51 protein-coding genes and 1 riboswitch (2 of these 52 cut by a window edge) are annotated in these 57,671 nt (G+C 66.6%); of the genes, 26 read left to right on the forward strand and 25 right to left on the reverse strand.

Annotation, left to right across the window (positions count from 1 at the left end; translation table 11 throughout):
• Positions 1-1,323, forward strand: partial view of a Pls/PosA family non-ribosomal peptide synthetase gene (locus JIM94_RS09205; RefSeq protein WP_200253531.1) — the 3' end only. It extends 2,562 nt beyond the left edge of the window; 1,323 of the gene's 3,885 nt are visible here — the last part of the coding sequence; the start codon falls outside the window, past its left edge; it ends in the stop codon at positions 1,321-1,323.
• A 34-nt stretch (positions 1,324-1,357) separates the two neighbouring features.
• Here the strand turns inward: JIM94_RS09205 and ppk2 are convergent, their stop codons facing one another.
• The 6 genes from ppk2 to JIM94_RS09230 all read right to left on the reverse strand — a co-directional run bounded on the left by ppk2 (position 1,358) and on the right by JIM94_RS09230 (position 5,815).
• Positions 1,358-2,257: a polyphosphate kinase 2 gene (gene ppk2 / locus JIM94_RS09210; RefSeq protein WP_200253533.1), complete on the reverse strand. Its 900-nt coding sequence runs from the start codon at positions 2,255-2,257 to the stop codon at positions 1,358-1,360.
• A 229-nt stretch (positions 2,258-2,486) separates the two neighbouring features.
• Positions 2,487-2,615 carry a hypothetical protein gene (locus JIM94_RS11345; protein ID WP_267173056.1) on the reverse strand — a complete coding sequence of 43 codons (129 nt, stop codon included), beginning with the start codon at positions 2,613-2,615 and terminating at the stop codon, positions 2,487-2,489.
• 57 nt (positions 2,616-2,672) lie between these two features.
• A complete protein-coding gene (locus tag JIM94_RS09215; protein ID WP_200253535.1) occupies positions 2,673-2,843 on the reverse strand; it encodes a PorH family porin in 171 nt (56 codons plus the stop codon).
• A gap of 633 nt (positions 2,844-3,476) precedes the next feature.
• Positions 3,477-4,496, reverse strand: a complete 1,020-nt coding sequence (gene panC / locus JIM94_RS09220; RefSeq protein WP_200253549.1) for a pantoate--beta-alanine ligase — start codon at positions 4,494-4,496, stop codon at positions 3,477-3,479.
• Positions 4,497-4,560: 64 nt separating this feature from the next.
• On the reverse strand, positions 4,561-4,740 hold the full coding sequence (locus JIM94_RS09225) for a hypothetical protein (protein ID WP_200253551.1): 180 nt from the start codon (positions 4,738-4,740) through the stop codon (positions 4,561-4,563).
• 205 nt (positions 4,741-4,945) lie between these two features.
• Positions 4,946-5,815 (reverse strand): hypothetical protein, encoded by an 870-nt coding sequence (locus tag JIM94_RS09230; protein WP_200253553.1) that lies wholly within the window; start codon positions 5,813-5,815, stop codon positions 4,946-4,948.
• A 155-nt stretch (positions 5,816-5,970) separates the two neighbouring features.
• On the opposite strand from JIM94_RS09230, the gene JIM94_RS09235 reads away from it, so the two are divergent.
• Positions 5,971-6,447, forward strand: coding sequence for a hypothetical protein (locus tag JIM94_RS09235; RefSeq protein ID WP_200253555.1), 477 nt, complete (start codon positions 5,971-5,973; stop codon positions 6,445-6,447).
• A gap of 103 nt (positions 6,448-6,550) precedes the next feature.
• Here the strand turns inward: JIM94_RS09235 and groL are convergent, their stop codons facing one another.
• Positions 6,551-8,197, reverse strand: coding sequence for a chaperonin GroEL (gene groL / locus JIM94_RS09240; RefSeq protein WP_200253557.1), 1,647 nt, complete (start codon positions 8,195-8,197; stop codon positions 6,551-6,553).
• Positions 8,198-8,412: 215 nt separating this feature from the next.
• Here groL and JIM94_RS09245 point away from each other — a divergent pair, with 215 nt between their 5' ends.
• The 11 genes from JIM94_RS09245 (at position 8,413) to JIM94_RS09295 (ending at position 22,370) form a co-directional block, all read left to right on the forward strand.
• Entirely contained in the window at positions 8,413-9,777 is a 1,365-nt protein-coding gene (locus tag JIM94_RS09245) for a dipeptidase (RefSeq protein WP_200253559.1), read from the forward strand.
• A 423-nt stretch (positions 9,778-10,200) separates the two neighbouring features.
• Positions 10,201-10,824, forward strand: a complete 624-nt coding sequence (locus JIM94_RS09250) for an acetyl-CoA acetyltransferase (RefSeq protein ID WP_200253561.1) — start codon at positions 10,201-10,203, stop codon at positions 10,822-10,824.
• A gap of 169 nt (positions 10,825-10,993) precedes the next feature.
• A complete protein-coding gene (locus JIM94_RS09255) occupies positions 10,994-13,108 on the forward strand; it encodes a hypothetical protein (RefSeq protein WP_200253563.1) in 2,115 nt (704 codons plus the stop codon).
• 134 nt (positions 13,109-13,242) lie between these two features.
• Entirely contained in the window at positions 13,243-15,105 is a 1,863-nt protein-coding gene (locus JIM94_RS09260) for a hypothetical protein (RefSeq protein WP_200253565.1), read from the forward strand.
• Positions 15,106-15,179: 74 nt separating this feature from the next.
• Positions 15,180-18,140, forward strand: a complete 2,961-nt coding sequence (locus tag JIM94_RS09265) for a Na+/H+ antiporter subunit A (RefSeq protein ID WP_200253681.1) — start codon at positions 15,180-15,182, stop codon at positions 18,138-18,140.
• A 5-nt stretch (positions 18,141-18,145) separates the two neighbouring features.
• Entirely contained in the window at positions 18,146-18,628 is a 483-nt protein-coding gene (locus JIM94_RS09270) for a Na(+)/H(+) antiporter subunit C (RefSeq protein WP_200253567.1), read from the forward strand.
• Complete coding sequence (locus JIM94_RS09275) at positions 18,628-20,376, forward strand: Na+/H+ antiporter subunit D (protein ID WP_200253569.1); 1,749 nt, start codon at positions 18,628-18,630, stop codon at positions 20,374-20,376. Before JIM94_RS09270 ends, JIM94_RS09275 begins: the two co-directional genes overlap by 1 nt.
• Entirely contained in the window at positions 20,376-20,888 is a 513-nt protein-coding gene (locus JIM94_RS09280; protein WP_200253571.1) for a Na+/H+ antiporter subunit E, read from the forward strand. Before JIM94_RS09275 ends, JIM94_RS09280 begins: the two co-directional genes overlap by 1 nt.
• On the forward strand, positions 20,888-21,166 hold the full coding sequence (locus JIM94_RS09285) for a monovalent cation/H+ antiporter complex subunit F (protein ID WP_200253573.1): 279 nt from the start codon (positions 20,888-20,890) through the stop codon (positions 21,164-21,166). The genes JIM94_RS09280 and JIM94_RS09285 overlap by 1 nt, the downstream gene beginning before the upstream one ends.
• On the forward strand, positions 21,163-21,528 hold the full coding sequence (locus JIM94_RS09290) for a monovalent cation/H(+) antiporter subunit G (protein WP_200253575.1): 366 nt from the start codon (positions 21,163-21,165) through the stop codon (positions 21,526-21,528). Before JIM94_RS09285 ends, JIM94_RS09290 begins: the two co-directional genes overlap by 4 nt.
• A 206-nt stretch (positions 21,529-21,734) precedes the next feature.
• On the forward strand, positions 21,735-22,370 hold the full coding sequence (locus JIM94_RS09295) for a CAP domain-containing protein (protein WP_200253577.1): 636 nt from the start codon (positions 21,735-21,737) through the stop codon (positions 22,368-22,370).
• Between the two features lie 113 nt (positions 22,371-22,483).
• On the opposite strand, the gene JIM94_RS09300 is transcribed toward JIM94_RS09295, so the two are convergent.
• From JIM94_RS09300 to JIM94_RS09315, 4 genes are all read right to left on the reverse strand, one after another.
• Positions 22,484-22,687 (reverse strand): hypothetical protein, encoded by a 204-nt coding sequence (locus JIM94_RS09300; protein WP_200253579.1) that lies wholly within the window; start codon positions 22,685-22,687, stop codon positions 22,484-22,486.
• A 245-nt stretch (positions 22,688-22,932) separates the two neighbouring features.
• The gene (locus JIM94_RS09305) at positions 22,933-24,063 is read right to left on the reverse strand and encodes a glutamate--cysteine ligase (RefSeq protein WP_200253581.1); all 1,131 of its coding nucleotides are present in this window, start codon (positions 24,061-24,063) and stop codon (positions 22,933-22,935) included.
• Between the two features lie 40 nt (positions 24,064-24,103).
• Positions 24,104-24,778 (reverse strand): LytR C-terminal domain-containing protein, encoded by a 675-nt coding sequence (locus tag JIM94_RS09310; RefSeq protein ID WP_200253583.1) that lies wholly within the window; start codon positions 24,776-24,778, stop codon positions 24,104-24,106.
• 11 nt (positions 24,779-24,789) lie between these two features.
• A complete protein-coding gene (locus JIM94_RS09315; protein ID WP_200253585.1) occupies positions 24,790-25,044 on the reverse strand; it encodes a DUF3263 domain-containing protein in 255 nt (84 codons plus the stop codon).
• A gap of 35 nt (positions 25,045-25,079) precedes the next feature.
• Here JIM94_RS09315 and JIM94_RS09320 point away from each other — a divergent pair, with 35 nt between their 5' ends.
• Complete coding sequence (locus JIM94_RS09320) at positions 25,080-25,763, forward strand: peptide deformylase (protein ID WP_200253587.1); 684 nt, start codon at positions 25,080-25,082, stop codon at positions 25,761-25,763.
• Positions 25,764-25,765: 2 nt separating this feature from the next.
• Positions 25,766-26,767 (forward strand): N-acetylglutamate synthase, CG3035 family, encoded by a 1,002-nt coding sequence (locus tag JIM94_RS09325; protein WP_248086051.1) that lies wholly within the window; start codon positions 25,766-25,768, stop codon positions 26,765-26,767.
• Here JIM94_RS09325 and JIM94_RS09330 read toward each other — a convergent pair.
• On the reverse strand, positions 26,751-27,368 hold the full coding sequence (locus tag JIM94_RS09330; protein WP_200253589.1) for an RDD family protein: 618 nt from the start codon (positions 27,366-27,368) through the stop codon (positions 26,751-26,753). The genes JIM94_RS09325 and JIM94_RS09330 overlap by 17 nt on opposite strands.
• An 86-nt stretch (positions 27,369-27,454) precedes the next feature.
• On the opposite strand from JIM94_RS09330, the gene JIM94_RS09335 reads away from it, so the two are divergent.
• Both JIM94_RS09335 and JIM94_RS09340 read left to right on the forward strand, forming a co-directional pair.
• The gene (locus JIM94_RS09335) at positions 27,455-28,261 is read left to right on the forward strand and encodes an exodeoxyribonuclease III (protein WP_200253591.1); all 807 of its coding nucleotides are present in this window, start codon (positions 27,455-27,457) and stop codon (positions 28,259-28,261) included.
• Positions 28,262-28,266: 5 nt separating this feature from the next.
• Positions 28,267-29,748 (forward strand): phospholipase D-like domain-containing protein, encoded by a 1,482-nt coding sequence (locus JIM94_RS09340; protein ID WP_200253593.1) that lies wholly within the window; start codon positions 28,267-28,269, stop codon positions 29,746-29,748.
• Here JIM94_RS09340 and JIM94_RS09345 read toward each other — a convergent pair.
• Positions 29,729-30,928 carry a multidrug effflux MFS transporter gene (locus JIM94_RS09345; RefSeq protein ID WP_200253595.1) on the reverse strand — a complete coding sequence of 400 codons (1,200 nt, stop codon included), beginning with the start codon at positions 30,926-30,928 and terminating at the stop codon, positions 29,729-29,731. The two genes, JIM94_RS09340 and JIM94_RS09345, sit on opposite strands and share 20 nt — an antisense overlap.
• Positions 30,929-31,152: 224 nt before the next feature.
• Between JIM94_RS09345 and JIM94_RS09350 the strand changes: the two genes are divergently transcribed.
• Positions 31,153-33,465, forward strand: a complete 2,313-nt coding sequence (locus JIM94_RS09350) for a beta-glucosidase family protein (RefSeq protein ID WP_200253597.1) — start codon at positions 31,153-31,155, stop codon at positions 33,463-33,465.
• Positions 33,466-33,601: 136 nt separating this feature from the next.
• A riboswitch (TPP riboswitch) is annotated at positions 33,602-33,722 on the forward strand.
• Positions 33,720-35,423 (forward strand): phosphomethylpyrimidine synthase ThiC, encoded by a 1,704-nt coding sequence (thiC, locus tag JIM94_RS09355; RefSeq protein WP_200253599.1) that lies wholly within the window; start codon positions 33,720-33,722, stop codon positions 35,421-35,423. (Overlaps the previous riboswitch by 3 nt.)
• A 15-nt stretch (positions 35,424-35,438) precedes the next feature.
• On the opposite strand, the gene JIM94_RS09360 is transcribed toward thiC, so the two are convergent.
• The 3 genes from JIM94_RS09360 to JIM94_RS09370 form a co-directional block, all read right to left on the reverse strand.
• A complete protein-coding gene (locus JIM94_RS09360) occupies positions 35,439-35,639 on the reverse strand; it encodes a hypothetical protein (RefSeq protein WP_200253601.1) in 201 nt (66 codons plus the stop codon).
• Positions 35,640-35,761: 122 nt separating this feature from the next.
• Positions 35,762-36,526, reverse strand: coding sequence for a multidrug ABC transporter permease (locus JIM94_RS09365; protein WP_200253603.1), 765 nt, complete (start codon positions 36,524-36,526; stop codon positions 35,762-35,764).
• A 3-nt stretch (positions 36,527-36,529) separates the two neighbouring features.
• Positions 36,530-37,516, reverse strand: coding sequence for an ABC transporter ATP-binding protein (locus JIM94_RS09370; RefSeq protein WP_200253605.1), 987 nt, complete (start codon positions 37,514-37,516; stop codon positions 36,530-36,532).
• A gap of 224 nt (positions 37,517-37,740) precedes the next feature.
• Here JIM94_RS09370 and JIM94_RS09375 point away from each other — a divergent pair, with 224 nt between their 5' ends.
• The 3 genes from JIM94_RS09375 to JIM94_RS09385 are packed head-to-tail and all read left to right on the forward strand — an operon-like array spanning position 37,741 to position 40,590.
• Entirely contained in the window at positions 37,741-38,733 is a 993-nt protein-coding gene (locus JIM94_RS09375) for a FecCD family ABC transporter permease (RefSeq protein WP_200253607.1), read from the forward strand.
• 47 nt (positions 38,734-38,780) lie between these two features.
• Entirely contained in the window at positions 38,781-39,773 is a 993-nt protein-coding gene (locus JIM94_RS09380; RefSeq protein ID WP_248086050.1) for a FecCD family ABC transporter permease, read from the forward strand.
• A 13-nt stretch (positions 39,774-39,786) separates the two neighbouring features.
• On the forward strand, positions 39,787-40,590 hold the full coding sequence (locus tag JIM94_RS09385; protein ID WP_200253611.1) for an ABC transporter ATP-binding protein: 804 nt from the start codon (positions 39,787-39,789) through the stop codon (positions 40,588-40,590).
• A 64-nt stretch (positions 40,591-40,654) separates the two neighbouring features.
• Here the strand turns inward: JIM94_RS09385 and JIM94_RS09390 are convergent, their stop codons facing one another.
• The 6 genes from JIM94_RS09390 to JIM94_RS09415 all read right to left on the reverse strand — a co-directional run bounded on the left by JIM94_RS09390 (position 40,655) and on the right by JIM94_RS09415 (position 45,380).
• Positions 40,655-41,683 carry an iron-siderophore ABC transporter substrate-binding protein gene (locus tag JIM94_RS09390; protein WP_200253613.1) on the reverse strand — a complete coding sequence of 343 codons (1,029 nt, stop codon included), beginning with the start codon at positions 41,681-41,683 and terminating at the stop codon, positions 40,655-40,657.
• 418 nt (positions 41,684-42,101) lie between these two features.
• On the reverse strand, positions 42,102-42,866 hold the full coding sequence (thiG, locus tag JIM94_RS09395; protein WP_200253615.1) for a thiazole synthase: 765 nt from the start codon (positions 42,864-42,866) through the stop codon (positions 42,102-42,104).
• Positions 42,867-42,868: 2 nt separating this feature from the next.
• Positions 42,869-43,114, reverse strand: a complete 246-nt coding sequence (gene thiS / locus JIM94_RS09400) for a sulfur carrier protein ThiS (RefSeq protein WP_200253617.1) — start codon at positions 43,112-43,114, stop codon at positions 42,869-42,871.
• Between the two features lie 9 nt (positions 43,115-43,123).
• Complete coding sequence (gene thiO, locus JIM94_RS09405; protein ID WP_248086048.1) at positions 43,124-44,194, reverse strand: glycine oxidase ThiO; 1,071 nt, start codon at positions 44,192-44,194, stop codon at positions 43,124-43,126.
• A gap of 5 nt (positions 44,195-44,199) precedes the next feature.
• Positions 44,200-44,847 carry a thiamine phosphate synthase gene (gene thiE / locus JIM94_RS09410; RefSeq protein ID WP_200253621.1) on the reverse strand — a complete coding sequence of 216 codons (648 nt, stop codon included), beginning with the start codon at positions 44,845-44,847 and terminating at the stop codon, positions 44,200-44,202.
• Positions 44,844-45,380, reverse strand: coding sequence for an NUDIX hydrolase (locus JIM94_RS09415; RefSeq protein WP_200253623.1), 537 nt, complete (start codon positions 45,378-45,380; stop codon positions 44,844-44,846). The genes thiE and JIM94_RS09415 overlap by 4 nt, the downstream gene beginning before the upstream one ends.
• 99 nt (positions 45,381-45,479) lie before the next feature.
• Between JIM94_RS09415 and JIM94_RS09420 the strand changes: the two genes are divergently transcribed.
• The 4 genes from JIM94_RS09420 (at position 45,480) to JIM94_RS09435 (ending at position 53,724) form a co-directional block, all read left to right on the forward strand.
• On the forward strand, positions 45,480-46,916 hold the full coding sequence (locus JIM94_RS09420; RefSeq protein WP_200253625.1) for a hypothetical protein: 1,437 nt from the start codon (positions 45,480-45,482) through the stop codon (positions 46,914-46,916).
• A complete protein-coding gene (locus tag JIM94_RS09425; RefSeq protein WP_200253627.1) occupies positions 46,916-47,941 on the forward strand; it encodes a glutamate ABC transporter substrate-binding protein in 1,026 nt (341 codons plus the stop codon). Before JIM94_RS09420 ends, JIM94_RS09425 begins: the two co-directional genes overlap by 1 nt.
• 2 nt (positions 47,942-47,943) lie before the next feature.
• Positions 47,944-50,304: a serine/threonine protein kinase gene (locus JIM94_RS09430; RefSeq protein WP_200253629.1), complete on the forward strand. Its 2,361-nt coding sequence runs from the start codon at positions 47,944-47,946 to the stop codon at positions 50,302-50,304.
• A gap of 1,089 nt (positions 50,305-51,393) precedes the next feature.
• A complete protein-coding gene (locus tag JIM94_RS09435) occupies positions 51,394-53,724 on the forward strand; it encodes an Ig-like domain-containing protein (protein WP_200253631.1) in 2,331 nt (776 codons plus the stop codon).
• 228 nt (positions 53,725-53,952) lie between these two features.
• Here the strand turns inward: JIM94_RS09435 and JIM94_RS09440 are convergent, their stop codons facing one another.
• The 3 genes in view from JIM94_RS09440 to phoA are tightly spaced (at most 22 nt apart) and all read right to left on the reverse strand, a layout consistent with a single transcriptional unit that may run on beyond the window.
• Positions 53,953-55,038: a permease gene (locus JIM94_RS09440; protein ID WP_248086046.1), complete on the reverse strand. Its 1,086-nt coding sequence runs from the start codon at positions 55,036-55,038 to the stop codon at positions 53,953-53,955.
• Positions 55,035-55,886, reverse strand: a complete 852-nt coding sequence (locus JIM94_RS09445; protein WP_200253634.1) for a TIGR03943 family putative permease subunit — start codon at positions 55,884-55,886, stop codon at positions 55,035-55,037. The genes JIM94_RS09440 and JIM94_RS09445 overlap by 4 nt, the downstream gene beginning before the upstream one ends.
• A 22-nt stretch (positions 55,887-55,908) precedes the next feature.
• On the reverse strand, positions 55,909-57,671 hold the 3' portion of the coding sequence (gene phoA / locus JIM94_RS09450; RefSeq protein WP_234039615.1) for an alkaline phosphatase. The gene runs 1,516 nt beyond the window's last position; the window shows 1,763 of its 3,279 coding nt (coding positions 1,517-3,279); its start codon lies off the right edge, out of view; its stop codon occupies positions 55,909-55,911.

Genomic DNA, 57,671 nt, shown 5'->3' on the forward strand with positions numbered 1-57,671 from the left:
GTCCTCGCCTGGCTGGCGACCGTCCTCGGTTCCGGCCCCACGTCGACTGTCGCCGCGGGTGTCATCCTCGCGCCGCTCGGTGCGCTCATCGCCTTCGGACTGATCGTGGTCCTCACGCTCGTCGGTGTACGTTTACTGTCGATCCGACTGGACACAGGGGTTCATCCGGTACGTTCCCGGATCGGCTGGCAGCTGTGGGCCACGGAACGACTCATGGACGCGGCCCGTACCCATCTCTTCCCGCTCTACGCCTCGCGGTTGACCCCGGCGTGGCTGCGCGCGCTCGGCGCGAGCGTCGGCAGGGACACCGAGATTTCCACGGCCGTCCTGGTGCCCGCGTTCACGGAGATCAGGGACGGTGCGTTCCTCGCCGACGACACGATGGTCGGCGGCTACGAACTGGGTGGCGGATGGATGCTCGCCGGAAGGACCCGGATCGGCAAGCGCAGCTTCCTCGGCAACTCCGGGATCGCCGGGGCGGGTCGCAAACTGGCGAAGAACTCACTCGTCGCCGTGCTCTCCCAGACGCCGAAGAAGGCGCGCGCCGGATCGAACTGGCTCGGTTCCCCACCGGAGCGGTTGCGCCGTGTCACGGTCGACGCCGGCGGCGAGGCCCGGACCTACCGGCCCACCGCGCGACTGAAGCGCGCCCGCGGCCTCGTGGAGACCATGCGGCTGCTCGCCCCGATGACCTCCGGTGTTCTCGTCGCGGGCACGCTGCTGGCCCTGCAGTGGTTGTACACACGCCCCGTGTCACCGCTCGCCGGCACCGGCCTGGCCTGGCTGTGCGGTGGGCTCGTCCTCATGGCCGCCGGGCTGGGGGCCGCGGCGGTCACCGTGGCGGTGAAGTGGCTGTGTGTCGGAAGAATCCGGCCCAGTGAGCATCCCCTGTGGTCCCGCTTCGTGTGGCTCAACGAACTCCAGGACGCGTTCGTCGAGGCGGTCGCCGCACCGTGGTTCCTGAACCCGAATCAGGGCGCCGAGCCGCTGGTGTGGTTCCTCCGCGCGATCGGTGCCCGAATCGGCCGGGGTACCTGGATCGAGTCCTACTGGCTGCCCGAGGCGGACCTCGTGGAGGTCGGGGACGCCGCGACCATCGGACCGGGCTGCGTGGTGCAGACGCACCTCTTCCAGGACCGGGTGATGAGTCTCGACACCGTGCGGATCGGGCCCGGGGCGGTCCTGGGACCGCACTCCGTGATCCTGCCCGCGGCTTCCCTCGGGGAGGGCACCACCATCGGCCCCGCCTCCCTCGTACTACGCGGAGACCGGGTCCCCGGCCACACGGTGTGGCACGGAAACCCGGTCGAGCCCCGGGGCTGAGCCGGGGTGCGTGCGCGGAAAGATCCGGGGGCGTTCAGTCTCCGATCTGGTCCCGCCCGCGGAGAACGATCTTCGGATCCGGCTCACCGACGAGTTCGTGGTCCTTGCCGGTGTACTCGAACTTCGACAGCACGTAGCGCATCGCGTTGATGCGGGCCCGCTTCTTGTCGTTCGACTTGATGGTGATCCACGGTGACTCGTCGGTGTCCGTGTACCGGAACTGCTCCTCCTTGGCGCGGGTGTAGTCCGGCCACTTGTCCAGGGACGCGAGATCCATCGGGGACAGTTTCCACTGGCGGACCGGATCGACCTGGCGGATGGCGAAACGGGTGCGCTGTTCCTTCTGCGTCACCGAGAACCAGAACTTGGTCAGGGAGATACCCGAGCCCATGATCATGTTCTCGAGCATGGGCACCTCCCGGAGGAACTCCGCGTGCTGCGATTCGGTGCAGAAGCCCATGACACGTTCAACACCGGAGCGGTTGTACCAGGAGCGGTCGAAGAAGACGATCTCACCGGCTGACGGGAAGTGCTCGATGTAGCGCTGGAAGTACCAGGACGTCGATTCCCGGGGAGACGGCTTCTCCAGGGCGACGGTGCGGGCACCACGGGGGTTGAGGTGCTCGTTGAACCGCTTGATGGTTCCGCCCTTGCCTGCGGCGTCCCGCCCCTCGAAGAGGATGATGTGCCGTTGGCCCGTGTCCTTCGTCCAGTTCTGCCACTTCAGCAGTTCGATCTGGAGGGCACGCTTGACGTGTTCGTATTCGTCCCGGGACATCCGCTCGTCGTACGGGTAATTCTCCCGCCATGTCTCCACCGGGGCACCGTTCGGCTGGATGAGGACGGGGTCGTCGTCATCGCGGTCATCGACGATGTACCCCTCGGTAGCAGCCAGATCAACGACGGGGAGGTCCTGCTCGGATGTGTCAGCCATACCCCCAGTTTAACGCCGTGTGAGCGGGTAGGCGGGCGAATCGTGACACACCACGCCGACGGGGGGTCGGTGGGTGGTCATGAGCACCGGAGGGCCCCGTCACACCACCACACGTACAGTGGCCGAACACACGGAAACCCGGCCCGCGCAGTGCACGGAACCGGGTTCACGAAGGCATTCGCCCGGTCAGGGACCGGGGAACGTTACCGCCCCTGGGGGCGACTGGTGATTAGACCAGGCCCAGGAGGGACTTGACGCCGGAGGCGACGTCGGCGAAGGGCGCCAGGAAGTCGAAGATCATCTTGAGGACGCCGCCGTCGGTGGAGAAGCTGGTCAGCGTGTTGGAGAAGGATTCCATGTCTATGCTCCTAGAGAATTGTTGTGTACGGCCCCGAAATATCGAAGCCGGAGAAGATTACTTGCTGCTGATGCCGTCGATGCTGGTGGAGAGAGCCTCAGTGGTCTTGCCCTCGAAGAGCTCGCCCAGGTTGTTGACAACCAGCGGGAAGTTCTTGATCAGCTTGCTGACGGCGTCGACGAAGGTGCTGAAGTCGCCGAGCTGTTCCTTGATGACGGTGAAGTCCATGTTGTTCTCCTTGAGAGGACCAGCCTGGAGCTGGCATAAGTTTCCAGTTGCTGACGCCCTCAGGGACGCCACCACACAATTTAAGCACGCCCGCCCCCATCGTCAACCTGATTTGCCCCGGCAAGCGGACCCCGCCGACCAAGACGGTTCCCGACCGGATCGCCGGGACGGAATGATCGACAACGCCCCGACCTGCCGTTTTTTCGACCCCCCACTGTTCAGGGTCCGAAAAACCCCGCAAATAACTGTGAACCACCCCGTATCCGGTAACGAATACGGCGAGCGTCACGATGAAGCGCAATTTCCACCCATCACACTGATAACACCTTCCAAAATACCCTATTTCGGGGGTATCTCCAACCTTTCCGGCCGCTGTTTTCAGGTTAGGCTCGGCTCCCGTCCGACCCGGCAATCACCTATCGGAACCAAAACGACACTCTCTTATTGCGCACCCACGACAGCTCCCCGCACAGCCCCCGGAATCAGCTACCCGACCGTGACGATGCCCGCACGTGCTACACCCCACCCACACCCGGCCGCAGGAGCGGACGAAAAGAAGTTCAGCGCATCATTGGATGACCGGATTCACGGCCCACCCGTGACACGTCCCCGGCCCCGGAATCCCGGGCAGATCTATCCGGCGGAGCCCCGCCGCTCCCGTACGCGGCGCACCTCGTCACGCAGGCGCCGGAGTTCCGCCATCTCGTCATCGGTGAGTTCGGCGTCGAGCCCCGCAGCGTGCAGTGCGGCCTGGGCGATCTCCTTCTCCTGCCGGGACTCCACGTCACCGAGGATGACGCCGACATTGTCCAGCAACCGGACGCCACCCACGCGGGCGGCGACGAGGAGACGGGCCTCCCCTTCCCCGACGTCCTCGGGCAGCGGGGCCAGCCTGCCGTCGCGGAGTTCCAGGTAGTCCACCTCGATCTCCGGTGCGGCGTCCAGAACGGAACGGGCCCCGGCGAGTACAGCGTCCGGACCACGGTCGCCGCAGTGCGCCCCGAGGGTCAGTGCCGCGGAAAGGGCGACGGCGGACTGACGGGCACCGTCATCCAGCCGGACGTTGCGTGAGCTCATGGCCAGGCCGTCGTTCTCCCGGATGACGGGAACGGAGTGCAGCTGGACGGGCAGGTTGAGGTCCGTGACGAGCTGCTGCATCAGGACGAGCTGCTGGTAGTCCTTCTCCCCGAACACCGCGTCCGAGCAGTTGGTCACGTTGAACAGTTTCAGGCAGACGGTCAGCGCACCATCGAAGTGGCCCGGGCGGGATGCCCCCTCCAACTCTTCGGCCAGTGGCCCGGCGGAGACGGTGGTACGGAACCCGTTGGGGTACATCTCACGCACGGACGGGGCGAACACCAGCTCAACGCCGAGTTCGCGCAGCTTGTCGACGTCACTGTCGAGGGTTCGCGGGTAGGTGTCCAGGTCGGCCCCATCCCCGAACTGCAGGGGGTTGACGAAGATGGAGACCACGACCACGGCCCGCGGCAGTGACTGTGCGGCACGGACGAGCTCCAGGTGCCCTTCGTGGAGAGCGCCCATCGTGGGCACGAGAACGACCGGCCGTGCGGTCTTGCGCAGCGCGCGGGTGACACGGCCGATGTCGGCGACCGAGGTGTGCACGGTGGTTTCGCCCGGGGTGTATCCGGCCATGGGGCTTCTCCTTGGAACTGGCGGGTGCGGTGGACTGGCAGTGGTCAATCCTATCGGTCCCGGTTCAGTGCGTCGGCCACGCCTCCGTCATCCGCCGCTGCATCTCCTTCAACGGGACACCCGCCGCAACGGCGGCGGCAACCAGGGCCGCAACATCGGTGGCGATCGGATCCCGGGACCCGGCGGCAACGCCTTTCGCCGCCACCGCCGCTATCCGGGTGCCCGCGCCGCGGCGGGTGGTCACCGTACCCGCCGCCTCGAGGTCCCGGTAGGCGCGTGCGACCGTTCCCGGAGTCCCAGATCCCGCGCCAGTTGGCGCAGCGGCGGTAGCCGGTCCCCTCGGCGAGTATTCCGACCGCGATGAGCCGAAGCACCTCCCGGTGCACCCGGGCGTAGACCGGCGTCGGATCATCAACCCGGACGGTCATCCCCCGCCGATTCATCCGGGATCACCGGGCTGCCAGGATTCGTCCGGTGAGTGCCGCACCGATCTGCCCCACGGCGAACACGGCGGAGCAGACGAGCAACACACCGGCTGCCGCAACCGCCCACAGGAAAAACGGCGTTCCCGCACAGTCGGGGTACGCGGAGAGCATCCCGAGGGCGATCGGGGCACCGGTGACCGCCGCGGTGAAGGTGAGCGTGCAGGTGACGGTGCGTCCGGCGAGCCCGCGGAAGGCCGCATCGGCCTCCGGATCGGGCAGCACGGGGCGTTTCGTCGCGAGAATGAGCGCCCCAAGGACGATGAGTGTGCAGATCGCGAGGACGGTGAGCAGTGGTACCGAGTACCGGATTCCGGGCCACGGAGTCGAGGAGATGACATGGAGTCCGTCGTCCGCGGCGCAGAACACCGTGACGGCCTGCCCCGGTCTTCCGAGGTCATCGGGGGATCCGGTGAGGATCCCGACGACGAGGACTCCGGCGGTGACCGCGACCGTCGTGAGCGCCACCGCCAGGTGAACCGGCCCGGCGGTGGAACGGAGTGTCCCGGTGTCCAGCGGCGCTCGACGACGTGCACCCTGTCGCGGCCGGACGGTGGCAACGGCCAGCGCCGAGGTGGTGAGGACGACGACGGCGAACACGGCCGGGGCGAGCACCAGCCCCATGCCGGGTCCGGTGAGGAGGAGGACCCCGAGCACCACGGTGACGGATCCGGCCACCACACCAACCGCGATCCACCGGCGGTAGCGCGCCACGGCCGGGGATCCGGAGGCGGTGGAGGTTCCGTCGGGGACTCCGTGCCCCCGCATGTGGCGTGCCGAGAGAGCGCCGGCGATGCCTCCGAGGACGATGACGACGAGGGGTAGGACGAGTGACATGGTGGACTCCTCCGTTTTGTACCAATAGTTTGGCACGAATGAGGCCGTCCCGGGACCGCCGCTCGTGTCAGTGGGTTGATAAAAGTAGCGGTCCCCGCGCGCTTTCCCCGTAGCGTGGGACGCGGGCCCGACACCGAACGAAGAGGTATCCCGACATGATCATCCGACGTACACCGCTGATACTCGCACTCTGCTCCGCGTCCCTCCTCACGACGGCGGCCTCCTGCTCCCCGCCGAACGAGCGGGAGTCCACCGTTCCCTCCACCCACCTCACCCCCAGGCCGACGGACGCACCGATCCTCGGCGAGGTGTCCGCGTCCGGCGACTGCGACCCAGAGGTCATCGACATCGACCACCGGAAACCCTCGGCCGACATCAGCTACACCGGGCGCCCCGGGGACGCGATCGACATCCGGATCGTCCATGAGCCGGAAACCGGCGGGAAACAGAACACCGACTACGGGATCCGGCTCGACGGGGGAGCCACGGGCTGGCAGATACCCAGCGGCATCCCCAACGCCACCATCCACGAGATCGTCGTGACCGCCGTGGGCGGGACCGGTGTGCCCGGCGAGTGCCGTATCCCGGTCAACGGCATCAACGGCGACGACACGCCGGACCCGGCCAACTGACCCCGCGGAACAGAAAAAGAGGCCCGTCCCCACACAGTGTGGTGGGGCGGGCCTCTTCTCGGCCTTCGTCCGGTGACGGACTCACCGGTGGGATGTCAGGGGATCAGAATCCGCCCATGCCACCCATGGCGTCGGCGTCGGGCATGCCGCCCTGACCGGCCGGCTGCGGCTTGTCGGCGACGACGGCCTCGGTGGTGAGGAACAGGGCCGCGATGGAGGCGGCGTTCTGCAGCGCGGAGCGCGTCACCTTGACCGGGTCGTTGATGCCCGCCTCCATGAGGTTCACGTACTCACCGGTCGCGGCGTTCAGGCCTTCGCCCACCTTGAGGGAGGCGACCTTGTCGGCGACGACACCGGGCTCGTGGCCGGCGTTGAAGGCGATCTGCTTCAGCGGCGCGGAGAGTGCGGAGCGGACGATCTTCACGCCGGTCGCCTCGTCGCCGGTGAGATCGAGGTCACCGTCGAGCACGTGGGCGGCCTGGATGAGGGCGACGCCACCGCCGGCGACGATGCCCTCCTCGACGGCTGCCTTGGCGTTGCGCACGGCATCCTCGATGCGGTGCTTGCGCTCCTTGAGCTCGACCTCGGTGGCGGCACCGACCTTGATGACGGCGACGCCGCCGGCGAGCTTCGCGAGACGCTCCTGGAGCTTCTCACGGTCGTACTCGGAGTCGGAGTTCTCGATCTCGGCGCGGATCTGGTTGACGCGACCCTCGATCTGGGCGCTGTCGCCGGCACCCTCGACGATGGTGGTCTCGTCCTTGGTGACGACGACCTTGCGGGCGCGGCCCAGCAGCGGGATGTCGGCACCCTCGAGGGAGAGTCCGACCTCCTCGGAGATGACCTGGCCGCCGGTGAGGATGGCCATGTCCTGCAGCTGCGCCTTGCGGCGGTCACCGAAGCCGGGGGCCTTGACGGCGACGGACTTGAAGGTGCCGCGGATCTTGTTGACGACCAGGGTGGACAGGGCCTCACCCTCGACGTCCTCGGCGATGATCAGCAGCGGCTTGCCGGTCTGCATGACCTTCTCCAGCAGCGGGAGCAGGTCCTTGATGTTGCCGATCTTCGCGGAGACCAGGAGGATGTACGGATCCTCGAGGACGGCCTCCTGGCGTTCCATGTCGGTGGCGAAGTAACCGGAGATGTAGCCCTTGTCGAAGCGCATGCCCTCGGTGACGTCGAGCTCGACGCCGAAGGTGTTGGACTCCTCGACGGTGATGACGGATTCCTTGTTCAGCTTGCCGCCGCCCACTGCGTACATCGCCTGGGCGATCTTCGCGCCGATGGCGGGATCAGCGGCGGAGATGCCTGCGGTGGCCGCGATCTGCTCCTCGGTCTCGATCTCCTTGGCGGTGGAGAGCAGCTCCTCGGTGACCTTCTTCACGGCCTGCTCGATGCCGCGCTTGATGCCCATCGGGTTGGAGCCCGCGGCAACGTTGCGCAGACCCTCACGGACGAGAGCCTGGGCGAGCACGGTGGCGGTGGTGGTGCCGTCGCCGGCGACGTCGTCGGTCTTCTTGGCGACCTCCTTGACCAGCTCGGCGCCGATCTTCTCGTACGGATCCTCGAGCTCGATCTCGCGGGCGATGGTCACGCCGTCGTTGGTGATGGTCGGGGCGCCCCAGGACTTCTCCAGGACGACGTTGCGTCCCTTCGGACCGAGGGTGACCTTGACGGCGTCAGCGAGGGTGTTCAGGCCCTTTTCGAGGCCACGGCGTGCTTCCTCATCAAAAGCGATGATCTTTGCCATGTGTTGTGTGCTCCTTGGTTTTTCATCGGACGACACTCACGTCAAGTATCTGCGGGCGCCCGCGACGGCACGGTCGGTGAGTGTTGGGTCCAACCTCACCCGCAGGTGTACGTAAATCCTTGGTGAATCCTGGCACTCTCCAGTATCAAGTGCTAGATCCGTTTCTAGCAGTCGGGACGTGCGAGTGCAAGATCCGGGCCCCTACACTTGTGGTCATGACTCCCGCGATTCCAACCACAGCAGAAGTGACCGCCGCGATCGAGGCCCAGCAGGCCCGGATCCTCGCCGACCTGACCGAACTCGTCTCCCACAATTCCGTGCACGCGGAACCGGGGTGTGAACAGGCCAACGCCGATGCCGCGGCCTGGGTCGTCCGTTCCCTGGAGGAGGTCGGACTGACGGTCGCGACCCACCCGACCGCCGACGGCTCCACTGCGGTGATCGGCCGCCGGGAGGCCCGGGACGGTCGGCCGACCGTTCTCCTCTACTCACACTATGACGTGGTCCCGGCGGGTGACCCGGCGGCGTGGATCTCCGACCCGTTCACGCTGACCGAACGGGACGGTCGCTGGTACGGACGTGGAACCGCCGACTGCAAGGGCAACGTGGTCATGCACCTCGCGGTCCTGCGCGCACTCGGAGAGCTCGGCGATCCGGGTGTCGGCGTCACCGTCGTGATCGAGGGGTCGGAGGAACGCGGCGGCGAGGGCCTCGACGCCCTCATCGCGGAACGCCCCGAACTGTTCACGGCGGACGCCATCATCATCGCCGACACGGGCAACGTGGCGGAGGGGGTCCCCACGCTGACCACCTCCCTGCGCGGTGGCGCACAGGTCCGCGTGACCGTCAACTCACTGAAATCGGCGGTACACTCCGGCGGTTTCGGCGGCCCGGCCCCGGATGCGGTCGCCGCACTGGTGCGCATCCTCGACTCCCTCCGCGACGAGTCGGGACGGGTCGCGATCAGGGGCACCGACAGCACCGCGTCCTGGGACGGGGTCGCCTACGACGCGGAGGCCTTCCGCGCCGACGCGGGGATCCTGGACGGGGTGGAGATCATCGGCGACGGCACCGACATCGCCGATCAGCTCTGGGCGCGCCCGGCGGTGACGGTCACGGGCTTCACCTCCACCCCGGTGTCCGAGGCCGTCAACGCGATTCCCGCGACAGCGAGCGCCAAGATCAATCTGCGCACCCCGTTCGGGGCCTCAGGTACGGAGACCGCCGAGGCACTGCGCCGGCACCTGCTCGACGCCGCCCCCTGGGGTGTGCAGGTCGAGGTGGACATCCTCGAGGTCAACGAACCCTTCGCCACCGACACGTCCGGCCCGGCCGCGCAGGCACTCGCCGACGCACTGTCGAAGGCCTTCGGAGACAGGGAAACCGTCTACTGCGGGTCCGGCGGTTCGATCCCGCTGACCACCGCCCTGCAGCAGGCCGTTCCCGGGGCCGAGATCGCCCTGTTCGGCGTCGAGGAACCCCTGTGCACCATCCACTCCGCGAATGAGTCGGTGTCCCCGGAGGAGCTGAAGCGTTGCGCGGTCGCTGAGACGCTGTTCCTGTTCAACTACACCCGCTAGACACCACCTCCCGCCCCGCCGCACCGTTTCCCACCGAATGGGACACCTGCGGCGGGGTTTTCCCTTACCGGTATGGTGAGCTGGCAAAACACGGAAACCGGCAAAAACGCTTCCCACCCCACACCCACCCCCGGAGTTCCGTTTCGCGGGATTTTCCTTGACCCGGATGTGGGGTGCCCCTACTCTCGACCCTGTGACGCACATCATTCGACTTACGCGAGTAGCAGAGGCTACGTACCCCGGTGAAGGATAGGGACTGACCCCTTCACCCGGGGCAGTGGTCGTTATCCTCCCAGTCGCTTGACAAGCGTCGGTCCATTTCCGCAGACCAGACAGATCCGTCACACCACCACAGGGCCCTCCCCGGACAATCCGGAAGGTACGAGGCCGGTGCCGGATCGGGATCTCCCCGAAGGACCGACGATGTACTCCACGAGCACCACCACCGAATCCCGCACCGATTTCCCCACCGGCGGCCGCGGGCAGTCACACAAGTCCCCGCACACGCAGCACCCTCCGCTGACGGAGCCCACACAGGTCACCCGACCGGCCCCGTTCAGCCACCGCGATCCGCTGCGTGAGTGCACCAGCGACCCGTTCCGCGCCCGATTCGGACAGAATCTCCCGGTCGGGCTGCGCGAGGAGGCCGCCGGCATGGACTGGCGGACCTTCACCGGCATCTACTGCCCGACCCCCGATCTGCGGATCGACGGTCTGACCCACACCCTGCTGCGCGACAACCGCCGCCGGTTCACCGCGACCCTCACCTCCTCACGCCCGGGGCGGGGCGGTGTCACCCACTCCCACCGCGAGATCGTCGCCATGGGCGCGGTCTCCGCGTGCACCAACCTCCTGGCCGATGCCGGGCGCCGCGTCGAGATCCTGACCTTCCGGCAGCGGGAGATCTTCAACGGCACCGCCGTCTTCCTCGAGGTCTGCGACAACAGGAACCGGTGCTGGGTCCTCGGATTCGGTGGAACACCGGATGCCGCGGTCGCTTCGGCGATGAGCCGGGCCGCCCACCGGTTGCACCGCGGGATCGACTAGCCCTCTCCGGCACGGGCGTCGCTGAACACAGGTACCCCCGGTCGGGGCCCGTACCTTTTCATGGTTCTCCGGTAAAAACATTCTCCTTTTTCTCACGCGACGTTAGTTTCAGCTCATGCCGATTTCTGAGGTCGGTGTACCCCACACATTCATGATCCGGAGATACCCCATGAAAAGACACCCGTCCACCTTCATCCGGGGACTGTTGAGCGCCATCGCCACTGTCCTCCTGATTCTCGCCGGCACATCACCGGCAGCAGCCCAGTCCAGCGCCTCGGGCTACTCCTGGAGCTCTGATCTCCTCAACTTCGGCAGCTCAGACCTCTCATCAGGGTCCTCATCATCCAACGGACGAAACCACCCGACCCCGGGTGGCGGCACGGTTCCGGTGGACGGATTGAGCGGTGACCCCGACGCGGTCACACCGCTGACCCCGTCAGAGCCGCTGGTCCCGAGTATCGTTCCCGGACCGGACACCTACGTGGCTCCGAATCACGCGGTCATCTCCTCCACCGCGACAGGAACCGGCAGCGATGTCACCCTGCTCAACATTGCTGCGGACCAGGCCCCCGCCATCGGTGGTTACTTCGTGGTCAATCTGAGCCAGAACGTCACCACCGGTGTCATCGGCAGGGTAACCGATGTATCGGTGGCGGACTCCGGGCTGCTGAAGGTCACCTCCGTTCCGGTCCCGATCATGGAGGCCTACGATGAATTCGTCATCAACACAGAGGTCGACATCACCGACGCAATCATCGTCGACAGTGGAACCACGGGTACGGATGAAAGGGGGAGCGGCAACGGGAAACTCCCCCTCAACGTCCCCGGCAACGCCTGGGAATGCACGGGGGACCCGGGATTCGAGCTGGGTCTGACCGGAGGAGATATCTCCATCGTGGTCCACCTCGAGTTCGACCCCAAGGCGCGGTACATGAAGTTCTACACGGTCACGCGGACGAACGTCGGCGCTGAGGCGAGTTTCGGTGCCGGTGTCAGCTGCACCGTGGACAACAACTGGATACCCGAGGCCTTCATCCCGGTCGGCGGCCCGCTGGGGGTCACGGTCGGACCTGAGGCGACATTCTCGACGAGTGGGCGGGTCAGGTTGGAGGCGAGCTTCGAGGAACTCTCCCGTCAGGGGTACGAGATCAACGGTGACCGGTACCGCGTCATCAGAACCATCAACAATGATGAGGCCACGGTGACCGCCGAGGGTGAGGTGGAGACGAAACTCGGGTTCCAGGTCCGCGCCGGTGTCGGTCTGGAATTCGGCTTCATCAAGGCCGGAATAGCCATGGGGATCGGTCCGGAGCTCGTTCTCTCTGTACGGAATTTCACCATCGAGGTCACCTCCGACGACTCTATCGAGACGAAGAGCTGCACGGTGGAGGTGTCAGCCAGATTCAAGGGATCCATCATCGGCAGGGCTGAGATCCGGTGGATCACCGGTTGGGAGGTCAAACACGAGGTGAGTCTCGGTGAGAGAATCCATCTGCTCAACATCTGCTCCGATGCCGAAACCACGACAGCTCCCCCGACTTCCCCACCACACGAACCGGAACCCGGCGACGAACCGGCGGAGCCAGGGGGCCAGTACACCCGCCCCGGCGAACTCACCGGACTCACCGTGGACCAACATCTGAAATGCTCGGTTCAGTCTCCGGAGGACGGCCGAAGTGTGTTCTACGACGGCGACGCCTGTGCCACGAACATCCGGGTCGACGGTGTCACCTACGGCTGGAACTACAAGGGCGGAACCGAGCCACTGACCCCGGTGTCCGGCCCCACGGTCCATGGCTCGGGCACAGCGACTGATCCGATGGTCATCCGAACCAGCGTTGCCGCAGGTGATACCGGCGTGGTGCTCGACCAGGAGGATTTCTTCATCGAGGGATCCGGCAGCTACAAGACCACCATCCGGGTGCGCAACACCGGCACCACCGAGCATGACGTCATCCTGTACCGGGTAGCGGACTGCTACCTCAACCGCGACGACTTCGGCTCGGCTGCCGCTGATTCGACCACCGCGGCGTGTGTCGCCACCGACGGACGCCGAATAACCTACACGGAGATCACTCCGGGATCGAGCCTCTACGCGGGCCACTACGACACCGCGTGGACACTGGCCGGTGAAGGACGCGAGCTACCGAACTCCGCCGAGCAGGGAAGCCACTTCGACAACGGTATGGCGATAGCCTGGCGTGTCCCCCTCGGTGTCGGGAGATCAGCCGATTTCGCTTCCCAGTTCACGTTGGTTGAACCGGCCCGACGGGACACCGTCTGACCACGGAACAGGACACACCTGAGGGCGACCACGGCACACGAACGGAACGCCCGCAGGTGTTCTACAGTGGTCCGGAGATCCGTGCCCTCCCTCACCCGGCGCGCACACCCATCGAGTTCCGAGAGTGAGAGACCGTGACACCACTGCCGCCACCGCCGATCGTCATCGCCGCCGTCCTGGCGGTCATCACCGCCATGCTGGCGTCGTTCACCGGGGGCTCCTCCGAGGTTCCGGGATCGTCGCGGGGGATGCACCCCGAACAGACCTCCGACGTGTCCGACCCACCGACCTCGTCCACGACCCCGGGTACACCGCGGGACCCCACCGAACCGGAACCTGAACCCGCGCCGGTGGAAAAGGTGACACCCCGACCGGAGACCACCGTGCTCGGGGATCGGAGCATCGTCAATGTGGCGGGGAACCGGGCGGACGGTTACCGGATCGAACTCCACGGTCGACACGAGCTCCGTGTCGGTGCCCCCGTGGTCGTTCCCGTCACCGACAGGAACCCGACGGGTGTGGTCGGACGGGTCACCGGTGTCGAGCACACCGCGACGGGGACGACGTTCACGGCGGAGGCGGCGCCCCTGGACGCCGCCTACACGGAGTTCCGGATCTCACGGGAGATTCCCGTCGATCTCCCGGTCATCCTCACCCCGGACGCGTTCACCTGCGACGGGTCCCCCTCGGAGTTCCACCTCGACGCACCCGGGTTGCGGGCCGTCGTCACCCTCCGGCTGGACGTGTCCCGGGAGACGGCCGCCGTCAGCACCGCACTCACCGGCCCACTGACACTGGACGCGGCCACCGGTGCCGCCGTCTTCTGCACGGTGGACCCGTCCCGGCTCCCCCGCTCCGTCATCCCCGTGGAGGGGCCCCTCACGCTGACGGTCGGGGCCACCGTGTCCGCGGACGCCACAGGCCCTGCGGACGTGCACGTCACCGCGACAGAGGAGCAGACCCAGGGGGCGGTGATCGTCGGTGCACGGAGCCTGCCGGTGACCGAACACCGGCTCCGCGACGTCTCCGCCACCACGGGAGACGGGACGGTCGCGGGGGAGGACGGGGTGGCGCTGACACTCGGCGGCGCCGTGGCCCTGTCCACCGGGCCGCGATCGGTTCCGGGGCTGACCGTCGCCGGGGACACCACCCTCAGTGTCTTTCCCTCGGACCGGTCCGGGAACCGGCGCTGCACCGACATCCACCGCCAGCAGACGGTCACTGTCGACACCCCGGACCGGGGACTGCTCCCCTGGTCCGTGACACCGCTGTCCGAACGAAACGACACCCTGCTCGCCGCCGGAAGCTGCCCGGGGGGACCGACACATCACCCGTTGCCGTTGCCCGGCGGGGGCGACCTGCCGAATTCTCCGGTCGGTGACCGGGAGGTCGTGACCGTGGACGGACCACTGGACACCGTCACAGTCACCGGGGACCTCCGGTGCGAACCCCACTCCGCTGACGGTGTGCCGCTGCTCCCCGCGGGCCCCTGCACCACCCGGGTCACCGTTGACGGGGTCACGTACGGCCCGGGCGCGGAACCGCTGCGGAGGTTGAGCAGAACTGTCCGGGGTGACGGCACCGTCGACAGTCCCCTCATCGTCACGACCCGGCTCACGGTCGGTCGTCTCGGGGTCTACGTCGACCAGGTGGACACCCTCGTGCGGGGATCCGCGGGCTGGGCGTCGACCGTCACCGTCCGGAACTCGACCGACACGGGCCGTGACGTCTCCGTCACCCGGGCCGTGCCCTGCACCGGCGGCGACCCCACGGGGCAACCGGCCGGTGCAACCTGTGACGCCGGCGGTCACACGGCCAGAATCGAGGCGTACACCCTGGGGGTCGCCAGGGCCACCGGCGATGACACGGTGGAACTGACCTGGAACCGGTTCCTCGCCCCGGACAGATCCGCGGCTTTCCGTTCCCGCCTGTTCTTCGACGTGTCCACCCCGGCCGGTGCCGACGACGACACGGGACCCCGTGGGGCCGCCGGGTAGACTGAATGTCCGGCCTGGTCACACCGTCCGGCCCGATAAACCGGAGAAATCGGAAGAAGTCGACGCCCATGGAAGTGCTCATCGTGTTGGCCGCGCTCGCTGCGGCGACCGCCACCGCTCCGGTACTGATCGGCCAACTCGGACGCCCCGCCTTCGGTCTGCTCGCACTCGTCCCGGCCGGGGCCTTCATCTGGACCGTCCGGGGCTGGATCCGTGGAGATTTCGCCCCCGACGCCCCACCGGTCGGGGTCGATGTGCCGTGGATGTCCGCCACGCATCTGGACATCACCCTCCGGATGGATTCCCTGAGCGCGCTGTTCTCCCTGATCATCCTCGGCATCGGGGCCCTCATCCTCTGTTACTGCTGGGGGTACTTCGACTCCAGTCCGAAGCGGTTGTCCGTCTTCGGTGCCCAGATGATCGCGTTCACCATGGTGATGTACGGGCTCGTCACCGCGGACAATCTCCTGCTCATGTACGTTTTCTGGGAGTTGACCTCGGTCCTGTCCTTCCTGCTCGTCGGCTATTACGGTGAGCGCGCGTCATCACGCCGCGCGGCGGGCCAGGCGCTCATGGTCACGTCACTCGGTGGGCTGGCGATGCTCGTGGGCATCATTCTGCTCGGCACGACATCGGGGATCTGGGAACTGTCCGCGTTGGCGGCCACCGGCGGCCCGGTCCCCTCGGCCGCGACGGGTACCGCGGTCGTCCTGATTCTCGCCGGTGCACTGTCGAAGTCGGCGGTCGCCCCGATGCACTTCTGGCTGCCCGGCGCGATGGCGGCCCCCACCCCGGTGTCCGCGTACCTGCACTCCGCCGCGATGGTGAAGGCCGGGATCTACCTCGTCGCGCGCCTGTCCCCGGAGCTGAACCAGATCGGTGCCTGGCATCTCGTGGTCATTCCGGCGGGTCTGTCGACGATGCTGATGGCGGGTTGGATGGCGCTGCGTCAGGTCGACCTGAAGCTCATCCTGGCGTACGGCACCGTCAGTCAGCTCGGGTTCATCATCGCCGTCGTCGGGATCGGATCCCCGGGGGCGCTCCTGGCGGGACTCGCCCTGACGGTGGCTCACGCCCTGTTCAAGGCGGCACTGTTCATGGTCGTGGGGACCATCGACCGGACCACCGGCACCCGTGACATCCGGGAGCTGTCCGGGCTGGGACGGAACCGGCCGGCGCTGGTCGCCCTCGCCGCCGCCGCGGCAGCATCGATGGCGGGGGTTCCCGGCACCCTCGGTTTCGTCGCCAAGGAGGCCACGGTGTCCACCCTCCTCGACGAACCACTGCTCACCGGCATGCCCGGAAAACTGCTGTTGAGCGGGGTCGTCGCCGGGAGCACGCTCACCGTCGCCTATTCCCTGTACTTCCTGCACGGGGCATTCGCGACAAAATCCCGTGCGCACGCGACCGGAGGGGGAACCTCACCGGCCGTGGCGAAGGCCTCCCCCGTCATCGGGCCGCTGTGGATACCTCCGGCGCTGCTCGCCGGGGGTGGTGTCGCTCTGGGGCTCGTCCCCGCGCCGGTCGACGTCGTGGCGGGCGCCTACGCGGGGGCGCCGGCGCACCTGTCGCTGTGGCACGGGTGGACCCTTCCCCTGTTCATCAGCGGGATCATCCTCTCCTGCGGTGTGCTCCTGCACTGGCAACGGCACACCGTCAGTCGCCTCCACTTCAGTCGCCCGGCGCTCGGCAACGCGGGGCTGGCGTATGACGCGGTCGTCGACACGCTGCGTCGTGTCTCCCTCCGTATCACCGCCACCACACAACGTGGATCGCTGCCGCTGAACGAGGCGATCATCCTCTCCACCCTCGTCGTGCTACCACTCGCGATGCTCGTCACCGGGGCCCGGACCGACATCCGCATGGAACTGTGGGATTCACCCGTGCAGGGGCTCGTCGTCCTCATCGTGGTGGTCGCCGCGATCGCCGCGACCGTGACGGACAACCGGCTGTCCGTGCTGATTCTCGTCGGGATGACCGGCTACGGGGTCGCCGTGATCTTCGCGCTCCACGGGGCACCGGATCTGGCCCTGACCCAGCTTCTCGTGGAGACCGTCACCGTGGTGGTCTTCGTGCTGGTGCTGCGGAAACTCCCGGCCAGCACGGAGAACCGTGGACCGGAGAAGGACCACACCCGGCTGCGCGCCTGGCTCGCCGTCGCCGTCGGCCTGACGGTGACGGTTCTCGGGGCTTTCGCGATGAACGCCCGCACCTCGCTCCCCGTGTCCATCCACATCCCCGATCTGGCCTCACGTATCGGGCACGGTTCCAACGCGGTCAACGTCCTGCTCGTCGACATCCGGGCGTGGGACACCTTCGGGGAGATCTCCGTCCTCGTGGTCGTCGCAACCGGTGTCGCCTCGCTGGTGTACCGGACGCGCAGTTTCTCCAGGGTGTCCAGACGCCCGACGCTCCGTACGGAGGCGCCCGGCTGGCTCGCGGCCCCCGTCGAGAACGCGAAGGCCCGGAACCGGTCGTTCATGATGGAGGTGGCCACCCGGATCCTCTTCCCCTCGATGATCACACTGTCGCTGTACTTCTTCTTCGCCGGGCACAATGCTCCGGGCGGGGGGTTCGCCGGTGGACTCGTCGCGGCGCTGGCGTTCATGCTCCGCTACCTCGCGGGTGGTCGCGAGGAACTCGAGGAGGCGCTGCCGGTGGACGCGTCCCGACTGCTCGGCACGGGTCTGCTGCTCTCCGCCGGTGCGGTGGTCGCCCCGATGCTCATCGGTCGTCCCCCGTTGTCCTCCGCGAACGCCGACATCGGGGTGCCGCTCATCGGTACGGTGCACGTCGTCTCGCCGGTGGTCTTCGACGCCGGTGTCTATCTCATCGTCGTCGGTCTGATCCTGCACATTCTCCGTTCTCTCGGCGCTCAGCTCGACATCGACGAGGAGCAACGCCGCCGCCGGGCCCGCGAGCGCGCCCGCAGGCTGGCCCGACGGAAGACGGTGCAGGCGTCCGGGGACGACAACGGGGACGGGCCCGGCAGGACCTCCGGTGGCAGAGCGACAACGGGAAGGAAGAGGGGGTAGGGAAGATGGTCGCGAATCTCTTTCTTTTGATCGCCTGCGGGGTGCTCATATCCTGCGGGGTGTACCTGCTGCTCGAACGCGCCATGACCAAGATGCTGCTCGGTCTGATCCTGCTGGGAAACGGGGCGAACCTGCTGATGCTGACCGCCGGTGGTGGCGCCGGTGCCCCACCGATCGCGGGCCGGGAGTCCACGTTGTCCGGTACCGACGCCGATCCACTGGCACAGGGTATGATCCTGACCGCCATCGTGATCTCCATGGCCATGACCGCCTTCATCCTGGCTCTCGCGTTCCGCCAGTACCGTTATCGGACGGCCGATCTCATCGGCGATGACACGGAGGACACCGCCATCGCGCACCGCCCGGACACCGCGTCCGCTGCTCCCGACCACGACGCCTCCGCCGATCCGGAGACCGGGCGGGTCGGCGGGCACGGTGACGATTTCGGCCCCGACAGTTTCGAGCGCCCGGTCAAGGAGGACAGCTGATGGATCTCTCCGGCATCCTGCCTCCGGCGAACGCCGTCCCCCATCTGGTTCCGCTTCCGGTTCTCATCCCGGCCGCGGCCGCCGCCGCGTGCCTGCTCGCCGGTCGGCATCCACGGATCCAGCGGATGATCACGGCGTCCGCGCTGACCGTCCTGATCGTGCTGTGCACCGTTCTCGTCGCACTCGTCGACCGGGCGGGGATCCAGGTCCTCCAGATCGGTGGCTGGGACGCCCCCGTCGGGATCACGCTCGTCGCGGACCGCTTGTCGACGTTGCTGCTCGCGGTGTCGTCACTGGTGCTCTTCTCCGTTCTGCGGTACGCCATCGGTCAGGGTGTCCGCGACGGTACGGAGGACGAGCCGGTCGGGGTGTTCCTGCCCGCCTACCTGCTGCTGACGATGGGGGTGAACATGGCGTTCCTCGCCGGTGACATGTTCAACCTCTACGTCGGCTTCGAGGTGCTGCTGGTCGCCAGCTACGTGCTGCTCACCATCGGTGCGTCACCCGCCCGGGTCCGCGCGGGTGTCAGTTACGTGATGGTGTCCATGCTCTCGTCCTTCGTGTTCCTCATCGCACTCGCCCTGATCTACGCGGCGGTCGGCACGATGAACATGGCCCAGATCTCCGTGCGGATGGAGTCCGTTCCGGAGGGGACACGGGCGGCGATCTTCGCGGTCCTGCTCATCGCGTTCGGTATCAAGGCCGCCGTGTTCCCGTTGTATTCCTGGCTCCCCGACTCCTATCCGACCGCACCTGCACTGGTGACCGCCGTGTTCGCCGGACTGCTCACGAAGGTGGGCGTCTACTCGATCATCCGGGTGCGTTCGGTGGTGTTCACCGACGGGCGTCTCGACGGTGTGCTGATGTGGGCGGCGCTGTTGACGATGCTGGTGGGCATTCTGGGCGCGATGGCGCAGAACGACATCAAACGCCTGCTGTCCTTCACCCTGGTCAGCCACATCGGCTACATGATCATGGGGGTGTCGCTGGGCACGGCGACGGGACTGTCCGGCGCGATCTTCTACACGGTGCACCACATTCTCGTGCAGACGGCGCTGTTTCTCGTGGTCGGCCTCATCGAACGGCAGGCCGGTTCGTCCTCCCTCCGCAGGCTCGGATCGCTCGCCTACGTGTCCCCGCTGCTGGCCGTCCTCTATCTCGTCCCCGCGCTCAATCTCGGCGGTGTCCCGCCGTTCTCGGGGTTCCTGGGGAAGATCATTCTCGTGGAGGCGGCTGCGGGGCACGGCGGGACGATGGCGTGGGTCCTGGTCGCCGGTGCCGTCGCGACCTCACTGCTGACCCTCTACACGATGACGGTCGTGTGGTCGAAGGCCTTCTGGCGGGACCGGTCGGACGCCCCCGACGGGGCGACGGCGCTCGCCGCCACGGGACCTCTCGCCGGGACCCGGCGTGAGATCGAACTGGCCGAGCGTGCCGATGTCGGACGAATGCCCTTCGGCATGGTGGCCCCCACCGTGCTCCTGGTGGTCGCGTCCCTCTCCGTCAGTGTGCTCGCCGGGCCGATCTCGGCGGTCACCGGCCGATCCGCGGAATCCGCCCAGGACGTCGCCGTCTACCGGCGGGCCGTGCTCGGCCCGGGTTATCTCGGTCCGGGACGGACCCTCGTTCCGGGTCAGGCGGGGCCGGTGGCCCCCGGGGAACACGACCGGGTGAAGGACGGTATCGAGGAGAGGCGTAGCCCCGCGGGCGCCGCCTCCACGATGTCCGACGGGAAGGGTGACAGCTGATGTTCGCCGGGATCCGTCGTCGTTTCCGCCCCCAGTCGGTCCTGTGGCTGACGTTCATGTGGGCACTGCTGTGGGGCGAGTTCTCCGTCGGGAACATCATCGCGGGGCTGGCGGTCGCCCTCGGTGTGACACTGCTGCTCCCGCTGCCGTCGATACCCGGATCGGGGTCCGGGATACGGCCGGGTGCGCTGCTGGGGCTCGCGGGGAGGTTCAGCGTCGATCTCGTCGCGAGTTCGGTCAAGGTCGCGGTCATCGCGCTGCGCCCGGCCCCCGTTCCGCCCGGGGCCATCATCGTCGTGCCGATGCGGGTGCAGGAGGATCTGGTGTTCTCCTTCGCGGTCACGCTCCTCAACCTCCAGCCCGGTGGGACGGTCAGCGATCTCGACATCGCCGACAGGAAACTCACCGTCCACCTGATCGACGGCTCATCGACGAAGGTGATCGACAGGGAGATCGAGAGGATCGCCCGGCTCGAACGACGGCTCATCCACATCTTCGAAAGGAACAGCTGATGGATCCGTCCCTCTACAACACACTGCTGCTGGTGCCGGCGGCGCTGTTGGCCGTGGCGTTCGTCGTGACCGGTTGGCGGATGCTCGTCGGGCCGAACTCCCTCGACCGGTTGCTGAGTCTGGACGCCGTGGTGGCGATGGTCCAGTGTGCGTTGGCCGTCTACATCTGCCGGACACTGGACACGACGGTGACGAACGCGATGATCGTGGTTGCACTCCTGGGGTTCATCTCGACGGTCGCGATCACGCGGTTCCGGAAACGGGACGGTGCACAGTGACCGGACTCATCCTGGACACGATATCTCTCGTGCTGCTCTTCCTGGGCTCGGTTCTGGCGTTGTCCGCCGCCGTGGGGCTGGCCCGTTTCCGGGACACGATGACCCGGCTCCACGCGGTGACGAAACCGCAGACCCTGGGTTTGATCCTGGCGGTCAGCGGAGCGATTCTGCGGGTCGTCGGGGCGAGCGAACTCGACGCCGGGGCCGCCGGTGATCTGGGGGTGCTCGTGCTCATCATCGCGTTCACCCTCATCACCGCGCCGGTGATCGGGCAGCGTGTCGGCAGGTTGGCACGGAAGGAGGGGCTCTATGACGCGGAGGCCCTGTCCAGGGACGATACCGCCACCGGGGACGCGAACTGAGCCCGGAAGCAGGCCAGACACCCCCGTTCCCCGCCCATTCACGGACAAAACAACTCCGGTGCTTCGAAATTGATATGCTGCGGAAGCACACTAGCTACACGTGGCTCCGGGGCAGATTCACCGCCGGAGCGCGCACAGCTGGAATACCTCCCGGACAGACCGGGGATGCCTCGACCCATGACCGACCATCAGGAGCAACCACGATCATGAACAGACGCCTCATTTCCGCCGCAGCAGCAACCGTTCTCTCCGCGACACTGCTGGCCGCCCCGGCGGCCGGCGCCAGCCCGCAGCAGGACATCGCCGATTTCGTCGCCCGCACGATGGGCCCCCGCGGCTTCTCCGGATCCTTCGGAGGCCCGAACCCGGGCCCCATGCCGCAGCCCACCCCGGACCCGACACCCACCCCCACTCCGACACCGACGCCGGATCCGACGCCGACGCCGGCACCGGACCCGGAGACCCAGCAGCTCCTGGAGCAGCGCAGTCGGGAGATCATCGACCTCATCAACGTCGAGCGCAGGAACCGTGGTCTCGTGGAGTTGAGTGCCAACGCCGATGTCACCGCACTGGCCAAGCAGATCTCCGACGCCTCCGCCGCCAGCGGCAACCTGAACGTCGACGGGAACCTCGTGCGGCCGGGCCACGGCTATTCCATGGCCGGTTACCACGGCCTGGAGAACCCCCAGTTCGCGCGGCGCGTCGTCAATCTGTGGATGGGCAATCCGGGACAGCGTGACCTCCTGATGCGGTCCAACATCCGCCAGATCGGCGTCGCGGTCTCCCACAACGACAGGGCGCAGTACCGGAACTACGTCGCCGCGGTGGTGCGCTGGATCTAGCGCGCCCCGGACACGCATCCGGTTTCGCGGTGAAAGACCGCGGACACGACGACCGCCCCACCGGACGATCAGGTCTCCGGTGGGGCGGTCGTCGCCTCTCCCGAGGCGTCGGCTCAGTGCTGCCGGGGGGCGACCGGGGAAAGGACCGCCTCGACGCCGGCGGCGACGAACGCGGTGACGATCAGCGCGCAGCCACCGAGCACGGCGGACATCTGCCAGTCGGGGGCGAGGAGGAGTCCTCCGGTGATCGCGACGAGAACACCGATGAGACCGGTGATGACTGCGTTCGAGTAGGGGGTGGTGCGAATGTCGCTCACGATGACGCTTTCCCGCCGTACGCTACGGCGTTGTCTGAATGTATCCGTTCATGCCTGAACTCTTTTACATTCACGGAGCGTAGTTCCCGTACGGCCAGGAGAAAAACCACGGAAAGCTGGGGAGCGGGCAGGAAAATAGCCGACGACCTGCGTTTTCAAAGGATATTCGGTGCGACGGAGAAAAAGGGTGCGTGTCTGATCAGACACGCACCCGAAGAAGGTGAAGGGGTTCACACCCCCGGACGTCAGGGACGCCCCTTCTCCATCTCGTCGCAGGTCAGGTCGACGACGTCCCGCCAGTCACCGGTCTTCTCCAGCAGTTCCCGTTGACGACGGTAGGCCGCCCCGCTCCCGATGATCTCGTGGATGACCGCGAGTTCCGCCGCGCACCCGAGTTCCTCCGCGAGCGGTTCCAGCACACCGACGATCCGCCGGATGTCATCGACCACGCTCACCGTGTCGGTGTTCCGGGAGCAGATGATGTCGGCCTCCATCCCGTACCTGGCCGCCCGCCACTTGTTCTCCCGGACGTGCCAGGGCTGGAGCGAGGGCAGGGTCTCCCCCGCCTCAAAGGCGCGATCGTAGTGGACCACGAGGCAGTGGGTGAGCGCGGTGAGCGCCGCGAGCTCACGGAGGTTGCTCGGGGCGTCCGAGACGCGGACCTCGATGGTGCCCCACTTGGCGGACGGGCGGATGTCGAAGTGCATGGAGCCCGTGTGGTCGATGACCCCCGACTTGTCCTGCTGCCGCAGGTACTCGGTCCACTGGCTCCAGGTGTTGAAACCGTAGGGTGCACCGGCCGTGGGCAGCTGCTGGTAGAGCATCGTCCGGTTGGAGGCGTACCCGGTGTCCAGACCGTTCCAGCCGGGGGAACCGGCACTGAGGGCGAGCAGGTGCGGGTAGTTGGTCATCAGCGCGTTGATGATCGGCCACACCTTCGCCTCATGACTGACACCGACATGGACGTGCAGACCCCAGATCAGCATCTGTCGACCCCAGAACCTCGTCCGCCGGATGATCTCGGTGTAGGGGCTCTTCTCGGAGACCTCCTGGTCCCGCCAGTCGGAGAAGGGGTGCGACCCCGCCGACCACAGCCGGACACCCAGATCGTCGGCGCACTCCCTGAGTGAATCGAGTCCGGAGCTCAGCTCCGCGACGGCCTCGGGGACCGTGGTGCAGACCCCGGTCACCATCTCCACGGTGTTCTTCAGGAACTCCGGTTCGAGTTGCAGGTCGGGACGACGCGACGACATGAGCTCGATCATGTCGGCCGCCCGCGGGGTGAGGTCACGGCTCTCGGGGTCGATGAGCCCGATCTCCCATTCCACTCCGAGGGTCGGCTCCGGGGAACGGTTGAAGTTCAGATGATCAGCCATGTCGGCTCCTAGGGGACGGAACGGAAGAAGAGGTACCTCGTCAGAGGTTGACGTCACCCGTGAGAACGACGACGACACCACCGGTGGGCGCGGAACCGAGTTCTGCGGGCCGGGGCGTCGCGGGAACTCCGAGAACGGCGCCGACCTCACGGGCCGCCGCTTCTTCAGTTGGATTTCCGGAGGTGTAGTAGACGGCGGAGGCGGGCAGGTGGACCTCCGCGAGGTTCCCGACCTCACCCACCGTCCAGCCCTGTCCGGTGAGCCTGTCGGCGACGCGGTTCGCCAGCCCCTGGACCGTCGAGTTGTTCAGGGTGTGCACGGTCACCGTGCGGGGATCACCGGCGGGTACGGCCGGGGCGGCGGGCTGTGGTGGCACAGCCTCCGACCCGGGTTCGGTTCCGGCCGCGGGTGGGGGCGGCGGGGTGGTCCCCTCCTCCCGCGGCGTGGAGGTGGCGGGGCCGGACGGACTGACCACGGCACTGGTGGAGGTGGTCGAGCCGACCGTCCCGTCTGCGACAGGTGTGGTGTCGGAGTCGTCGCCGCGCAGAGCGGCGAACAGTGCCCATGCCGCGAGCAGTACCGCGACCGCGGCGAGAATCATCGCGAGGCCCCGCAGCGGCAGCTGCCGCGTCTCACCGGCCGCGGCATGCGCGGCGGCCCGGTCGGGGTGGCCGTCGTGGGCCCGGGACTCGTCATTGTGTTTGTTGGGGGACACAGTGAGTGATCTTAGCCGCTTCTCGCCCGTTTCCGTGATTCGGCTCGCTGGTCCCTGATCCTCCGTAACCTGGCGACGAGCACGGGGTGCGCCGCTGCGGCCGCGGGGTCGTCGAGGAGACGGTTGAGCCGCTGATGGTAGCGCACCGCACTGATTCCCAGCGTACGGGTGATCGCCTCGTCCCTGACCCCCGGCGAACGGGGGGCGGTCTCCGCGAACTCCAGCAGTCTGGCGTCGAACTCGGACAGTGGTGTGGAGCCGGACATGGTCCCAGTCTAGAGGTGAACTAGACTCCTGGGGTATGACTGTCCGACCCATCGTTATCCACGGCGACCCGGTACTGCACAACGCCACCGCACCGGTCACCGAGTCCCCCGCCGAACTCCGGGAACTCATCCGCGACATGTACGAGACCATGGACGTCGCCCACGGCGTCGGCCTCGCGGCCAACCAGATAGGTGTGGGCAAGCGACTGTTCGTGTACAACTGCCCCGACGTCGAGGGGCCGGACGGCTCGGAGAAGCCGAAGGCGGAGATCGACGCCAACGGCGGCCCCGTCCGTCGGGGGTGCGTGATCAATCCGGTTCTGGAGACCTCGGAGATCCCGCTGTCCATGCCGCGCGACGACGGAGAGGACGACGAGGGCTGCCTGTCGGTCCCCGGCGAGACGTTCCCGACCGGCCGGGCCGACTGGGCCCGCGTCACCGGCACCGACGCCGAGGGAAACGAGATCAGCATCGAGGGCCACGGCCTCTTCGCCCGGTGTCTCCAGCACGAGGTCGGTCACCTCGACGGATTCCTCTACACCGACACCCTCGTCGGCCGGCACCGCCGCGCGGCGAAGAAGACCATCAAGCGCAACGGGTGGACCGAACCCGGCCTGACCTGGATGCCCGGCGCGGACGAGGATCCGTTCGGGCACGACGATCATTCCGGCGACGGGGACACCGACATTCCGCCCGCTCTGCGCAAGACCACGGACTGACCGTGGCGCGACGTGCCCCGCGCCCCGGGGACCGGGTGATCGTCCGGCGTCACATACCGGACACCCCGGGCCACCTGACCGACGTCATCGGGCATGTCGTCTCCCTCGACCCTCTGATCGTCCGTCCGCAGTCCGTCGGTGGGCTCCCCTCCGACGCCGAGGCCGTGACGATCCCGGATGAACTGATCCAGGTGTGCAAGGTCCTGCCGCCGCGCCGGGTCCGCAACAGTGACATCCGTGCGGTGGAGACAGCGACCGCCGCCGCGTTCCCCGGTATCGAACACCGCTGGTGCGGCCAGTGGCTGCTGCGCGCGGGCGACGGCATCACCGAGCGTTCCAACTCCGCGGCGCCCCTCGGCCGGTCCGCCGGGTTGAGTGAGGTCCCGCTCCGCGAGATCGAGGCTTTCTACGCGGACCATGACCTGCCGGTACGGATCCTCATCCCGGACCGGATCGGTAACCCGGCACGGACGGTCTGCGCGGGTCCGGCCTGGCGCACGGGACCGGACATCGTGGTGATGACCCGCCCGCTCTCCGATCTGCCGCCGCTGGAGCTGCCCGACGGCATCACGTACCGCGTCGACGGTCAACCGGATGACGAGTGGCTGGCGCTCTACCACTTCCGGGGGCGTCCACTCCCGGAACACGCGCTGAACCTCCTCCGTACCCGGATCGACGGACAGATGGGTTTCGGCAGGTTACTCGATGAGGCGGGCCGTACCCTGGCCATCACCAGGGGTACGATCACCGCGTCAGCTGACGGGAGGACGTGGCTGGGGTACTCGGCGGTCGAGGTCGTCGCCGATCACCGGCGCCGCGGACTCGGAACCCGACTCGGTACGGCGATGCTGCACTGGGGCGCGGGACACGGTGCGGACGTGGCGTATCTGCAGGTCCTGGCCGCGAACGGTGCCGGCATCGGGTTGTACGACAAACTCGGTTTCGTCGAACACCACCGGCACCGCTACGCGGAACTCGACCCCGGGGTCATCCCCGGACGATGACGCGGGTGCGGGCGAAGCGATCGTGCGACCCCATTCCGTAGGCGTCGAGTTTCGCCGATCCGGCCAACCACATGCCGACCGCGAGTGCGGCCACCGGCCCGACGACGGGCACAGCCGGGAGAAGGAGCCACAGGTTACGCCGCGCCGCCTGCCCCACCCCGACCGGGCAGTCCGCGGGCCCCGTGACCCGGAGACCGAGCAGCCTCTTGCCCGGGCCTCCACCGTTGGCGTCCCCGACGACCTTCCAGAGCCAGAACGGCAGCGGCCCGGCCGGGAGCACGAGGTACCAGAGCGCGTTACCGGTGGCGATGGCGGTGGCGGCGACGAGAACCAGATACAGGGCGGAGAAGATCGCGGCGTCCAACGCCAACGCCGCCACCCGCGACCGGGCGGGGGCGTTGAGCGGGTCCCGGGACCCCGTGTTCAGTCCCGGGGTGAACGCACGGAACCGTTCCATCTGGCCGTGTTCGACGGGCACCGTGAAGGGGGTTGCGATCACCCTCCGCGCACGCCGCGCGCGGTCCACCACCGCCGGGATCCGGTTCCCGCCCCGGGGGCCGTCGACAGGTCCACCCGGGTGTCCACCCTCAGGGAAAGTCACTGTGTCATCCACCTCTCTCATCCGGTGAACGTACCGGTGCTCCATCAGGTTCCCGGGAGCACCGTTCACAGCTAATCTCTTTAGGTATGCGCATCGCCACATTCAACGTCAACTCGGTCCGGACCCGGGCCGACCGCATGGTCGACTTTCTGCTCCGCCACGAGGTCGATGTTCTGGCGGTCCAGGAGACGAAGTGCCGGGACGACCAGTTCCCGTACCTCCCGTTCGAACAGGCCGGCTACGCGGTCGCGCACGTGGGGTACGGCCAGTGGAACGGGGTGGCCCTGATCTCCCGGGTCGGGCTCACCGACGTCGCCGACCGGTTCCCCGGACAACCCGGTTTCGCCAAGGACGCCACCGCCGACCAGGCCGCGGAGGCACGGGCAATCGGCGCGACATGCGGTGGCGTCCGGGTGTGGAGCCTCTACGTTCCCAACGGCCGGGAGATCGCCGACCGCCACTACGAGTACAAGTTGCGGTGGCTCGATGCACTGGCGACCCACGTCCGGGGGACCCTCGCGGATGACCCCGGGGCGAAGCTGCTGTGCACCGGCGACTTCAACATCGCCCCCACCGACGCCGATGTGTGGGACCGGCGCTTCTTCGACGGCAAGACCCACGTCACCGAACCCGAGCGGGCGTTCTTCCAGCAGCTCACCGAGTCCGGGCTGGTCGAGACCACGAGGGATTTCACACCCGGTGAATACACCTACTGGGACTACAAGGCGATGCGCTTCGGCCGTGACGAGGGGATGCGGATCGACTTCCACCTGGCCAGTGAGGCTCTCGCGGCAACCGCGCGGGCGGGGTTCATCGACCGGGACGAGCGCGCCGGGGAGGGTGCCTCCGATCACGCCCCCGTCGTCGTGGACTACATGATCGACGGGGACTAGACCGGATGCCGGATGTCCTCGCCTCCCTGACCTCACTCGAATGGTGGCGGTCCGCCGGTCTCGTCCTCGACTACACCGTCAAGTTCATCGCCGTAGGGACGGTGGCCCAGGACCGGAAACCCAGTTCCTCCTCCGCGTGGCTGCTGGCGATCCTCTTCGTCCCGGTCATCGGCCTGCCACTGTTCCTGATGATGGGCAGCCCCTACATCAACCGGCGTCGACACCGTATCCAGATGGAGGCGCAGGCGATGGTGGGGACGCCGATGGCGGACGCCCCGGCGATTCCGGAGGGCGCGGAACTGTCCGACGAGGTGTCATCGGTGGTGCGGCTCAACGACACGCTGACCGACCTTCCCGCGGTGCACTCCCGCTTCCACGGGCTCTACTCCGACTACCGGGAATCCATCAGGGCGATGGCTGCGGCGGTCGACGCCGCGGAGCACACCGTCCACGCCCAGATCTACATCGTCTCGTGGGACGAGACCACGGACGTGTTCTTCTCGGCGTGCCGCCGCGCCGTCGAACGTGGCGTCGCGGTCCGACTGCTGTTCGACCAGGTGGGCAGCTGGAGGTACCCCGGTTACCGGAAACTCGGCCGGCGCCTGACGGAGGCGGGGATCGACTGGCACCTGACCATGCCCCTGAAGCCCCTCCACTGGCGGTTCCGCCGCCCCGACCTGCGCAACCACCGGAAGCTCCTCATCATCGACGGGCACACCGGTTTCATCGGTTCCCAGAACATGATCGAACCGGGATACCTGTCCCGCCGCAACCACCGTTCGGGCAGGGAATGGGTGGACATCATGATCGAGCTCTCGGGGCCCGTCGTCGAGGCGATGGAGATGATCTTCGCCGTCGACTGGTACCAGGAGACGGACACCATCATTGAGCTCCCCGCGGGTTCGGACACCGGGCCGGACGCCGGTGACGAGGTCGTGCAGCTCGTCCCCTCCGGGCCTGGGTACGCCACGGAACCCAATCTGCGGTTGTTCAACTCGATGGTGCACCACGCCAAGGAACGCCTTATCCTGTGCAGCCCCTACTTCATCCCGGACGATTCCCTCATGGAGGCGATCCTCACCGCCTGCTACCGGGGTGTCCGGGTGGATCTTCTGGTCAACGAGGTATCCGACCAGTTCATGGTCGGTCACGCCCAGGCCAGCTACTACAGGATGCTCATCGAGGCGGGGGTGCACATCCACCGCTACCCGGCGCCGATGATCCTGCACACCAAGTTCGCGCTCGCCGACCCGGAGGGCGACACCATCGGTGTGCTCGGGTCCTCCAACATGGACATGCGCAGTTTCGGCCTGAACTACGAGGTGACCCTCATGGTCGTCTCCGGGGGGATCTCCCGGGAGCTGACCGAACTCGCGGCGATGTACCTCGGGCGGTGCACGGAACTCACGTACGAACAGTGGTCCCGTCGGGGGCTCGGTCAGCGCTACCTGGACAACGCGATGCGACTCACCGCCGCTCTCCAGTGACCCTCCGTGTGAGGACGTCCGCGACGAGCGTGCCGCACAGTGACAGACCGACGCTCACCGTCACGACGAGCCCCAGTGCCACCACCGGATCGTCGCCGAGCCCCACCAGCGGGCTCACGGCACCGGCCACCAGGAACTGACAGAATCCCATGACCGCCGACCCGAGACCGGCGTGGGACCGGACGGCGGACACCCCGAGCGCGGTGGCGTTGCCGAAGATCCCGGGCATGTGTCCGAGTGCGACGAACAGCGTGACCAGCACCACCGGCAGCCGTCCCCCGGACAGCACCGCGTCACCCAGGAGAACGAGCCCGCAACAGAGCACCACGCACCCGGCCGCCCGCAGCACCGACAGGGGCTCGAACCGGCGCACCAGACGCGAGTTCACCAGTGACCCGGTGACCAGCGCGACGGAGTTCACCGCGAACACGACCGCGTACATCCGGGGACTCATCCCGAAATGGTCGATGAACACGAGGGGCCCCGCCGCGATGTAGCCGAAGAGCACCCCGGCGGCCGCGGCGAACCCCACGGTGTACGCGGTGAACAACCGGGTGGACGCCACCACCCGCACACCGGAGGTGAAGGTCCGCCAGCCCCCGCCACCCGGCCCCCTGGGTTTCGATTCCCCGACGACCAGCAGTGCGACGATGACCTGCACGGTGGCGATCGCGGCGAGGATCCAGAACAGGCCCCGCCATCCGATCGGCTCGACCAGGAGACCGCCCGTCAGGGGAGCGACGACGGGGGCTATCCCCATCATCGCCATGAGCAGGGAGTACGCCTGTGCCGCGCGGCGCCCCTCCGCGAGGTCCGCGACGATCGCCCGCGCCAGCACCACACACGCCCCGTTCGCCAGGCCCATGACCGCACGGACCGCCACCAGCACCCCGACCGACGGGGCGAGCGCCGACGCGACGGCACAGACGACGGAGAGAACGGTCGCCGCGATGAGGGGAGGGCGTCGTCCGGTCACGTCGGACAGGGGCCCGGTGATGAGCTGGCCGACGGCCATACCGACCATGAAGGTGGTCAGTGTCAGTTGCGCCCCCACGGTTGTCGCACCGAGATCCCGCCGCAGGGTCGGTAGGGCCGGAAGGTACATGTCGATGGCGAAGGGCCCCGCCGAGATCATCAGCGCCAGGGCCGCGAGCAGACCCACCCCCAGTTCTGGGCGCACCGGTGCACCACGCCTCATACCGTCACGTCCCCTTCCGTCTGCCCCGTGATTCGACACCGCGACAGTCTAACGCCGCACGGCGCCGGGTCCCCCGGCGCCGAGGGACGCTCCCGCTTCCCGCGGGAGAAAGAAAACGTGCTGCTCCGCCCTGTTCCACCACTGTCCGCAACGGTTTTCGTGCACACTAGGTGCTACCCGTCCCAGAGTTCCCCCGAGGAGACCGCATGCGCATCATCCCGCACCACCTCCCCACCCGCACGACGGCCGCACTGCTGGCCGCCACGACCCTCCTGCTCGGATCAACCCCCGCAGTCGCCCAGCACACCGCCGGAACGGCCCCGGTGGACTGTTCCCCGTGGATGGACCCCACCGTCGCACCCGGGGAACGGGCGGACAGGGTGATCGCGGAAATGACGCGGGAGGAGAAGTCGGCCGTCATCACCGGCATGGCCGCCTACCTCCAGGGGTGGGGACCGGAATTCGCCGGCCGCACCTACGGGGTGGAACGACTCTGCCTGCCTCCCGTGAAATTCACCGACGGGCCGGCAGGCATCGGCAACGGCGCCTCCGGGATCACCCAGTTCCCCTCCCACCTCAACCTCGGTGCCACCTTCGATCCGGGTCTCGCACAGGACTACGCCGCCGCCATCGCCACCGAGGCACGCGGCAAGGGCGCCAACGCGGTCGCCGGCCCCGCCATCGACATCGCCCGTGACCCGCGGTGGGGCCGCTTCTTCGAGTCCCCCGGCGAGGACCCCCTCCTCGTCGGTGACCTCGGCGCAGCGGAGGTCACCGGTACCCGCTCCGCCGGGATCATGGGTGTCGCCAAACACCTCGGCGCGTACACCCGCGAGAACGGCCGCAACACGGACGCCAGTGACGTCACCGTCGACGAGAAGACCCTCCAGGAGATCTACCTCAAACCCTTCGGCCGTGTCGCCGACGCCGGTGTCTCCTCGGTCATGTGCAGCTACTCCCAGCTCAACGGGACGAAGAACTGCAACAACTCCTACCTGATGAACCAGGTGCTGCGCGGGCAGTACGGTTTCGACGGATTCACCGTGAGCGACTGGTACGGACAGCACAACACCGTCGCCTCGGCGAACGCCGGACTCGACATGCAGATGCCCGACTCCTGCTTCTACTCCGATCACCTGTGGTCCACCGTTGACTCCGGCGCGGTCTCCGGTGACCGCGTCGACACCATGGTGCACAACGTCCTGGCCGAGATGTTCCGCTCCGGAGTCGTGGACTCACCGCCCACCGGCACGCAGGATGCGGTGGTGACGGGCCCCGGGCACCGGGAGCTCGCCCGGGACATCGCGGCGAAGTCGATGGTCCTGCTGCGCAACGACACCGTCCCCACGGACTCGGGCGAACACCCCGTGCTCCCCGTCGACGACTCCGTCCACACCATCGGGCTCATCGGCTCCGGTGCGGGCCGGGACGCGCTCGGTTCAGGGGGCGGCTCCGGCCACGTCATCGCGGACGACATCGTCACCCCCTTCGAGGGGCTCTACTCCCGTGGCGCGGAAAGCGGCACCGAGGTTCACTACACCGACGGCAACTACCTGCCCACCGTGCGGCAGCTCGCCGAGAACTCCGACCTCGTGGTCTTCGTCATGCACCGGCACATCACCGAATCGGTGGACAACTCCGATTTCCGGTTCGGTCTGCACCAGCGCAACATCATCCGCACCGCGCTGGAGGCCAACAACCGGGTCGTTCTCGTCACCAACACCGGAGGACCCGTCGACCTCGACGGGTACGGGGACGACGTCCCGGCGGTCCTCGCGGCGTTCTATCCCGGACAGGAGTACGGCGACGCACTGGCGGACATCATCTTCGGTGACGTCAACCCCTCCGGGCACCTCCCGGTGACCTGGCCGCTCTCCCAGGATCAGATGCCCACCACCACCTCATTCGGTTCAGGTGCGTTCACCGAGGGGACCGGCGTGGGGTACCGGGGATACCAGCGGCAGTCCATCACGCCGCGCTGGTGGTTCGGCCACGGACTGAGCTACACCACCTTCACCACGGATGACGTCCGGACGACCGGACCGAACTCCGTCACCGCCACGGTCACCAACACCGGGGACCGCCACGGCGACACCGTCGTCCAGGCGTACGCGGTCCGTGACGGGATCCGCGAACTCGTGGGCTACAGCAGGGTCGGGATCGCACCCGGCGACACCGTCGACGTCGACATCACGATCCCCGACAGCGCCCTCGCGCGCTGGGACACGGACGCCCGCCAGCTCGTGGTCCCCGACGGCCCCGTGGAGGTCATCGTCAGTGACTCCGCGGGAGGCGACGGCCCCTCCACCACACTGATGACGACGCAGTCCGTGTTCGGCGCTCCCGTCCCCGAGGCCCCGGCGTGGGCGACCGTCGGAAACGGCGATCCCGCACAGGAGCAGGCGGACCGCACGGCCTGCGCGAACAGCGCCTCCATGGCCGGTTTCATCGGCATGGCCAGCTACTTCGGTATGCCGCAGAAGGAACAGTCCTGGACGCCGGTGACGGACAACCCCTGATCCTTCCGCCTTCCGGCAACCGGCTGCGGGGTCGACACGGGACGTGTCCATCCCGCAGCCGTGTCAGGCAATGTGACCGACCCGGACCCGAAACCCGGACCGCTGTCACCTGACGCTTGTTAGACTCGTGCGCACAACCTGTCACCGCGGGAGCGTGGCCCGAACCACGCTGAGAGGGCACCTGAATCATCAGGGGGTGCCGACCGTTTCGAACCTGTCCGGATAATGCCGGCGTAGGGAGAGGAAATACAGCCATGCACTCACGCACGCCCAGCGTCAACCCGAAGACCGCACCCCCGACGGAGGACCAGGTCACCACGGGCCCGATCTACCGGAGCGAGAAGGTCTACGGGGAGATCGACTTCGGGGGCACCACCCTGCGGGTTCCGGCCCGCCGGATCAACCTGACCAACGGGGACCACTTCGACGTCTACGACACCTCGGGTGTCTACACCCACACCGATCCGGAACTGGATCTGAAGCGGGGGCTGGCCAAGACCCGCGATTCCTGGCCGCACCCCGATGCCGTTCCCGCCTCCGACGAACACCCGGAGCTGAAGGTGCGGACCCAGTTGGCGTGGGCCCGTGCCGGGATCATCACCCCAGAGATGGCGTTCATCGCGCACCGCGAGGGCTTCGACCCCGAGACCGTCCGCGAGGAGGTCGCCGCCGGTCGCGCGGTGATCTGCGCGAACCACAACCACCCCGAGATCGAACCGATGATCATCGGCAAAAAGTTCGCGGTGAAGGTCAACGCCAACATGGGCAACTCCGCCGTGACCTCGTCCATCGCGGAGGAGGTGGAGAAGATGGTGTGGGCGACCCGCTGGGGCGCGGACACCATCATGGACCTGTCCACCGGGCGGGACATCCACGAGACCCGCGAGTGGATACTGCGCAACTCCCCCGTCCCGGTCGGTACCGTCCCGATCTACGAGGCACTCGAGAAGGTCAAGGGTGATCCCACGAAACTGACGTGGGAGATCTACCGGGACACCGTGATCGAGCAGTGCGAGCAGGGTGTGGACTACATGACCGTGCATGCCGGTGTGCTGCTGCGCTACGTCCCGCTGGCCGCGAACCGGGCCACCGGCATCGTCAGTCGTGGTGGTTCGATCATGGCGGCCTGGTGCCTGAACCGGCACGAGGAGTCCTTCCTGTACACGCACTTCGTGGAACTGTGCGACATTCTCGCGGAGTACGACGTCACCTTCTCCCTCGGCGACGGGCTGCGTCCGGGATCGATCGCCGACGCGAACGACGAGGCGCAGCTCGCGGAGCTGCGCACGCTGGGCGAGCTGACGAAGGTGGCGAAGTCACGCGGCTGCCAGGTGATGATCGAGGGGCCGGGGCACGTGCCCATGCACAAGATCGTGGTCAACGTGGAGTGGGAGGAGCAGTGGTGCGAGGAAGCCCCGTTCTACACACTCGGCCCCCTCGCCACGGACATCGCACCCGGTTACGACCACATCACCTCCGCGATCGGGGCCGCGATCATCGGGCAGGCGGGGACCGCCATGCTCTGCTACGTCACCCCGAAGGAACACCTCGGGCTACCCAACCGGGACGACGTGAAGACCGGCGTGATCACCTACAAGATCGCCGCCCACGCAGCGGACCTGGGAAAGGGGCACCCACGGGCGCAGGAACGTGACGACGCCCTGTCCGCTGCCCGCTTCGAGTTCCGGTGGCACGACCAGTTCGCGCTCGCCCTCGATCCGGACACCGCCCTCGACTTCCACGACGAGACACTGCCCGCGGAACCGGCGAAGACGGCGCACTTCTGCTCGATGTGCGGCCCGAAGTTCTGTTCCATGCGGATCTCCCGGGACGTGAGCGAATACGCGAAACAGCACGGCCTGGACAGTGTGGAGGCCATCGAGGCCGGAATGCAGGAGAAGTCGAGGGAGTTCGCGGAATCCGGCGGGCGTGTCTATCTGCCGATCAGTGCGACGTGATCGTTCCGGTCGGGATCACCGGCGCCTGATGCTCCAGCGTCGGTAGCCCTCCCCGCAGAAGCCGAGGAGTCCGGCGACGCAGATGATGAAGGGCAGCGCGGCCCACCTGCCGTCGGGCACGGTGAACAGGATGGCACCCAGGCCGATGACGCACAGCACGAGCACCAGGATCTGCGCGGTGAGTGCGCGGTCGGACATCGACTGGAGCTTCTTCACGGCGGCACCGGTCCTCTCTGGATCTGGGAAGGTGCCCTCCACGTTAGAGGATCCCGCCGGTGAACACGACGCAACCCGGCACCCCATCCGGGGTGCCGGGTTGCGTCGTGTCGCGGAGCACGTCAGGCGTCGCGGCTGTTCACCAGCAGGACACCGATGACCAGGAGCCCGAGGGCCCAGGCGGCGAAGTACCAGATACTGCCGGTGACTCCCCAGGGGGCTTCGGTCGCCTGATTGTTGACGAAGGCGTTGAAGTTGTTGAACGGGGCGTACTTGTAGATCGTCTTGCCGATCTTCGGGACCAGCATGTTGATGAGTCCCTCCACCGCGAAATACCAGAGGAAGAGGATGGAGATGGCGCCGGCGGTCTGGCGGACGATCCAGGCGATGGCGTGGGTGAAGACGACCAGCAGAACGGCGGCGAGCGGGTAGGCCCACATCATGCGGCGGCTGACCTCACCACCCCAGATGTCGAGGGTCGCGGCAGATGCCTCATTGGCGACCAGCTTCGCGACGTACAGGGATCCGAGTACCGCGAGGAAGGTCAGGATCCCGGCGATCAAGGTGTAGAGGACGAGTTTCGCGATGACGACCAGCGTCCGGTTCGGGCACGCCTGGAACGTCGAGTGCGTGATCGAGTGACGGTACTCACCGGTCACGACCATCACGGCCTGAATCATCAGAATGAGGAACCCGAAAACCCCGACCGGGGCGACGAGCATCTGCGGCAGCAGGATCACGCTGTCCTGCCCCTCGAACTTGAGGGCACTGAAGACGTAGAGCGCCGGTACACCCAGGCAAACGAGGAAGAAGATCGCGGTGGTCCACCAGAAGGCCTTGGTGGTGCGGAGCTTGATCCACTCCGCGGCAAGGATGTTGGGAAACATGTGTCAGTTCTCCTCGTTCAGCATCTGGTCGTTCGGCACCGGCGCAGAGCCCGTGATCTCCGGCTGACCGGGGCGATCTCCGGTGTGGTACTCTTGGGCGTGGCCGGTCATCTGGAGGAACGCCTCCTCGAGAGATGCCTTCCGTTCAGTGAGCTCGGTGACCATGATTCCGGTCGAGTAGGCCAGGGCTCCGACGAAATCGGTCGTCTGGTCGTCGATGACGATCAGTGGCCGCTTCTCTTCGTCGATGTCCTCCCGGTAGGAGATGTTCTCCTCCTCGAGAACCGCGGTGAACTCCTTGTACTGTTCCGTACGCATCAGCACCGAGGTCCGGGATGACTGCTTGATGAACTCGTAGGTGGAGGAATCCGAGACGAGTTTGCCCCGCCCGATCACGATGAGATGATCGGCGGTCAGAGCCATCTCCGACAGCATGTGGGAACTCACCAGCACGGTACGGCCTTCAGCGGCGAGTGCCTTGAGGAAGTCACGCACCCAGCGGATGCCCTCCGGATCCAGACCGTTGACGGGTTCGTCGAGAAGCAGCACACCCGGGTCACCGAGCAGCGCCGTCGCGAGACCGAGCCGCTGCCCCATACCGAGGGAGAAACCACCGGTCTTCTTGCCCGCGACCTCCGAGAGACCGACGAGGCCGAGAACCTCATCGACACGACTCTTCGGAAGCCCGTTGGACTTCGCGATCCACTTCAGATGGTTCGCGGCACTGCGGTTCGGGTGGGTGGCCTTCGCGTCGAGAAGCGCACCGACCTCCCGGAGCGGGTTCCTCAACTTGCGGTAGGGGACACCGTTGATGGTCGTGGTACCCGCGGTGGGCTTGTCGAGCCCCAGGATCATCCGCATCGTCGTCGACTTGCCCGCACCGTTCGGACCGAGGAAGCCGGTGACCACCCCGGGGTTCACCGAGAAGGTCAGATCATCGACGGCACGGACCTGGCGGTACCTCTTGGTCAGGCCGGAAACTTCAATCATGCCCACCAGTGTGACACAGGAAACGGAAACCGGCGCGGACCACCCCGAGATGGCTGCAAGGTCACACCCGACGGCAGCCTCAACCGGTCACACTTTTCCGCCGGTGGACCGGGAGCCGTCCGGTGAACACATCGCCGCCACCCACCTTTTTCACCTACTTCACGGCAGCCGTGAGATGCCGTACCCGGACAACGGCGTGACAGCCGATTAGGTATGGTTACCCTATGCCGCAGCGATTCCACGCCCCGCCCACCGTGGCAGTGCTCGCCCTGGCCACCATTGCAGCGACAGTTCTGTCCATCTTCATCGGGGCACGTCCCACCGGTTTCACCACCGTGCTCCACTCACTGGGTGGAACTCCCGCCGATCCCTCCCTGCACACGATTCTGTGGAGCTACCGGATACCCCGGACACTGGCCGCCACGGCATGCGGAGTCGCCCTGGCGGTGGCGGGTGGACTGGCCCAGACCTGGACGAGAAATCCACTCGCCGATCCGGGCATCATCGGCATCACTTTCGGGGCGGCGTTCGCGGTGGCCCTCGGTGCGACACTGGGGGTCGATTCATCGACGGTAAGGCTTCTTCTCGCGATTCTCGGTGCGACGGCGGCAGCTGCCCTGACTCTGTTTCTCGTCCGCAACGCGGACGACAACCTGGCCCTGATACTTGTCGGCACCGGTGTCTCTGCGTCACTCTCGGCACTCACCACGATCCTGGCGCTCCAGACCAGCCGGACGCTGGAGATTCTCCGGCACTGGACCATCGGATCGACGTCGGGAACAACCGGCGGGGATCTCGGTGTGCTCTCCGTGGGGCTCGTGGTCGGGCTACTCATCACGGCACAGGTGGCACGTCCGATGGATCTGATCGCCATGGGGGACGGCGTCAGCACCACCCTCGGTTCAGATCCCCGCAGAACCCGGCTCCTGGCGGCAACAGCGATAGTCGTACTGTGCGCCGGGGCCACCGTGGCGGTCGGCCCGGTCGCCTTCGTCGGTCTCGCCGGTCCACACATCGCCCGTTCGCTGGTCGGCCCCTCCCTGACGGTGTGCCTGCCGGTCGCGGCGTTAGTCGGGGCCCTGCTCACACTTGGAGCGGACATGGCGGGCCGTGTTCTTCTGCGGCCCGGGGAGGTCGAGTTCTCGGTCATTCTCGCGTTCATCGGAGCGCCGCTGCTCATCGCCGTCATCCGCCGGGGAAAGCTCGAGACGCTGTGAAAGTGGAGATCTGGGAGGGAACTCACCGGCGGAGGCGCTCTCTCCGTGTGATCATCTGCGCAGCGGTCGTCGCGTTCATCGGCTATGCCCTGCTCCTCGCCACGGGGCCGGTCTCCTTCACGGTGCCGGAGTTGATTGAGGTACTCACAGGTGGCGGAACCCGGACCCAGATCACGGTCGTGTGGGAGCTGCGGCTACCGATCGCGGTTGCGACGGTGACGACCGGCGCACTGCTCGGCACCGCCGGGGCCTGGACGCAGACCGCCGTCAGAAACCCTCTGGCGTCACCGGATGTCATGGGAATCTCAGGTGGAGCCGCCGTCGCCGTCGTCGCCGGAACGATCTTTCTTCCCGTGCAAAACCACGCCTCCATGTCGGTGTTCTGGTGGCGGTTCATACTCGCCGCTCTGGGTGCGCTGACGGTCATCGTTCTGCTGTGGGTCCTTTCCGGCTCCGCCAACGGAACCCGCCTGGTATTGACGGGTGTCGGGATCTCCCTGTTCAGCCACCAGGCTGTCCGATTCATGCTGAGTCGCACCGACCTGAGGGAGACCGCTGACGCCCAGACCTGGTTGGCGGGGTCGACCGGACTCGTGAGGGAGCCCGCCCTCACCCCGCTTTTCCTGGGGGCGCTGCCCTTCCTCCTGATCGGGATGTATTTCTCCCGGGATCTCCCGATACTCATCCACGGTGACGTCACCGCGACAGTGCTGGGCGTGGATGCCGCTGTCGTACGTTCAATGATGATCATCGCCGCCACCGGACTCGCGGCCGTCTGCGTTTCGGTCACCGGCCCGATCGGGTTTGTCGCCCTGGTGGCGCCCCAACTGGCCAGAATTCTGGCGGGTGCCCCCACCCCACCGCCCTACGCCTCAGCCTCCGTGGGCGCGGCAATGATGACCCTGTGTGCGGTCTCCGTCAATCTCCTCCCTGCACCGGTACCCGTGGGGACACTGACCTCGGCGCTCGGCGGAGTCGCTCTGACCATGCTCGTCGTACGGATGGGGCGTACGCAATCCCACGATCCGCGGAAGAACTGAGGAGTTTTCAGAGATGACAGATCCGGAATCCACGTCACTGGACGTCCACTCCCTCGACGCCGGATACGGGAAGAACGGGACCGTGATCCGGGGTGTCTCCGTCAACGCCGGTCCCGGAACGGTAACGACGCTCATCGGTCCCAACGGCTGCGGAAAATCGACCCTGCTCAAGACGATGGCCCGGCTGATCACCCCGACCCGTGGATGGGTCCGGTTGAGGGGCGAAGACCTCCACGCCATGAGCAACCGAAGAGCCGCCCAGTTGATATCGCTCCTTCCCCAGTCCCCTTCCGCACCCCCGGGTCTGACGGTCGGGGAACTCGTCGCCAGAGGTCGACACCCGTACCGGTCCCGGTGGCGGGGTCTGTCCGAGACAGACAGGGAGGTCGTCGACAGGGCGATGAACCTGACCTGCGTCCGCGATCTCTCCGAAAAGGACATCGGGAGTCTTTCCGGAGGGCAGCGGCAGCGCGCCTGGATCGCCATGACGCTCGCACAGGACACGCCGTTCCTGTTGCTGGATGAACCGACGACCTACCTCGATCCCGCGCACGCCGTCGAGGTGCTCCAGCTGGCCCGGCATCTCGCCGTCGAGGAGGGAAGGACGGTCGTGCTCGTCCTGCACGATCTGAATCTCGCGGCACGCTTCTCGGACAACGTCGTCCTGATGAAGGACGGACGGTGCATGGTCTCGGGTCCGCCGCACGAGTCCATCCGTGCGGAGACCCTCCGCGGTGCCTACGCGTTGGATGCCGACGTGATCAGTGATCCCTCCGACGGCACTCCGCTGGTGATCGCCCGCGGGCGGGTCTCCTGAACGGAAAGACGGTGCCGTGCACCGGAGTGGAACACGACACCGTCAGAGATCAGGGGATACCGCCCTACAGCTGTTCCTCGATCCGGTCGACCGCCCAGGGGATGGTCAACGGGTTCATCATGCTCATCGCGTTCGCCGTGTCCTCATCGATGTAGCGGACACGCCCTTCACGGACCGCGTCTATCGAAGAGAACGCCGGATCATTCTTCAGCTGGTCGGTGCTGCCCTGGTAGTCGAGGACGTAGACGTAGTCTGCGGCACTCAGGGTGTTGTAGTTCTCCGGGGAGACGGCGACGTAGAAGGAATCACCGGCCTGCTCCGTCAGCTCCTCCGGCATCCTGAATCCCAGCCTGGAGATGAAGCGTCCACGGTTGTGGTCCTCCGTGTAAACCCGCATCTCACCTTTGAGCGGGAACACGACCGCGACGGTTTTGTCCGAGAGCTCGGGGTGCGCACTCGCGAAATCGGTGAACGACTGCTCGGATTCCTCGATCAGTTCCTCGCCACGGTCGCTCATGCCCACGGCAGCGGCGATGTCCCGGATCTGTTCCTGCCACGGAACGGACCAGTCCTGATACTCATCGGAGTGCGTGGCGAGTGGGGCGATGGCCTCCAGATCCTTCCTGGCCTGCTCATCCACTGCGGCGTTGACGGCGATGATCTTGGTCGGATCGGTGGCCGCGATCTGTTCAACTATCTGACCGGTGAATCCGGAGGCGGTCCCCATGATCTTGGCCGGGTCATTGTCCCCCAGCGCCTCCAGCGCCCAGGGGCCGACGCCTTTCTCACCGGTGTCACCGGGCTGTCCCCACGGGGCCACCGTCACCGGAACGATGCCGAGTGCGAGCAGGGTGTCGACGTCACCGAAACCAGCGGCCGCGACCCTGTCATTGGACGCCTCGGCGACTTCCGCGACAACCGGAGCATCCGTGCTCTGTTCCCCCGACGCTTTCGAGGCAGCGGAGGTCGTTGAACTCCGCGTGGATTCGCCCCCGGGTTCTCCGTCCCCTTTCGCGCAGCCGGATAGCACGAGCCCTGCGGTCAGCAGTGCCGCCAGGATCCCCCTCGAAGAACCGGAAACCAGCCGTTTCATGATCTGTCCTTCCTGTCGTCGATGGATTGACGTGGACATACCTTCACCTGTCCTTCACGGGGCCTTCATGGAGCCTCCATGGGGACACTGTCGCCAACCCGCCTTTTAGGCACCCCTAACCTACATATCACCTGTACTGCGGGCAAGTGTCAGTTGTCCCGGACAGCGGGGCGACCATCGGGGAAATGGGAACGTTGAAACGAACAAAACCGGAACGTGTCGAAAAAACCCCGGAATTTCGACACGTTCCATCGACATGTACGCGTCATCGACACATCCTGCCGCGAGGATTCCCACGGTCCGACCGGCGAGCATCCGCCCGTGGCGGGTCTTTTTGTCCCGGCCCAACCCCCTCGGGCGCAGGGCACGGACACCCGCCGGCGGTCGAACACCGGCATTCGGAATCGTGTCGGGACCGTCAGACTGGCGATCCGGTCGGCGAGGACGCCTGCGACCAGAATCGTTTCGGAATGCGTCCCGCGGTGCGTGCCAGATGTCCCGATTCGACGGCGAGTTTCATGGCGCGCGCCATGGTGACGGGATCGTCGGCGCGGGTGACCGCTGTGGCGAGCAGGACGGCGGCGCAGCCGAGTTCCATGGCCCGGGCGGCGTCGGAGGCGGTGCCGATGCCGGCGTCGCAGATCACGGGCACGCCGGCCGCTGCGGTGATCATCTCCAGGTTGTGTTCGTTGCGGATTCCCAGTCCGGTTCCGATGGGTGCGGCGAGCGGCATCACGGCGGCGCAGCCGGCCTCCTCGAGCTGGCGGCAGAGGACGGGGTCGTCGTTGGTGTAGGGCAGCACGACGAAGCCGTCGTCGACGAGTTGTTCGGCGGCGTCGAGGAGTTCCACGCCGTCGGGCAGGAGGGTCCGGTCGTCGGCGATGACCTCGAGTTTGATCCAGTTGGTGTCCAGTGCCTCCCGGGCGAGTCTGGCGGTGAGGACGGCTTCGTCGGCGGTGCGGCAGCCCGCGGTGTTCGGCAGGACGGTGATGCCCAGGTCGTCGAGCAGGGCGAGTAGTCCGGTGTGTCCGCCGGCGTCGACGCGGCGCATGGCGACGGTGGTCATCGCCGTGCCGGAGGCCACGAGTGCCTCGCGGAGGATCTGCTGGTTGGCCGCCCCGCCGGTGCCCATGATGAGACGTGAGGTGAGCGTCTTTCCGGCGATGACCAGTGGCTCCGACACGTCTACCCTCCCTGGACGGCGGTGAAGATGTCGATCTGCGCCGCGTCCAGCTGTCCGACGGTCTCGTCCCAGCGTGCGGCGGGCACGACGAGTCCGTTGACGGCGACGGCGAAACCGCGGTCGGTCTCGGAGCGTTCGCGGACGAGCTGGCGGACGGTGGTCTCCGGTCCGAGCTCGCGGGTCCGCCCGTTGACGGTGACGGTTCTCGGGCCTTCACCGCCGGGGTTGTGTTCGGTGAACTGACTCATGTGGTGCTCCTAGAGGGTGGGTCGGTCCGGCCGGGTGAGCCGGGTGATGTCGAGTGGTGTGCCGTGGACCTCGGCGAGGACGGCGTCGGCGGTGACGGCGGAGAGCAGGATCCCGTTGCGGCCGTGTCCGCAGGCGGCGATGACGCGGCCGTCGCCGACGGGGCCGATGACCGGGACGTTGTCGGGGCTGTAGGGCCGCAGCCCGGCGATGACCTCGTCGAAGACGTAGTCGTCGATTCCGGGGAAGACGAGTGCCGCGTCGTCGAGCAGCTGCCGGACGCCTCCCGCCGTGGGTTCGGTGTCGTGACCGTGCTCGTATTCGGTGGCGCCGACGGCCACGCCCCAGGCCCGGGGCACGAGGTAGAGGGGTCGGCCGTGGACGCGGGCGCGGATCGTGCGGGACGGGGCCGGTTGTGATCCGGGTTGCCGGCGCAGGCGCACGACCTCGCCCTTCACCTCACGGATGTCGAGCCCGAGCAGTTCGCGGGCACCGGCACCCGCCGCGACGACGACACGCTCACCGGGGACGGAGTCCGGGTCGGTGACCGTCTGTTCCACGCGTCGGACGCCGAGCCGTGCGCAGGCCTCGGTCAGTCGATGGAGCAGGACGCGGTTGTCGACGGCGTGTTCCTCCGGGCACAGGATTCCGGCGCGCAGTCCGCGGCGTAGTGCGGGCTCGAGTTGGCGCATCTCGCGGCGGCTGATGCGGCGGAGGCGCCCGGGGTGGTGCGATTCCACGAATCCGAGGGTTCGCTCGATGTCGGTGGCGTCGGCGTCGTCCGCGCCGGTGAGGATCGTGCCGGTTCCGGTGACGATGTCGTCGGCGCCTCCGTCGGCGAGGTCGGCGAGGAGTTTTTCCCAGGAGTCGAGGGACGCGACGCCGAGGTGGAGCATCGTCTCCTCCCCCGGCCAGGCTTCGGTGAGTCCGCCGAGCATGCCGCCGGCGACCCATCCTGCCCCGTCGCGGGGGCTTGCGGCGGGTGCGTACAGGGTGACGTCGGCTCCGGCGTGGGCCAGTCGGAAGGCGCAGGCCAGTCCGATGACGGATCCGCCGATGATGCTGACGGGGGTGCCGTCCACGGTGGTCAACTCCTGTCCACCACCGTTGCGAGTGCGCGGGTCGCGGCTGCGGGGTCGTCGGCGTCGGCGATGGCGCGGACGACCACGAGTCGCCGTGCACCGGCCGCGGTGACCTCGGCGGCGTTGTCGGGGTCTATGCCGCCGATCGCGAAGAAGGGTTTGGTTGTTCCGGTGTCCGCCGCGTACCGGACCAGGTCGAGGCCCGTCGCCGCGCGGCCGGGTTTGGTGGGGGTCGCCCACACCGGGCCGGTGCAGAAGTAGTCGACCCCGGGGTCCGCGATGGCGGCGTCGACCTGGCGCGGGTCGTGGCAGGACCGGCCGATGATGACGTCGGGTCCGACGATGTCACGGGCCACGGCGACGGGGATGTCCCGCTGGCCGAGGTGGAGGACGTCGGCGCGGGCGGCGTGGGCGATGTCGGCCCGGTCGTTCACCGCGAGGAGGGTGCCGTGCCAGTCGCAGACCTCGCGGAGTGCGACGAGGAGTTCGAGTTCCCGGGCGGCCTCGATGCGGGGGTTCTTCTGCCGGAGCTGGATGATGTCGACTCCGGCGGAGCAGGCGTTCTCGGCGAGTTCGATGAGCCCGGAGGTTCCGTCGGCGCGGAACCGTGCGTCGGTCACGAGGTAGAGGCGTGCGTCGTCGATGGTTTTCACAGGTCCGCTCCCGTGAGTCGGTGGAGTTCGCCGCGCAGTCGTGTCCAGGAGGCGGCGAAGGCGGGCATCAGGTTCAGGTCGGTGACGTCGTCGAGGTCCACCCACCGTAGTTCCACGGATTCGCGGTTGGCGCGTGTCGGCAGGATCTGCCCCACCCGGGCGATGACGGTGGTGTAGGTCCAGCCGCCGGGGAGTTCCGGGCGTTCCGGGTCGGCGTCGTGCGGGCCTGCGGTGACCAGCTCACCGAGGACCTCGACACGGTCGGTGTCGATGGCGCACTCCTCCTCGGTTTCCCGGAGTGCCGCCTCGGTGGCGGTTTCGTGGGAGTCGCGTGCGCCGCCGGGCAACGCCCAGGTGTCTCCGTCAGCGGTCCATCCGGCCCTGTGCTGCATGAGGATGCGCGGTGGGTGGTGTCCGACCCCGCCGGGGGTGTCGGTTCCGTCCACGACGAGGAGTAGTCCGGCGGCGCCGTGGATACCCCAGCAGCGTGTCCCCCGGGGGCCTGCGGACCAACCGTTTCCGTCACCTTTCATAGCCCCCAACAGTAGTCCCGCCGTCACCTCCGGGGGTGGCCGGTGGAGCGTATCAGCACAGCGGCAGTGAAACCCGCGGAGGTCGGTTATTCTTGTGAAATGACCGGCGCAACCCAGTCCACCGTGACCCCGGAGGACACCCAGGACCACTGGTTGGACCGGGTCAGTGGACTGGACCGGCAGCGTCACCGGCACCCGCTGTTCGCTTTCGTGCAGGACACGTTCGGGCAGCCGCTGAACTGGATGCGCAGGACGTTCGGTTTCCTCCGCACCTCCCCCGGGAAGATGACCGCGATGACGCTCATCATCACGGTCGCGATCTTCGCCGCGGGTTTCTCCATGTCCCAGTCGTCGGCGGCGCGGAAGGAAGCCCTCGGAACGCTCATCACCACCACGGAGCCGACGTCCTACGCGGCACACAACCTGTACACCTCACTGTCTGTGGCGGACACGACGGCGACGACCGGATTCGCGCAGGCGGGGGTGGAGTCGCCGCAGACCCGGCAGACGTACAACGATTCGGTCCGGCGGGCGAGTATCGCGGCGTCCCGGGCGGCGGCTGGGGTCGCGGACCTGGACAGCAGGTCCGGCCAGTTGATCTCCCGGATCCAGCGGCAGCTCCCGGTCTACACGGGGCTCGTCGAGACCGCGCGGACGAACAACCGGGTCGGTAATCCCGTGGGTGCGGCGTATCTGGCGGAGGCGTCGGCGCTCATGCGCACGGAGATCCTCCCCGCCGCCGCGGAGCTGTTCGAGCTGACCTCGGAGGAGGTCCGTCAACAGCAGTCCCGGCTCACCCAACCGCAGTGGATCCCGCTGTCGGGGCTGGCTGCGGCGATCCTCCTGCTGCTGCTCGGCCAGCGGTGGCTGGCGGTCCGGACCCGGCGTTGGTTGAACAAGGGGTTCGTGACCGCGACGGTGCTGATGACCACCGCCCTGTTGTGGGTCGGTGGCGCGAATCTCGTCACCTGGAACGCCGGTACGAGGGGTTTCGAGGAGGCTTCGCGCCCCCTGGAGTCGCTGACCACCGCGCGGATCGCGGCGCAGAAGGCACGGACGGAGGAGACCCTGGCGCTGGTGCGGCGGCAGACCACGGGCGGGGAGACGGGTTTCACGTCCGCGACCCGCACCATCGAGCAGGCCCTCGACACCTACGAGGATTCCGTGTTGAGTGAGACGGACGTGAATTCCGCGAACGCGGATATCGCACGCCAGTCGCTGGTGTACTGGCGTGCCGCGCATTCCACTCTCATCGACGACCAGGCGGGCGGGAACTACCCGGAGGCGTTGGAGACGGCTCTCGGGGTCCGCGGTGTGGAGCGGTCCCCCGGTGACGGGACGGCGGCGAGTGCCTTCGATTCGCTCGATTCCGCCCTGTCCTCCCTCATCGACGACGCCCGGGCGTCACTGCGCAGTTACATCGCGGACGGGTTGAAGGCGACGACCCTGGTGTCGTCGATGGTGCTCCTGCTCAGCCTCGCGGCGATGGCCGCGACGGTGGCGGGTATCCGCCCCCGGCTCCAGGAGTACCTGTGATGCGTCACCGTCACCTGTTCTCAGCGACCGCGCTCCTGACGGCGGCGCTCACCACCGTCTCCTGCGCGGAAAACGAGACCCCGGAGACCCGACCCGCCTGGATCTCCGCCACGGATTCCGCTCTGCCGTTGCCGCCCGGCGCGCTGACCGAGGAGGCGGGGGCGACTCCCGGTAGGCCTTTCCTGGTCGACGGGTTGCTGGGTTCCCTGCGTCCGGGGGACGGGACCGTGGAGGAGCGGGTCCCGGGGATACTGGCCCGGGGCCGGTTGATCGTCGGGGTGGACCAGTCGCAGAACCTCCTGAGTTTCCGGGACGCGACGACCGGTGAGCTGGAGGGCTTCGAGATCGACCTCGCGCGGGAGATCGCCCGGGACATCTTCGGTGATCCGTCGAAGGTGGATTTCCGTTTCGTCGATTCCGCGGACCGGGTCCTGGCTCTGGAGGCGGGGACGGTGGACATCGTGGTGCGTTCCATGACGATCACCCGCAGCAGGCAGGATCAGATCGCGTTCTCGACCCCGTACTTCACCGCCCGGACCCGGATGCTCGCGATGGAGTCGTCGAACATCTCGTCGCTGGATGATCTCGCGGGCCGTACGGTCTGCGTCACCAACGGTTCGACGGCCGCCGAGCGGACCAGGTTGCTCGTCCCCGACGCGAATCTCCTCCTGGTCCGGAACTGGGCCGACTGTCTCGTCGCCGTCCAGCAGTACCAGGCTGACGCGATCATCTCCGACGACGCGATCCTCTCCGGTATCGCGGGACAGGACCCCTACACGCAGATCGTCGGCCCGTCCCTCGGTGAGGAGCAGTACGGTGTGGGCATCGCCTCCCCGGGGCACCGCCACGACACGGACGGGCTGATCCGGCAGGTTAACTCCACCATCGAGAGGGTCCGTCGTGACGGAACCTGGTGGGATCTGTACGACCGGTGGCTCGGTCCGTACCAGTCCACCGTGGGGCCACCGCCGCTCGACTACCGGCCGGAACCGGGGCGGGACGAACAACAGGAGGATGAGGGATAACGATGGCCGAGTACGAGATGGGCACCGAAGCCGTCCCCTACAACCCCTTCGAGGATGACGAGGACGACGACACGATCCACGCGCTCCTCGATGATCTGGGGAGCATGCGTGACGAGGCCGTCACCGGTACGGCACCGGCACCCGGCCCGGTCGACACCGCGACGGCCACGGCCCCCGGGCCGTCGCCCACCGAGGACGCGGGAACCCGCTCCCGCCAGCAGGCGCTGTCGACGTTCCGGGAGCGGCGGTCGTCGACGCGCAGGGGCAGGTTCGTCGCCGACGGGATGGTGCAGCTGCCGTTCATCCGTCTCCGCGATCCCCTCCAGGCGCTCATGGATCCGGCGGAGGACGTGGCCGGGGGCGTCGAACCTCCGTCGCTGTCCCCCGGGGACATGGTCGCCGGGCAGTACGAGGTGGCCGGTGTTCTCGCCCACGGCGGAATGGGGTGGGTGTATCTGGCGCAGGACCGCAACGTGTCCGGACGGTGGGTGGTGCTCAAGGGCATGATCTCCGATCCGGAGAACCGGCACCGTTCCGTCGCCGAGGCCGAACGTGAGTTCCTCGCCGACATCACCCACCCCGGTATCGTGAAGATCTTCAACTTCATCGACGATCCCCGCACGGACACCAGTTTCATCGTCATGGAGTACGTCGGCGGCCCCTCCCTCCGGGACCGTCGTCGCAGGCAACCCGAGGGCGTCTTCGACGTCGCACTCGCCATCGGCTACATCCTCGAGATCCTCCCCGCCCTCGACTACCTGCATTCCCGGGGCGTGGTCTACAACGACCTCAAACCGGACAACATCATCGTCACCGAGGACCAGGTCAAACTCATCGACCTCGGTGCGGTCAGCGGAATCGGGGCGTTCGGGTTCATCTACGGGACCCGTGGTTTCCAGGCACCGGAGGTTCCCACCGAGGGGCCCAGCGTCGCCAGCGACATCTACACCATCGGGCGCACCCTCGCCGCGATGACCTGCAGACTGCCCGTCGTCGACGGCGCCTACGGCCCCGGCATCCCCTCCCCCGCCGGAGAACCCGTACTTCGCCGGCACCTGTCGTTCTACCGGCTGCTCCTCCGCGCCACCCACGAGGACCCGAACCGCAGGTTCCGGGACGTCACCGAGTTGTCGACGCAGCTCTACGGGGTGCTGCGGGAGATCCTGGCGATCCGCGACGGGAAACAGTTCCCCGCCCAGCACTCCCTGTTCTCCCCGCAGCGTACGACCTTCGGCACCAAACACCAGGTCTTCCGCACCGACCAGCTCATCGACGGCATCGAACGGGAGGTCCGGATCACCGCCCCGGAGGTCGTCGCCGCGCTCCCCGTCCCCCTCATCGACCGGAGTGACGTCGGCGCGGGCCTGCTCTCCGGATCGTCGTACGCCGAACCGCTCGAGGCCCTGGAGACCATGCGGCAGGCGATGCAGACGGAGGAGTACTCGGCGTCCACCGAGATTCCCCTCGGGGTGGTGCGGGCGCTCCTCGATCTGGGGTACACTCTCGAGGCGAAGCAGTGGCTCGATTCCCTGTCCGAACGCCTCGGGCTGGACTGGCGGCACCAGTGGTACTCGGGGGTCACCGACCTGCTCCTCGACGACTACATGGCCGCCCAGGACCACTTCAACAACGTCCTCAACATCGTCCCCGGTGAGGCCGCCCCCAAACTCGCCCTCGCCGCGGTCGACGAGATGCTCCTGCAGCAGATGGGTTACACGCATCAGCCCCTGCTGGACCAGGACGCCATCCACACGGCGGCGCACTCGGCGGGAACCGAGGCGGCGCTCCACATGGATGTGCTGTCCACCCTCGGGGAGAGCTGGTCCCACCTGACGTCCGCCCCCGTCGCCCTCCGTTTCCACTCCATGCGTCTCTACGCACTGGTGTGGGCGACGAACCCCACCACCGTGTCTTCCGCCTTCGGGATGGCCCGGCAGCTCATGGCGGAGAATCAGGTGGAACTGGCCGTGAGCGCCCTCGACAGGGTTCCGCAGGCGTCTCGGCACCAGCGGATGGCGAAGCTGACCACGATCCTGCTGCTCGTCTCCGGGGAACCGGAGACACTCACCGAGTCACGGATCCGCCGTGCCGCGCGCCGGCTGGAGGAGATCCCCACCAACGAACCCCGTCTCCTCCAGATCAGGATCGGGGTCATCAGCGCCGGACTGAACTGGCTGCGGTCCACCGGCCTCGACTGTTCCGCCAGTTCCAACGCCCTGTTCGGGTTCCCGTTCTCCCAGCGGGGTCTGCGCGCGGCACTCGCCGACACCCTGCGCAGTCAGGCCCGGATGGCCCCGTCCGCCCGCCACCGCTACACCCTCGTGGACATGGCGAACGCGGTACGCCCGGCGACCTGGTTCTGACCGCGCACATTGCGACTTTTCAGAGTGGTGCCCACGATCGTCGTCATACGGAGTCTCACCTCCGCAGCATCTTCCCACCGGGCCCTTCTAGTTCCAGAAAGACCGGGCGAGACCGCCACCGCCCCTGTCGGCACGGGGCATCAAACCTCCGCAACGGCTTGACCACGTGGACTCCTGATAGTGGTGATGACCAGGCATTGGTTGCGTGCGTCTCGAATCCGGAGATGCTGTGGCGCTCCGCGCCGTATACCAACCGAATTATCCCAAGCAATGTTTGCCACCTCAGCCCGATCTCGCAACAGCGTTGTCCGCGGTCGCTCGATATGTCGGCGTTCTCGACGAACATCGCGGTGTCGGGGATGTCCCCCGAAGTGACGACGAGGTTGAAACCTGTCGACGGCATCCAGCCGCACGAGGTCATGCATGGCCGCCGGAATGCCACGAACAACCTCGGGGATTCCGGGGCCTCGACCGCGGAGTCCACCGACGAATGTGCGATGTACGCACCTCATGGTGCGCCCTCAACGACAGACGTGTCCGAGGCTGCCCGGGACACCTAGGAGCTCAAATCACCTGACCGCCAACTTGACAATCACCCTGACGATAAGGACGTAAGAAATCAGATTCACCACCATCGATGACCGGAAATCAGCGAACCCAAAGCCCTTCCACAGATCAACCCAGACCTCTCCAGTCCGACCTCCCCGACCCGCACATCCCACCAAGCATCAGGCCCCTAATTAAAAAAACTACATATAGCATTAAAGATACTTGAGTCAGGTTTTCAACAATGGAATCAGCCCAGCGGCCAGTCTCGGACCCCGTCCCACAATGTCCACGACGGGTGAACACTCATTACCCCAACCGATATACGCCATCCAAGACAGACACCCGAACGCCAGAAAAACTCAATTGTGAAGCCCCGTTAAATGTGCCGCATCTGGTCGTATTCTTACCTAGAGTGGGGGTATTCTACGTTCCCCTTTTGTAGTTTTTTGCAACGTCAAAAGTACAGTATATCTTCAACTCAGCCCCTTACCCAGGAAACCCTGAGGATACGTATTTAACACGTCCGCAACAAACTTGGCCATGGAGCGGTACGAACCCATCTTGAAAGGCGCAGAAATGTCCCAAATAATCAGAGGATTCAAGAGGAACCACGGGCGCACAGCCGGGACGCTACTGTCCCTGTCACTGGCCTGCGGCGTCGCAGCAGCAGCCCCACCCAGCATAACACCGCCGGCGGCCGCCGCCGAGAGCTGCATCGTTGACGAAATACATTGGCAATGGAAAGAAGGCGAAAACAAGAAGCTCAACGGCACTCACGATTCGACCGCCGATATCCAGTTCGATTGGTCCCTCAAAGATCCAGTCAATGTAGGCGATAGTTTCGTAGTATCGCTACCAAAAGAAATTAAGCCCGTACGCGGCTCCGAGCTTTCTATTCTTGCGGAAGATCAGACTGAAGTCATCGCCACCGGCACCTGGAACTCAGGCACCAATGAAGCAACTTTCACCCTGACTGATTATGCGGAAACCCACTCCAGCCTGAGGGGTAGCACATGGTTCACTGTCACATGGACCGTCTGGAGCGACCTTCCAGCAAGCGACACAGACTACTCACTCCCGTTTTCCAGCTGTAGAGGAAAGTCACATCTTCCTGCACATTGGATCGCACCCGCCTCCGGCCCCGGAGGAGAGCTGCAGCACGGAACAAAGGTCGGGTATCTACTCGGTGAACAACCCGGATGGGTTGTCTACCTGGGAACCGCCAAAGAGGACATTAAGAGACCCGTCACCGTCATTGATAATGCCGGAAACAACTGGGCCCCGGTTTGTGATGAAATCTCTGTAATCTCCACAGTGGATGATGATGCAGGTATTTACGTCCCCATCGATCGCTCCCGATGGACTCTGAACTACTGCAACGCAGATGGATTTTCCCTGCGCTTCAATCCCCTCGATGATGGCAGCTACCTGCTAAAGAATGAATCCCTGTCGATTTCATACTCGGGTGAAGTTCTTCCGGAAAGCGAAAATACCCGGTACCTCGACAATAGCTCCCACACTTTCGGAATCAATAATAATGGAGAGCCTGCAGACAAGTCAGACATACTCAATGCGTTCATCGACCGCGGCGCAAGTGGCGGATCCGGAATCGGCGATGAGAAATCTGTTTCAGTAGGAAACTATGTTTTCCACGATGTCAACGAAAACGGAATCCAGGATTCGGAAGATCTCCCCATTCCGGGAGTTAAACTGAAGATCCAGAATAGTGACGGAACCCGTGTCACCAGAGATTATAGAAATCACGACTACTCCGAGGTGAAGAAGAATATCGACCGTACAGATGCGAGCGGCCACTATTTGTTCACTGGCCTTCCGTACTCGACAGATGGAGAAGTCGGACGGGCTTACACCGTTTCCATCGATCTAGATGACGACCAGACGCGAGCGATTCTCGCAATGTATACTCCGACACTCACCGGAAAAGGGAACTTGCACACTGACTCCAGCACCTGGACCGCCAACTCGAACACACTGACCAGAGTAGGAGAACGGGACTTCTCTCTTGATTTCGGATTCATCAAGAAGCTGGACGCATCCGTCCCTGACATTAAGCTGGTGAAGTACATCGACGGCCACGACGCCAACGCCGGTGCATCTGCAAAGGACACCAGGCAAACCGACGACGACCAGAAACCCGTCACATTCGCCGTCGGCGACACCAGACCCGTCACCATCATCGTCACCAACACGGGCACTGTCGACCTGACCGACGTCGTCGTCACCGATGAGACAGTCCTCGGCAACGACACTGTCACCGATCTGACCTGCCCCGAAGACAACGAGCTCGGCATCGGCGACTCAATGAGGTGCACCGGTACCCTATCGATGACAGCCCCGGGCATGAAGCACCGTGACAGGGCCTCCGTCACCGCCCTTCCCGCCCCCAGAGACGGACAACGCGTCGTAACCGCCGAAGGAAAGGACTGGATTGAAGGACAAACTCTAACCGACAGCGACATCGCCAACGCCATCACGCCGGCGGCCCACGGCATCCTGGGAATGTCTTCGGCATCGTGCGGTTGGATGTGCGCGCTGCTTCCTCTCGTCCCGCTGACTCCCTTGATTCCGCTCATCGGAGTCCCGGACTCTTTGGGAGCATCACCTTCACACGCTCTCGGTTCGTCGAAACTGAGTTCACCAAACAGAAATCCCGTGCGACAGTCCACCAGCGCACAGGCCCTCCCGGACAACGAACCACCCATAGGTGAGCAAGACTCAACCCGAGAAACGCGAGCCAACGAAAAGGACGTTCTCGCCCAGACGGGAGCGAACACCATCACTCTCTTCATCATCGGAATGATCGCGCTAATCCTCGGAGGTTTCCTGCTCTCACGCAGGAAAACAATCTGACTCCTTCACCGCCCCGGAGATAGAGGTTCGGAGCCCTCTCTTTCGGGCTAAAGGAGATCACTCCCCGCGATTCGTCAGAACATGAAGCAAGGGTCCTGAAACCAGTCAGAACAGAGTGGTTCCAGGACCCTTGCTTCATGTTGATCATCACCGTGGAAGAGGTATCGCGTTAGATTCCGTTCCCGACTCCACAGCAGTTGCTTTCTCTTCTTTGATTGCCGGTTCTTTCTACAGAACCCCGAAGATGACCGTCCCCACCGCGACGGCGGACAGTAGACCGCACAGCAGGACGATCGGCACGAAGCGGACGACGAACCGTGTGCCGAACGCGCCGGCCTGCATCGAGATCAGTTTGATGTCCACCATGGGGCCGACGACGAGGAACGCGAGCTGGGCGGTCGGCGAGACGGCGGTGAAGGACGCGGAGACGAAGGCGTCCGCCTCGGAGCAGAGGGACAGGACGATCGCCAGTCCGACCATGACGAGGACGGCGAGCAGCGGGGTCTGCGAGATGTCGGCGAACCAGGAGGCGGGGACCGTGACCTTGATCAGCGCGGCGACCATCGCACCCAGCACGAGGAATCCCCCGGCCTGCGTGAGGTCGTGGAGTGCGGTCATCTGGAACGTGCGCCACCGCCAGCTCCGCTTCCCGGACCCGGTCTCGCCGTGTGTGCAGTGGTCGTCGGCGCAGCCGCCGAAACCGGCACCGTCCGGGGCGGTGACCCGGATCTCGTCGTCGCGGCCGAGGATGATCCACAGCCATCCCGCGATGAGCACCGCGAGGAAGGAGGCGATGAACCGGGCCCACGCCATCTCGGGCAGTGCGTTGAACGCCACCGCCGTGGAGACGATGACCACCGGATTGAGTGCCGGGGACGCGAGCATGAACACGAGGGCCGCGGCCCTGGACACCCCGTTGCGCATGAAGGACTGGGCGACGGGCACGGAGGCGCATTCGCAGCCGGGCAGTGCGATCGCGACCGTTTCGGCGACGGGGACGGCGAGAAAACTGTTCCGGGGGGTGATGCGTTGCAGGAATCCGGGTGGTGCGAAGGCGGCGATGACGGCGGAGACCGTCACGCCGAGCACGAGGAAGGGGAGCGCCTGGATCGCGACGGCCACGGTGATCGCGGCCCAGGATTCGACGCTTCCCTCCATGCTCCAGAGTGGGTCGACGGCACTGGTGGGGCCGGTGCCGAACTGGGTCCACAGCACGACGACGAGGCCGAGTGCGGTGAACTCCCAGAGGGCGAGTTGTCTGGGGGTGACGCGGAACCGCCTGTCGACGGCCGTGTCTGTCGGTGTGGTGCTCACAGGTACGGGATCCTCGGTTCGCTGGTTTCGGTGATCGATTCTGGGGTGAGGACGAGGTGCGAGGTGGAGGCGTCGGTGTCGACGGTGCCGACGACCTCGACCCAGGTGTCCTCCGGTAGGTCTGTGCCGCCCGCGAGTGTCGCGGAGTAGGCGACGGCGTCGGCGGCGCAGCAGAAGATCTTGTAGCGGTTGACCATCGCCCCGCCGCCGTCGGTGGAGGAGTTCCCGTCACTGTCGTCGAAGCTGGCGGCCCCGCCGTGGGAGATGAACCCGAGCACCTTGATCCGTTTTCCCGCCAGGTCCTCCAGTTCACCGTACGAGTACCGGTTGTGCAGGTCGTCGAGGTTGAGTTCGTTGACGCCGGTGTCGGACAGCGGGTCGAAGGTGACCCCGCCGCGCGCGGCGGCGACTCTCCCGCCGTTGCCGGCGAGTGCCGCGTCGCGTTCGGTGCCGCTGGCGGTGTTGTCGAGCATCGCCGCGCCGAGGGGGGAGGGCGCTCCGAGGACGACGAGGAGGAACGGGACGAACACGAGCCAGGCGATCGGTGACACCGTCGCCTTCTCCCCTCCGGAACGGTTCTCGTGGCGTGCTCCGAGCCAGAGAACGGAGACGGCGAGGCCGGTGATCAGCAGCCCCACGGTGAGTGTCAGGGGCTGCCAGAAGGTCCTGATGTAGGTGGAGATACGTCCCGTGGCGAGCAGCGCGAGAACGAGCGCTCCGGTGAGGAGCCACAGTACGGCGATGATCTGGGCGGGGAAACCCGGACCGGACGGCGGGTCACCGTCGACGGGTACGTCACGGTCGTGGTGACCGTGGTGGACATCGGTCCGGTCCGGGTGCCTGTTCATGCTGTACCTTTTCTGTCCGTTTCTATCCGCGGGCGTTGGAGCGTCGCCGGCTCGAGATGAAGGCGGTGACGGCGATCAGGATGACCAGGGCGAGGAAACCGAGGGCGATCCACATCTTCGCGGAGGAACCGGTGGGGGTTCCGGTGGTTTCCCGTGCCTCCGTGGCGGTGTCACCGGTGTCGCCGCCGGGGGTTCCGGTTTCGGTGGCCTCCCAGCGCGCCGCGAGGTTGATGTCGGCGCCGTCGGTGTCCAGGTCGAGGGCGTTGGTGATGACGTAGTGGATGTCGGTCTGGTCGATCTGTCCGACGACGTTGGCGGCACCGGGGCCTTCGGCCGCGACGCGGAGTTGCGCACCGGTGTGTGTCTGGGAGCCGAGCGCCTCCTCGTCGTCGTTGGACTTTGCGGTCGCGTAGTTGACGGTCAGCTCGTCGCCGTCGGCGGTGACGAGCTTGGTGGTGCGTCCGGCGGTGGCCCGGTCGTTCGCGGTGATCTGGGAGGTGTGGGCGTGGTCGGCGGTGGTGATGATGAGGGTGGGTTCGCCCGATTTCTTCACCCATTCGCGGGCCGCCTGGATCGCCTCGTCGAGTTCCCGGGCCTCGCCGATCTGACCGCAGATGTCGGCGTCGTGGTTGGCCTTGTCGACGGAGGCGGACTCGATCTGGACGAGGAAGCCGTTGTCGTTGCGCAGCAGGTCGAGTGCCTTGGTCGTCATCTGCGCGAGGCTGGGCACCTCGTCACCGCGTTCCGGATTCTCGGTGCAGCGCACGCCCTGTCCGACGGCGGGTTCGACGGTGGGGACGGTCTGTTCCCAGATGCGGGGCAGATTCCCCTCGGCGAACAGGCCGAGGACCGGGGCGTCCTGGTCGGCCTCGTTGACGGCGTCGAGTTCGTCGGCGGAGGTGACGACGGTGAATCCCTGGTTGCGGGCGTTGTCGAGAACGGAGTCACCCTTGGTCCAGGTGTGTCCGTCCCAGTCGCCGCCGGCCTGGACGGTCTGCCCGAAATACTTGGCTCCACCGCCGAGGGTGATGTCGGCGCGGGTGTCGATGAGCTGTTCGGAGATGGAGCCGAGGCCGCCGTACTCACGGAACTGCTTCTCGAAGCCCTCTCCCTGACAGGTCTTGTTGTTCTTGTCGTATTCCGGGCCGTAGCACTTGCGGTTGAGTGCGTGGCTGCCGACGGCAGCCGGGGTGGCGTCCTGGATCTCGGCCGTGGTGACGTTGCCGGTCTTCATTCCCTTCGCCTTGGCCAGTTCGATGATGTTGGGCACCGGTGTTCCGTCGACCCTGATGCCGAGACCGCCGTTGTAGGTCTTGGTGCCGGTGGCCCATCCGGTGGCCGAGGCCGCGGAGTCCGTGACGTAGGTGGGGCCACCGAGCTCGGGATCGAGGGCGAAGGTCGTGTAGTAGCCGGTATAGGGCAGCGCGTCGATTCCGGGCAACCGGCCGTTCGCACCGTGGAGGTAGTCGCGGGCCGAGGTGATCTCACTGTCACCCATGCCGTCGCCGATGAACAGGATCAGGTTCTTCGCCTTCTCGTCGTCGAGCCCCTGCCCCTCCTTCGCGAACTGGGCGCAGTCGCCCGGGCCGGAGACGAAACCGTCGTCGCCGACCTTGTAGCAGGTGGCGAGGGGGTCCGCCGGTGCGTTGCGGTCGCCTGTTCCGGCCCTGTAGGTGGTGGCGGATTTCTCGGTGGGGACGGACGCCTCGATGGTGGGGACGTCGTTGATCCGCAGGGCGTTGGCGACGGTGAAGAAGAGGTCGGTCTGGTCGGTCTGTCCGATCA

It is taken from the genome of Corynebacterium pygosceleis, assembly GCF_016595275.2.
Classification (GTDB): domain Bacteria; phylum Actinomycetota; class Actinomycetes; order Mycobacteriales; family Mycobacteriaceae; genus Corynebacterium; species Corynebacterium pygosceleis.

Excerpts from the sequence above, each read along its gene's own strand:
- JIM94_RS09320 (WP_200253587.1), top strand. The coding sequence starts at position 25,080 with ATGACTGTCCGACCCATCGTTATCCACGGCGACCCGGTACTGCACAAC.
- JIM94_RS09215 (WP_200253535.1), bottom strand. The coding sequence starts at position 2,843 with ATGGACTTCACCGTCATCAAGGAACAGCTCGGCGACTTCAGCACCTTC.
- JIM94_RS09420 (WP_200253625.1), top strand. The coding sequence starts at position 45,480 with ATGACCGGCGCAACCCAGTCCACCGTGACCCCGGAGGACACCCAGGAC.
- JIM94_RS09230 (WP_200253553.1), bottom strand. The coding sequence starts at position 5,815 with ATGTCACTCGTCCTACCCCTCGTCGTCATCGTCCTCGGAGGCATCGCC.
- ppk2 (WP_200253533.1), bottom strand. The coding sequence starts at position 2,257 with ATGGCTGACACATCCGAGCAGGACCTCCCCGTCGTTGATCTGGCTGCT.
- JIM94_RS09390 (WP_200253613.1), bottom strand. The coding sequence starts at position 41,683 with ATGAAACGGCTGGTTTCCGGTTCTTCGAGGGGGATCCTGGCGGCACTG.
- JIM94_RS09235 (WP_200253555.1), top strand. The coding sequence starts at position 5,971 with ATGATCATCCGACGTACACCGCTGATACTCGCACTCTGCTCCGCGTCC.
- JIM94_RS09335 (WP_200253591.1), top strand. The coding sequence starts at position 27,455 with ATGCGCATCGCCACATTCAACGTCAACTCGGTCCGGACCCGGGCCGAC.
- JIM94_RS09385 (WP_200253611.1), top strand. The coding sequence starts at position 39,787 with ATGACAGATCCGGAATCCACGTCACTGGACGTCCACTCCCTCGACGCC.
- JIM94_RS09250 (WP_200253561.1), top strand. The coding sequence starts at position 10,201 with ATGTACTCCACGAGCACCACCACCGAATCCCGCACCGATTTCCCCACC.
- thiC (WP_200253599.1), top strand. The coding sequence starts at position 33,720 with ATGCACTCACGCACGCCCAGCGTCAACCCGAAGACCGCACCCCCGACG.
- JIM94_RS09350 (WP_200253597.1), top strand. The coding sequence starts at position 31,153 with ATGCGCATCATCCCGCACCACCTCCCCACCCGCACGACGGCCGCACTG.
- JIM94_RS09315 (WP_200253585.1), bottom strand. The coding sequence starts at position 25,044 with ATGTCCGGCTCCACACCACTGTCCGAGTTCGACGCCAGACTGCTGGAG.
- JIM94_RS09370 (WP_200253605.1), bottom strand. The coding sequence starts at position 37,516 with ATGATTGAAGTTTCCGGCCTGACCAAGAGGTACCGCCAGGTCCGTGCC.
- JIM94_RS09280 (WP_200253571.1), top strand. The coding sequence starts at position 20,376 with ATGTTCGCCGGGATCCGTCGTCGTTTCCGCCCCCAGTCGGTCCTGTGG.
- JIM94_RS09365 (WP_200253603.1), bottom strand. The coding sequence starts at position 36,526 with ATGTTTCCCAACATCCTTGCCGCGGAGTGGATCAAGCTCCGCACCACC.
- JIM94_RS09430 (WP_200253629.1), top strand. The coding sequence starts at position 47,944 with ATGGCCGAGTACGAGATGGGCACCGAAGCCGTCCCCTACAACCCCTTC.
- thiS (WP_200253617.1), bottom strand. The coding sequence starts at position 43,114 with ATGAGTCAGTTCACCGAACACAACCCCGGCGGTGAAGGCCCGAGAACC.
- JIM94_RS09285 (WP_200253573.1), top strand. The coding sequence starts at position 20,888 with ATGGATCCGTCCCTCTACAACACACTGCTGCTGGTGCCGGCGGCGCTG.
- JIM94_RS09305 (WP_200253581.1), bottom strand. The coding sequence starts at position 24,063 with ATGGCTGATCATCTGAACTTCAACCGTTCCCCGGAGCCGACCCTCGGA.
- panC (WP_200253549.1), bottom strand. The coding sequence starts at position 4,496 with ATGGCCGGATACACCCCGGGCGAAACCACCGTGCACACCTCGGTCGCC.
- JIM94_RS09270 (WP_200253567.1), top strand. The coding sequence starts at position 18,146 with ATGGTCGCGAATCTCTTTCTTTTGATCGCCTGCGGGGTGCTCATATCC.
- JIM94_RS09245 (WP_200253559.1), top strand. The coding sequence starts at position 8,413 with ATGACTCCCGCGATTCCAACCACAGCAGAAGTGACCGCCGCGATCGAG.
- JIM94_RS09340 (WP_200253593.1), top strand. The coding sequence starts at position 28,267 with ATGCCGGATGTCCTCGCCTCCCTGACCTCACTCGAATGGTGGCGGTCC.
- JIM94_RS11345 (WP_267173056.1), bottom strand. The coding sequence starts at position 2,615 with ATGGAATCCTTCTCCAACACGCTGACCAGCTTCTCCACCGACGGCGGC.
- JIM94_RS09375 (WP_200253607.1), top strand. The coding sequence starts at position 37,741 with ATGCCGCAGCGATTCCACGCCCCGCCCACCGTGGCAGTGCTCGCCCTG.
- JIM94_RS09445 (WP_200253634.1), bottom strand. The coding sequence starts at position 55,886 with ATGAACAGGCACCCGGACCGGACCGATGTCCACCACGGTCACCACGAC.
- JIM94_RS09275 (WP_200253569.1), top strand. The coding sequence starts at position 18,628 with ATGGATCTCTCCGGCATCCTGCCTCCGGCGAACGCCGTCCCCCATCTG.
- JIM94_RS09255 (WP_200253563.1), top strand. The coding sequence starts at position 10,994 with ATGAAAAGACACCCGTCCACCTTCATCCGGGGACTGTTGAGCGCCATC.
- groL (WP_200253557.1), bottom strand. The coding sequence starts at position 8,197 with ATGGCAAAGATCATCGCTTTTGATGAGGAAGCACGCCGTGGCCTCGAA.
- JIM94_RS09295 (WP_200253577.1), top strand. The coding sequence starts at position 21,735 with ATGAACAGACGCCTCATTTCCGCCGCAGCAGCAACCGTTCTCTCCGCG.
- JIM94_RS09435 (WP_200253631.1), top strand. The coding sequence starts at position 51,394 with ATGGAGCGGTACGAACCCATCTTGAAAGGCGCAGAAATGTCCCAAATA.
- JIM94_RS09415 (WP_200253623.1), bottom strand. The coding sequence starts at position 45,380 with ATGAAAGGTGACGGAAACGGTTGGTCCGCAGGCCCCCGGGGGACACGC.
- JIM94_RS09425 (WP_200253627.1), top strand. The coding sequence starts at position 46,916 with ATGCGTCACCGTCACCTGTTCTCAGCGACCGCGCTCCTGACGGCGGCG.